The organism is Streptomyces sp. NPDC034085 (genome assembly GCF_055575555.1).
In genome coordinates this window covers 1-56,600 of record NZ_JBVISL010000019.1, presented here as the reverse complement: position 1 = coordinate 56,600, position 56,600 = coordinate 1, and the positions used below count along the sequence as shown (strand labels likewise).

Sequence of the window (56,600 nt, the reverse complement as noted above, 5' to 3'; positions counted from 1 at the left end):
GACTGGGAACGCTGGGGCAGCGTCCCCATCGGCTTCGACGCCGGCCTCCTCCACGCCTACAGCCTGCGTGTCCCCGCCGTCTCGGCCCGCGTACGGCAGGAGTTCGCCGACGTCCTCGGAACACCCGCCGGACGGGTGGGGGAACTCGCCGCGCTCTGCGAACTGCTCCAGTCCATCGCCCGCGGCGAATACGCCGACATCGCGGAGGCCTTCATGGATCGTGCGGAGGCCCTCACCGGCCGTCGGCCACCCGTCCCACCCCAGAGCTGACAGCTCGTCACCTGCTTCGCCAGCAGGCTTCGGGGCCGTGCCGGACTCTCCGGTCGGTGTCCTCCTGCGCGCCGCCGGGCTGGCATGACGGGGTGGCTGCTCTGGTCGAGGAAGCCGCGAACGGCCGTACGCCGACACCCGCTGGTGCCAGCAGGTGCCCCGCGGTCAGGCAGGTTAACTGCGCCACGTCGCCGGTCCCCCGCCCGCCCGACACCATGGAGCCCAGACCGGTTGGCTTGGCCGTGGGCTGAGGCGGCATCCTCTGCCCACGGCCAGGCTGCGGTCAGGGTCAGGAGGCGGGTTCGTAGGTGATGCGGGCGTTGGGGCAGGATGCCGCGTGCTGCAGGAGAGCTTCCCGCTCTGCCGGGTCGATGGCGAGGCCCCAGCGGTGCTTGGTGGCGACCCATTCGCCGAGGTATCGGCAGTGGACCTGGGCCATGGGCATCCAGGTGGCCGGGTCCTGGTCGGATTTCTGCCGGTTGGAACGGGCGGAGACGCCGGCGAGGGTGACGTCGGAGCCGAGGTCGTTGGCGTAGCGCCGGTGGCGTTCGGTGGTCCAGCCCGTAGCCGCCGCTGTCGTGGACTTCGGCGAGCGGGATGAGGTGGTCGATGTCGACGCCGGACGGTCCCTGGACGAAGACGTCGTCGTAGTAGGAGTGCCAGACGCGGCCGTCCAGGGTGCAGCCGTCGACCAGGTCGTCGCGGGACATGTGCGAGCGGCCCGGAACATGCGCGGCGGCAGCCTTCTTGTAGAGGTCGGCCTTCCACAGACCACTCAGGTCCTCCTTGGGCGCCGAGCGGATCCGCTTCTTCGCCGGCAGCTTCTTCGACCCATCCCTTCGAGACCCGGACCCGGCCGCGGTGGCCCGGCGGGAAGTGCTGGCCTTGCTGCCGGTGGCCTTGGGGCTGCCGGCGCGCTCGATGCTGGCGCGGACGAGGTCCACGTCAGGCTATCCGCGTGACTGTCCCGTCTGGTTCTCCGCGAACCCCGCTGGGCAGTGTCCCAGACGGATGCGCAGCTCCAGCTCGGCGGCCCGCTCCCCGGTCATCTGGCTGGCGCGGAAGGTGCGCCGCTGGTTGAAGAGCCACCGCCCGAGGGGGGCGCACCCTCGGTGTGGTCGAAGGGCGCCTTCAGGGGCCAGGTGCAGCCTGCGCCGATATTGCTCGACATGTGTCACCTGGGATTGTCGTGGTCGAAGATCGGGTGATGGCAGCCGCCTCGTTTGCAATTCCCCTGAGCGTCAACGAACAAGTCGGGACACGGGCAGGAAAGACACGGCCTGGTGGCGTTAGAGTCGGGCTCCCAACCGTTCCTCATTAGCCGCGCGCGAGCGGTTTCCCGGATGCTGCGCACTTGCTCACCAAATTTGCGGAAGTCGGCCTCGTTTTGTTCGAAAGCATCCTTCTGGGCATCTGGCACATCGTTCCGAGACATATCATCCTCCCAGGGTAGAGGTGAATACGCTGAGGGTCTCCCCACATCCACCATGACCCGGCAGCCCTGCCTGCACGCCAAGCGTCAGGTGGAGAGCCCCGCGTCCCCCCGATACGTCACCATGCGGCCACGAAGGCCTCATCTGCCTAGTATACGAGTTGCGCAGGGTTGGATGCCGGTATTGCATGGAAGTGCAGAGGTGCACACCGGACCGACTGATCGGCCCGTCGGAAAGCCGCCCGCGTGCGTAGACGATGCCCCTGGGCGGGTGGCGCCGGCAGGAGGGTCCGCCACGCAGAGCGTCCGTACGCAGATTCAGCGAACCTTGGAAATATCATGGCCAAGAAAATAATTGACGTGACCCTGGCAAGTTTCACCAATACTGGAACACGTTCTGTGGCTCCGTACGGCTTCATAGCGGCCCAATCGACACGCGCTGGCAATGACGAGGAAATATTTGAATCCGAGACGCTTTATGACGTAAAGAAGGGAAAGCCTATCCACCCCAGTGGAGCGCTCAACCTTAAGGCTGGAAATAGCCTCACGTATAATTCTACGCAGCGCCTCTCTATTTCCCATTTCGGCGCAGGGGGCATCGGGAATCAAATGCTAGTGATCCTTGGCAGTCTCATGCAGACCATTGTGGTCAAAGGTGACATCAATGAAACCCTCTATGTTCCGGGCCGGAAAAAGATATCCTTTGATGAAATTGCAGGTTCCATTAACATTTCAGTTCCGTACAGGTGTCAATTCGAAGATCAAGTGTGCCTTTTCGAGGCTAACTACACTGTGAGTGTTGTCTCTTCCTCTGGGTAGAAGGCCTGAAATAGTGGCAGTTCTCACTGAGCCCCCACCTCGGCCTCCCCGGCCCCACCTCCACCCCACCGCCCGGCGTTGAAAAACCTGCGGCGCATCCGCTCAGTCAAGGTCAAGCCCGGCGAAAAACTGACCATCGTGGTCGGCGCCGGCGGCCAACCGTCGCGCCCGCGACGCCCGTAGACCCGTCGATGGTGGAGGCGGTGGAGCGGCAGGCCGGGTGATGCAGGAGCTGCGGCTGCGGGCGTCCCCGAGCCGGAGCCGGTGGCCGGCTCCGTGCAGCCGTTATGCGGGTACAGCTCCCGCTTGTAGCCATCGCCGATCTCGTCCGCGACCTGCAGGGCGGTGATCCCTTCCATGAGGGTGACCTCGTCGGCCTGGGCGGGGGAGGCTGGCGCGAGGACGGCGAAGGCGACGACGGCGGCCATCACCCCCTGCGTAAATTCTTGATCATGAGCCTGGTGATAGCGGGTCACGGCCGCGGGGCTGAGCGGGGTTGGGGGTGCCTCACTCCGCTGGGGGAGCGGGTCCACCGCAGAAACGCGCCTGCGTCCTCAGCTGCTTCTTCGGGTTCGAGGTAGCCGCCCTCCTCCGGACTCCGGTGGACGCACGCGTACACCAGCACCTGCACCTCCGCCTCGCCCGGGGTGCGGCGCAGTCGGCACGGGCCGCTGGAGAGGAACAGTTCGGAGATCCGCTGCGCTGCTTCGACGGCGGCCGGCTCATGGCCCCGGATCTCGATCGTGATCACGTTCTCGTCGTTCATCCTCTCGGCAACCTGCCTGCCCGGGCGGCGGTTTCGCCCGCGCGCCAGGTGCACCCCAACGAGTGCTCCAGATCCGGGCCCCCGGCGCGTGAGCAAGAGTCCAAAGGCGCAGCGCACCGGCATCGACCACAGCGGTCCACCGCGCACCGGCGCGAGGGCTCGCCGTAGAGGACCCGAGAACCCCCGAGCCGTGCGCCCCTTGGAGGGTGGCGTTCTCCCCGGATCCGGACCGGCGGCCGGGTGGGTGCGGCACGCTGGAACCGGCCGGAGCCGGGGTCTGGCCAGCACGCTGTACGACGGGGAAGAGGGTGGGGTGCCGTGGATCAGACGCTGAGGGACCTGGGGGCCGCGCACGAGGGTGCGGTTGGGGTGCTGCTGGAGGACGGCAGTGAGCCGGGGCCGGTGTACTTCGACGTGGGCAGCGGCGGCCACATGCCGTCGTCGACGGAGTGGCACGCGTACGACGGCCGGTTCGGCCGCCCGAGGGCCGCGCTCCTGCGCGGTGCCTGTGCGTGCGGGTGGCGCGGGGCGGCCGAGTACCCGCTCGATTGGACCGTCCTCGACGACCAGCGGCCCCTGTACGAGGCGGACGTCGATCTGACCGGGCCGATCGCGGACTATCAGGCTCACCTCACCGTGGTGCGAGACGCCTCCGTACCGCTGCCCATCCCCTGACTGCGTTGCTGACCACCCTTCAGGAGGAGCTCGAGACTGCCGCAGTGAAGGAGCCGCTGGTGGCGCTGAAGGCTCTCGCGGACCTCAGGTACCTGATCGCCGAAGTGGGCGCGGACGCGGCGCTGGGGGTGCAGGTGAGCAGGATCCCGATGGAGACGGTCGCGACCGCACTCGGCACGAGCGAGGCCGCCGCCCGCCGGTACGTGAACGGATACCGCCACCCCGCGTAGTGCAAGGCAGCGCCCGGCCGCCTGAAGGGGCAAGGCCGCCGGCGGCGTGCCGGTGGCCGAGCGGCCGGTCCCGGCCAACGAGCCCTACTCGGTCTCCCGCAGAGGCATCATCCGTGCGCGACGTACTCGTGCCCTGGGCCAGCCCCGGCCACGTCCGTCTCCGGCAATGCATAGCCGCCCGCCTCGGAGCAGCTCGCCGGCCGGCATCCCCGTTCACCGCCACACGGTGGCCGTACCACCGGTTTCGCCGGCGCGTCAGGTGCACTCCTTCGAGTGCTCGGGTGTGGACGGCGGCGGGTGTGCGGCGGGTCTGCGGCGTTCGGGTGATGTGGCGGTCTGGCATTACGGTGGCCGGGTCCCGTCTGCGGTTGGTGTGGTTGAATTCGCTGCGGTGGGCCCGGCGGGGTCCCAGTCCCTGTGCGCGACCCGACATCGAGCACACCGTGGGAAAGCCAACTCGGCTGGCACCGCAACATGCTCCGTACGTTCTCGTGGTTCTCTGCCGCGCGCGCTGTGTCGGGATAGCTCCGCGCTGTAAGGGGCTCCGAGTCATGAAGGCCACCGTCGTTGAACGCCGTGCCGAGCTGCTGCGCCTGTACACCGGGCTGCCCTGGAAAACCGCTCTCGCGCGGGTCGAGGCCGCCGCCCCCGGCTCCCTGCTCATCCCGGAGCCCGATGCCAGCCAGCTGATGCTGGAAGCACGGGTGATGGCCGCTCTGGCCTGGAGAAAAATCAACAGAGTCCACCCGTGGGGCATCATCTACGTCGACCCGCGCCCCGACCGCCTGACGATCAACTTCGAGCCCGACGTGGACGAGCGCCGCGAAGGCGAGGACACCCAGGCCCTGGACCTGGCCAAGGCGCTGCTGCCGCGCGCCGATGAGTACGGCGAGATCACGGGAGTGCCCGGGGCCCGCCCTCACATCGAGAACGGGACGGTGGTGCTGCGCCTGCTGGGCACGACTGCCTCCATCACCCTGCTGGGCCTGGACCCCGATGAATGGCGGCGGGCGGTCGAGAGCCAGGACCAGATGATGATCACCTGGGGGATGACGCCGTGCCACCAGGGGCGCACCGACCGCTTGCACCCGGCCGAGCGCCCCTACCTGCGGCCGGGCCACGGGGGCGCCGCGGCGTCGGCCTGGCTGACCAGCGGTCTGCTGCGTCGGACCGGCCTGGTCCGTTCGCTGGGGATCCCGCTGGCTGTGACCGGCTGGCTCAACAGCCGCGCACGCGGCGGCGGTGAGCGCTGGATCATCGATCCCACCTTTGCTGAAGGCCACGGCGCCGTCGGCCACCGGCGGCTGGCGGCGCTCCTGTCAGCACCGGAGTGGGGCTTGCCCGTCACCGTCGTGGACGAGGACTGCACCTGCCACCTGCCGCCCGGATACAGCGACCAGTGCACCACCACCGCCGCCTCCGTACGGGCGGACCGGCCGGGGGCGCTGGAAGTACGCACGATCCACCGCCGCGGGGACCGCCTGGGGCGGATCCGACAGGACCGGCCGACGGTCTATGCCGCCCAGGAGGAACTCACCCACTGCGTGCCCGCCTGGGTGAACCGCTGGCTCGAGTCCGACGGGTCGCCGACCGCAGGGGTACCGGGCGCCGCCGTCACCGGCCGTCGCTGAGACCGCCTACCTGGCCTGGTGAACAGGCCGGGAGGGCAGTCAACTACGACGGCCGCACCGCCGCAGACTCGTCGCCCAGGCCGGGCCCCGGCAGCTGTGGGACGAGATCGCCGCCGCTTACCGGCGGTGGGAGGCGTTCGGGCGGCCGTGCGTGGACAAGTACGGCCTCACCGTGACATCAGGCGGGATGGCGGGGTGGGTGGACTTGCCTGCGACGAGGGTGGCCGCCGCCCGCTGATCCTGGACCCCGCCGGACGCTTCCCCACAGACTGCGGAGCAGCTGTCGCGCTGCCGGTTGCCGACGAAGGATGGGAGCACTCGATCGAGCGGGTCGTCCCGGCTGCGAGAACACGCGGGTTCGGCGTCGATCTGTTTCTCGCTGCCGGGCGTCCAATGCCTCGGTTTACGTGTCCAGCTCCGCGGACAGCAGGTCGACCAGTTGCCGTCGCTCGTCAGGGGTCATCTGCTTGAGCAGGGCACGAGCCACGCGGTCCGGCTTGTGCACCGGCACGCTGACCATCTTGTCGCGTTGCTTTGCCTCGATCATCGCCGCGTTGGTGGACAGCTCCCCTGCCGTGACACGGTCGAGGAGATCCGGCCGGTTATCACGCAGCCACCGCATACCTCTCGCTGCGCTGCTACCAGGGGCGCGCGGTTCGATCCCTCCGACCTCGTTGACGTCATCCACGATGTCTGTACAACGCCCCTGCGCAGAGTTGCCTTGTAGTGCCTGGTCGAGTAGGTCCAAGACGTCTACACGGTCGCCGACGACACGCCGGATCAAGCTGAGGCTGCTACCAATGCCATGGGTTGGTGGAGTGGTGACGAAGTCTTCGAAACCGTCATGCTCCACATGCTCGCCGCGGGGGGTAATGAACGATCGCCACGATCCCTCGGTAAGTACACGGGCCAACAAATCAGGGACCGCAGTGAGCCCGCTCTCCGTGGACCGCAGAGCCCCGGCAAGGGTTTCCACCAACATCGCGTTGGCCCGAGGGTTGGGTGTGCCGGCGGTCTCGCTGGTCATCGCCGTGCGTCTTTCAGCCACCGGTCGAGGTACACGAGTCGTTGCTTGAGACTCGGCACGGTAGCGACCTTGATGGATGCCTCCCCGCACTCACGGTTGAGATCAGCGTGGATGTGCCCGTGGGGCCGACGCGTGATCTTGGATAGTTGCCCCACCTTCCGCTGCACGAGGTTGCGAATCTCGGCCTTCTCCTCAACGAGCGGACGGGTCTCCGCTGGTTCCTCGGTCTTCTGCTCAGGGAACGCTCCGGCAAGGCGCAGGGCACGGGCGAAGGCCGACGCCTCCACGCTCATCGGGATGCCAGCCTCGCGCATGACCTGACGGGCTCGTTGCAGCTCGGCGTCGGCGAATGCGTTGCCGCTGGCAATAGTGAATGGGTGCACGGCCACCGACGAGCCGATGACCTCAACCGAAGAGGGTTTCCGCGTTGTACCTTCCCCTCCGTCCTCGCCCTGGTCGCGCTGGATGCGCTGCTCCTCGTCCGCCAACACGGCGTCGACGGTCTTCTCGATGTCGGCCGCCATCCGCAGGATCGGTGTGATCGAGGGCACGAAGACCCTCGCGCAGGTCTCGTCCTCCGGACCTCGCTTGCGGACACAGCGCCCGACCACCTGCCTGAAGAACATCTCGGTGCGCACATTGGAGGCGTACACGACGACCCCGAGTCGGGGGATGTCGACGCCCTCGGAGACCATCTGCACGGCCACGATCCACCGGGAGGTTCCTTCGGCGTACCGGTCGATGACCTTCGATGCTGCCGGGTCGTCGGAGATGGCTACGGACACGGGCTCTCCGGTCCCCTGGCGCAGGATTTCGGCGTACGCCTGCGCGGCGGCCTGGTCCCGGGCTACGACTAGGCCACCCATGTCTGGGACGTCTTCCCGCATCAAGGTCAGCTCATCGTTGGCCCGCTGCAGTACGGAGGGGATCCAGTTCCCGGCGGGATCGAGGGCGGCCTTCAGGGCTGCGGCGTGTGTGTTGCTGTCGGTCTCGGACAGTCGTTGTGCGTTGAGTTTCTCGTCCGATGCGAACCTCCATCGAGCTTCGCCGTCCATCGCCGGGAACGCGACGGGTCGGACGACCTCCCTGTCTTGGAGGGCTGCCCCGTAGTCGTAGTTGATGTCGGGTACGGCCCGCCTGGTCACGTCGTACTGGACGAACGGAATGGGCCTCTGGTCAGTGCGGAACGGCGTCCCGGAGAGGAGGAGGCGGCGCTGAGCGCCGGCGAAGGCGGTCTCCAGGGCGGTGCCCCAGGAGAGCGTCTCCGCGTCGCCGGCGTGGTGTACCTCATCCAGGATCACGAGCGTGGGGAACGTCTTGTTGCAGGCGATGCGTTCCCAGGTCAGGGGGCTGGCGGCCACGGACTGGTAGGTGGTGACGACGCCGTCGTAGTCGCGAGCTGACACCCCGTCCCGGTTCGCGAAGTCCGCGTCGAGCTGGATTCCGCCCTTGGCTGCGGCCTTGGCCCACTGCTTACGCAAGTGGCTCGTGGGGGCGACGACGACCAGGCGACGAGCTTCGCCCAATTCCACGAGCGACTGGTATGCCAGGAGCCCGAACGTGGTCTTGCCCGCTCCCGGGGTTGCGACCGCCAGGAAGTCCTTCCTGCTCGCGACGAACGCCCGCATTCCGTCTTCCTGCCATCGCCTGAGCTTCACGTGTCGGTTCCCCTTAGCTAGGTTGCACGGCGGACAGAGCGCCTGCCCGTTCATGACATCGGTGGCGCCCCCTGCGGACCAAGGCTCTTGGTGGTCGGCGTGCCAGCCGGGCTCGAGTTCCACCCCGCAGCCGGCGCACACACCTGCTCCGGTCAGGAAGAGGGCAACGCGCTCGGAGCTGTTGAAGCGGCGGCGTTCACGAGTCATAGCTGAGGTTCACCGCACAGCTTCACGCCCAGCAACCGGAATGGTGATGCTTAACCAGAATTGGTTATTCCGTCCAGAACGTCACCCGTTGAGGCGCTGGTTCGTCTACGTCGTACGGCTGCCGGGCACCCACAACATGGTGGGCGCCCGGCAGCCTCGTCAGGCAGTGGTGCGCACGGCCTCGGAGTAGGTGTTGAAGAAGGTCCCCGTAAGCTTGTGCTGAGCCAGCTGGACGGAGACGGCTTGCTCGTCCTTCCAGCTACCAGGGTTGGCGGCGAGCGCGTTGGCGAACTTGGTGACCGCTTCCCGAAGCAGCTCGAACTTGGCCGGGGTGACCACCCGCATGCCCGGCGGTGGAGTGCCCTGGACATCGCAGGTACGGCTGGAGTGCAGCATGACGGGCAGTGCCTTCACGTCCGGATTGATCTTGTTGAGCCAGCGGACGCTGCCTCCGAGCTGAGCACCGGGGAGTGGGGGCGGATGCTCCGGCGCACACTCTGGGGCTGCACGGCGGCTGTTGTGCTGAATCGATGGATTCTGATCGGACTGCGTTCGTGTCTAGCTCATCTGTTTCAGTATCAGCTTCGTTACCATATCCACTGGAGCACCTCTCACACGGGGGTGGCGGAACACCTTCAGACACTCACAATTGCAGGCACCTGGCGGACCCCGCGCTGAGTCGTCGTGACCGCGCGGGCGTGGGAGACGGCGAAGGAAAGTAGTTGCCGCGCATGCTTCGTCGCCCGCAGGCATGTTGTCGGGTGGCCGTTGCGGCGCGGGGGCGTTGAGCGGGTGTGCCGTGGCCGTTGCCGTACCGCCAGGCGGTGTCCTTGCGTGTCTGTCCGGGCCCAGGGCGCTGGGGGCCCTGGGTATGCGTCGGCCCGCGGTGCCCGCCTCGTTATGTTCGGGTCTGGAGTTTTTGTGTACTCACCCCCTGATGCCGCCGCCTCGTTCCAGCCGGCCCCCGCGCGCCGCTGGCATCCCCTGCTGGCGGTCCCTGCCTGATCGCCTTGACGCTCACCGTTCCGCCGCTGGGTGTCGCGCTCGCGTTCGCGGCCCGCTGGGACAAGGCCGGCCAGGCCGTGACGGTGGTCCTGGCCTCGATCTGGTTCGCGGTCCTGGTCGTCGCCGATGCCAGCCCGAAGAACACGCAGGATGACGCGAGGATGCACCCGCAGCCGGCCGCCACGGTCACCGTCACCGCACCAGCCCCAGCACCCCCGGCTTCCGCCCCTGCGCCGCCGGCCACCGCGGCGCCCGCATCCCCGACCCCGGCGGCTACCCCTTCGCCACGGTCTGCCCCGTCCGTTGCCGCTCCGGCCCAGCAACAAGCACCTGAGCCGCCGAGCCAACCGCGGCCCCCTGCGGTAGACGACAGCAAGACCGGCACCTCCGGAGACACACAGCCGGGCGGGGCGTCATCCGATGACAGCTCGAGCGCTGGGGACGGCGGTGGCAGCGTCTCCTACCGAAACTGCAGCGCCGTGAGGGCGGCGGGGGCGGCTCCGATCCGCCGCGGGGACCCGGTCTACGGCTCCCACGTAGACCGCGACGGCGACGGCGTCGCCTGCGAGTGACCAGGCTCCTCACCCGACACGACACGCCTGCGGTCGGCTCTGCGCGGTCGGCTGAACCGTCCCGGCCGCCCGGGCGCCGCCCGTCAGACAGCCGAGCACCGGGCCGAGGCCACGGTGGCCGTGCGGTGGCGCTCGGGCACGGCGTCCAGGTTCATACCCGGAAGCGGGCGGCGCCGTCGGACGGTCTGGTCCTCGATGGCGAGCTCGTCATCCGGGGTACCGCAGCCGACCGGTTGTCCTTCGAAGCCCTCCGGTGCCGGGCCACCGCCCTCGCGCGCTGGGCTGAACGTCGGCACCGCGGCGCCTACCGCCTGGTCAGCACCCGCCAAGCACACCCCTTCGACACCGTCTTCGGTCAGCCCACCGCCTTGCGCGCAGCGAGCTGACCCTCCAGCAGCGCGACCGGCGTACGTGCACGCCCGGACCACCGAGGCGGTCATCGGAGCGGTCACCGGCACCCTTATCCGTCTGCAGCTCCTGGTCCTCGGCCGCCACGACGAGCACGGCGAGCACCCCACCCTGGCCGATCCGGGCACCCCTGGGAGGGGTGCGGTTCGCGTCTGCGTGGGGGTCCCGCGAGGTCCGGGACGTGATTCTGGTGCGCCCCGAGGCGGTGGTGGAGATCAGCTGCGACCGCGCGCTCGACCGGGGAGGCGTCTACCGGCACCCGGTCCGGTTCAAGCGGCTGTGCCTGGACCAGACGGCGGACGATGTCCCCGCTTTCGGGCAGGGCGGGGCCGCGGCCACCAGCTGAGGGCGGCGCGCGGACGCCCGGGGCGCGGCCTTGCGGGCCCCGGCCGCCCCGCTGCGGCCGGACGCGTACGGGCTGCCGGGGGGAGGGGCACGAGCACGGCGGGCGCGCGGACGTAGCGGCTGAGCGTGCCGAGGGGGCTGTGCCGGGTTCGCCCGGGACGGCGCCAGCCGTATGACGAATGCGGCTGTGCGCGGCTGTGCCGTCGGTTGTCCCCGGTTGGGGGTCTGCCCTGTCCGGGCGCTTTGCGGCGCTCGGACAGGGCAGGCCTGTCGGGGGTCAGGGCAGGGCGATGGCTCGGGGTGGGTTGGCCGGTCCCGACTGCCAGATGTCGCCCGTGTTCGGGTCGATGGTGTCGCCGGCGGTGGTGGTGAGGAGCCGGGCGAGGAGGAGTCCGGTGGAGAGCTTGCTGAGGGCTGCGGCGGTGCGCTTGAGGCGGTGGTGTTGGTCGGCGGGCAGGGCGAGGGCGACGCAGGTGGCGTCGTGGCCGGGCAGGGTGAGGGAGAACGCCGCGCAGAGGTTGTGTTTCGAGTACTCCAGGAGGTCGAACTGGAGTGCTTGGGGGCCGTGGTTGTCGAGGTTCTCGAAGAGGGCCCGCGGGTTGGTGATCGTCCGTCCGGTGTAGGGGAGGGGCTCGTAGCGGGCGAGGTGTTCCATGCGGGCCTCGAAGTCGAGGTCGGCCAGGAGCGCCTTGCCGACCGCGCTCGCGTGCGCGCTGTCGGTGAACGCCGCCCCGACCCTGACCGGGGGCGCGCTGGGGCCGTGGGAGGACTGGAGGATCTCGACTTCCCCGCCGGTGTAGGTGCTGAGGTAGACGGCGGCGCCGAGGCGGTCGCGGAGCCCGTCGAGGGTCTGCTGCATGAGCAGATCGTGCTGTTCGGGGCGGGAGGCCATTTCCATGACCGGCCCCGGCAGATGCGCTCCGGAGATCGTCTCGACCAGGTACTGGGCACGCAACCAGTGCAGCAGCCACGCCGTGGAGGTCACGGACATGCCGGTGCGCCGCGCGAGGTCGCGGGTGCTGATCCCGCCGGACTGCTGAATGTGGCGGAGCAGGTGGTGGGCCTTGACCGCCGCGGCCTGCTGCCGGGGGGTCTGCGTGGGCAGGATCCGGGAGGCCATATCGGTCAGCACCGCCGGCCGCAGGGCATGTGCCGAAAACCACCCCTTACGGCTGCCACCGGAGTCGCTGGCGTCGCCGGAATCTGGCTGAGCCGGGTTTGCGGCCCCGGCGGCTGCGGCGGCTGCGGCGGCCAGGTGGGGGGCTGGGTCGGGCAGGGGCTGGACCAGGGCTCCGCCCGGTGTCTGGTCGAGGGACCGCAGATGCCGGTACCGCGGCCGGGATGGAGCCCCGGGCGCCCTGTCGTCGGCGGTCGGCCGGTGAGGGGCGGGGAAGGCGGGCGGCGGCACCAGAACCAGGTGTGGGGCCCCCGTCTCGGGCGCGGCGATCTGCCCCGCCGCCGCGGCAGCGGCCGCGGGGGCCTGGGCGGGGTCGGGGAGGAGGACTTCGGCGCGGACGCCGAGATGTTCGCGGACTTCCTCGAAGAACCGCGGGTCTTCCACGGGCGGGAGCGGTTCGAGGGGGGAGGGGCGGCGGTGGGCGGTTGCGGCCAGGAGGCGGCGCGCGTCGGAGTGTCCGTGGCGGGCTGCTTCGGCGACGAGGAACCGTACGTCCTCGCGTCGGTCGCCGTCGGCCCGGCCGGCCAGGGCCGCGAGGCGGAACATGGCGCCGGGGTGTCCGGCTTCGGCCGCGGTGCCCAGCCACCGCTCGGCGCGCAGCAGTTCGCCGCGTACCAGTGCCTTCGTCCCGAGCCGGTACAGCGAGTTCGCGTGCGCCCGCTCTTCCGGGCTCAGCCCGTAGGTGTCGGTCAGGGGCCCGAAGTAGCCCTTGGGGCGGTCCCAGAAATCATGTGGCCCGGCGAGCTGGGCCAGCAGGTGGGCGAGCTCGGCCGGCACCACCGGATCCGGGCGGCCCGCCCCGCCGCGGTGGTCGTTCGTGCTCACATCCGTCACCTGTCCTTCCTTCCGCAGCTGTTCTTTCGATGCCCATCCCGAATATGCCCAGTGAGCTTGCGCCGTAGATGCGCGATCGCCTTCGAACGCAGTTTGTGCAGCTGCGGGGCCGCTATGCCGAGCGCGGCCGCGATCTCCACATCGGACAGGCCCTTGCTCTGCAAGTCCACGACCTGGCGCTGCTTCCCCTCCGGCATCCGCTCGATCTCCCGCCGCAGCAGCTCCCGCTGGCGCCGCCGGCCCTCATCCACCACCTCCTGGTCCTCGCCGTCGGGCAGCGACTCCAGCGTCTGCGCATCCATCACCACCGTCCGCTTGCCGCCGCGCTGTTCCCGGCGGCACTCGTCGACGGCCAGGTTCCGGGCGGCGGTGCGCAGGTACGCCATCACGTTCGTATCCGCCGGCAGCTCACCCTCCGCCACCTTCACGCCCACCCGCAGGAGCGCTTCCGCCACCACGTCCTGACACGTCGCCAACGACAACGACCGAAAGGAACGCCGCAGCACGTACGGACCGAACTTCATGAACGCCGGAGCCGCCTCCAGCAACCGCTGCGCCACATCGGGCTCCGGCACGGGCCCCTCCGCACCATGACCGGGCTGCTGTTCCGTGTCCGGGTCCGGCGCGAACTCCTCTTCCGCCCCACCGCCTACCACGGGCCCCGCTCCCCGCCGGCCGCTGAACCGGAGCCGGTGACGGAACCGATGCCCGAGGGGGCGTCGGCGGCGCCCGCGATCTCGAACCGCACCACGGTCTGCGCATCCACGGCCAACTCCACCCGCACCACCACAACCTCCTCCGCTGCACCACCGCACTGCTTCGGCACCACGGGCTCGGCGATCGCTTCACCGGGGGTGTCCGGTCGGCCGGCCGTACCACGCCGGCACAGGCTCACCACAGCGACCAGAGCGTGCACCGCGCTCACGGCGGTCGGGACGTACCCGATCCACTCCAAGGACGGCATGTTCAGTGGTTCTCCATCTACTTGGCGGGACGCGGTCGGCGTGATCGCGTCCTCGCCCCGCAGACGAACACCACTGAGCACTTCTCCCCCCGCAGCCTCCCGATTCACCCAAGTGAGTGAACGAAGAGCCCGCCCCGCGCTCCGGCGCACGCCAGGGTCGCCGCCGAACCACATCACCGGGCAGATGCCCCTGCTAGGGCTCACCGGCGGGGAATGGCCCGGGGCCAGGCCGTGCCCTGACCCCGGGTGCAGTGCCGTTTCGCCGGTGAAACGACGGCCCTCGGGGGAGTGAAATGCTGCTCCGCGCTCTGTTGCTGTTGTCGTGGTGGCCGGTAGAACCGCCGCATGATGATCTTGATGCGGGCCGTGTCAGCGGTCGCTGCTCTCGCCCTGTCCTTCCCCGTAACGACCGCGCTCGCCGCCGAGCGCCCGGCCGTCGTGCCGCAGGTGCTGCCGATGGGGGTCGCGGTCTCCGCGCTCCCCCTCGGGGTCGAGGACCGGACCGGCTACCAGCGCACTTCCTTCCGGCACTGGAACGATGGTGACCAGCTGGCTGATGGTTGCAACCTCCCAGACCTTGCGGCCGTCCTGCTCGGGAGGGACTTCGATGAGGTCGGGGACCTCGATCGGGTCGTGCTCGTCGCGACCTCGCCGACGACCTCCTCCACGATGTCCTCGACGGTCGCGACCCCGGCGGTGCCGCCGTACACGTCGCTGATCCGCCGGCAGCGCGGGACGCGACGGCCGGCCCAGAGACGCACAGGCGGGCGCGCACGTCGCCGCCGGCCGAGATCTGACCGAGGCCCCTGCCGTGTGCGGCAGGGGCCTCGGGGTGTTCCGAGGGGGCTGCGGCTGCCTCAGGACAGGGACACCCGTAGTTGGCGAAGGACTCGGTGGAACCCGGCGACGGGCAGGCTCGAGGCCGAGCAGGCGGAGGCACACCCGCGCCGGAACACCTACCTCATGCAGCCCCGGGCCGTGCAGCCGACGAACAGCTTGAACGCGGCCGGAGAGACTACGATCACTGGGCCGCCCTCCACCTTCGTGTCTTGCACGGCCACGCCCTCCAGCCCGATGGGCACGAGCGGTGCGACCTCCACGCACTGACTTTGATCGTTACCCGAGTATGACGACTTGAAGAAGTGCAGGGCCGCGAGCTGGGAGGGGCTGAGCTTCATGCTTTGAGCCTTTCGAGATGGGTTTCCAGAAGATCCCGGGACTGATCCACGGGAAGAGCGGCTGACGCGGTGAAGTCGAACCCGGCGGCCTGTAGTTCGACCTCGCGCGGGTCCTCGGTGTGCTTCCCGCCCGTCGCCGAGTCCACCGATGCGACCGGCGCCCACGGGTGCGCGAACTCCAGCAGCGTCAGCCCGCCGTTCGACCCGTAGGCCGGGTGCGTCGAGAGCGGCACAACCTGGATTGTGATGCCCGGCCGGCTCCCGAGGTCCAGCAGGTGACGCACCTGGTCGGACATCACCGTCCCGTCGTCTCCGAGATGCGCATGGAGCGCTGCCTCGTGCACCAAGGCGTGAAGTTCCACGCCCTTGCCCGCGCGGGATAGCACCTCCTGGCGGCCCAGCCGGACTGCGACCAGGGTCTCGGCCCGCTCCGCGAGCTGTTCTTGAGACCTGCCGATCAGTTCCCGCGCGTAGCCGGGGGTCTGGAGCAGACCGGGAACGACCACCGGGTGCATCAGCCGCAGCAGCACGGCGTCGCCCTCAAGCTCGATGAAGTCCACGAAGGACTGCGACAGATGCCGGGCGTGGGGCGCCGTCCAGCTCGATCCGGGCGGAGTCTCCGCCGCAGCGGCCACCGCCCGCACCGCCACCGGGTCTGTGATCTTGTATGCGGCTGCCAGCCGAAGGACGTCGGCTTCTCCCATGTGGTACTTGGCCTTCTCCAGCCTGGACAGGCGAGTGAAGTCGATCGCCGCGCCCTCTGAGGCCTGCCGGAGCGTCAGCCCTGCGGCTTCCCTCCACGCCGTGACCATCGCCGCCGCCCGCCGCGCCTTCACCGAAAGCGCAGGTGCCTTCCTCCGCGAGGCGCGAGGTTGCGCCTCTGTTGCGCGTGTCTGCGTCATGCGGCGCAGCATCCCACAGCCAGGAGCGCCCCAACAGCCCAGGCATATGCCAAGTTTCGGCGAGTCGGTGCTCCTTGTTGCGCGATGGGCGCCGAAAGGAGCAGGCTACCGCTCACACGGTAAATGCTCACGAAAAGCCCCCGTGCAGCTACACAAAGTCATGCCCGCAACCGGCCTGAAAGCCGAAACCATGACCCTTCACGCGCGACCCACCACCGATGCCACCGGGCTCCCCGCCTACACGGAGACCCTCCCCGCCTTGCCGGAATCCGTCGGCAGAGCCCGCCGCCTGGTCCGACTCGCCGTCACCGCCTGGAGTTTGGAGGGGCTGGCTGACGACGTCGGCCTGATCGCTTCCGAACTCGCCACCAACGCCGTCCAGCACGCGAACGTGGCCAGCTTCCGCATCACCGTCGTCCGGCTGGAAGCCCGCTGCGTCCGGGTCGCCGTCATCGACACCAACAAGACATTCGTCCCCGAGCCCCCGGCCATGGAATACGACGCCGAGTATGGCCGCGGCCTCCGCCTCGTAACCGCTCTGGCCGACGCCCACGGCCAGGAGCCCCTCAACTGGGGCAAGCGCGTGTGGGCCGACCTTCGATGGAGCCTTCCCCGGCCGTAGTCACCGCGCGCAAGTCCGCATGCGACGGCGCAGCCGTCGCATGTCCTGAAGCCTCGCGGCAGAGCCGCTGCGCGCCCCTTCCCTATCCGACCCCATGATGCCTGGAAGTCGCCCGTGCCCTCCTTCAGCCCGCCCCCGCCCGAGTTCCTCCCCGGGATCGCGGTGCAGACCATCGTGACGACCTACGGGACACCGATCGTCACGCTGTACCACCCGCACGCCCAAGCGCGAAACACCAGCGTGGAGAAGGCGATGACCGCCATCGGCACCCTGCTCGGGCTCCGCTACGGCCGCCACTTCCGACGCAGCAACGAGTACGTCTACGACATCGGCGGGAACTGGTACCTGGACTACAGGCACCCTCGTGACGTCCTCCACTTCCCCGTGAGGAACGTCCTGTGGCCCTGCGCCGCCCACGGCGGTGGGGGCGCACTGGTCGCGGTCAGCCTGGAACCCGATCCGAGGGCTCCGCAGGAGCGAGTCCTGACCGGATCCCTCGCCCTGCGCCGAGCGGCCCCGCGTGAGTGGAGCAGGGAGAAGCACAGGCGCTGACCCCCTCGACACCCGAATGCCACCAGCACTCGAACACCACCCCAGACAACCCTAGAGAGAAGGAGACCCTCGTGTTCATCGACATCCCGAGCGAGCTCGAAGCCGCTCTGATCGACCTCACCCTGCCGACGTGGAAGCTGGACGGGCCGGCCCTGGCGAAGTCCACCATGGAGGACTACCGGACCGAGATGACCGCGGCCCCGCGGTTCGAGGAGACCACCGCGATCCTGCGCCACGCCCTGACCGGCGAGGCCGGCGGATACGCCGTGCTGCGTCTGGGCAACCTGGCCAACGCGCTGGGGACGGCTGACGACGACCGGTTCCTGCGACTGGCGACGGCCTTCGCGGCCGAGGTGGCCATCCCCTTCTCGCCCTTCCCGCGGTGGCCCTTGTGGAAGGACATCGGCGTCAAGACCGACAAGGATCCCGGCAAGTCCAGCGGCATCGGCTACAACGCCTTCCACATGGACCTGGTGAACGCGACCCTGCCCCCGGACTACACCACGCTGCTGTGCGTTCGCCCCGACCCGCTCGGCGGCGGCCCCAGCATCCTCTCCGACGCCCACGCGGCGGTGGCCCGGCTGTCGGACGACCACCGTGCCCTCCTGGCCGAGTCGGCCTACCACTACGGGACCTTCTTCGACCTGCACGGCGTGGGCGAGGAGCACAAGCCGTTCCCGATCCTGGACGGCAGCCCAGGGGAGGGCTTCGTCCGGTTCACCGCCAAAATGCTGGAGCGGTCCCAGCTCAGCCAGGCACACGCCGACGCCGCCCGGGCGCTGGCCGAGGAGCTCGTGCGGGCGCAGGTCTCCTTCATGCTCCAGCCCGGTGACTACCTCATCGTGAACCAGCGCCGCTTCTTGCACGGCCGGGAGGCACTCCAGAGCGGCCAGGAGAACATCGCGGTCGCGGACCGCCGACTGCTCCTCCAGCTGTTCCTCCGCACGCCGTCCGGAGCCGACTCGGCCGCATAGCCGGCCGCCAGGCTAAATGCGGGAGTTGCGCACCGACTGCCACACAGCGCCGGCCAGTGCCCGCGTCGCCCTCGGGACCGACAGATGCTCGTGGTCGCGGTACAGCGACCAGTTGTACTGGACGAGCGAGAGCTTGTTGGAGGACAGGGATCCCGCCTGGTGGGCCCTGTACACCGCGAGCGGCTCGGCCAGACCGCGGGCGTCGGCGCCGTCCCGCATGATCGACAGCCAGAGGGCGTAGTCCTGGCGCTTGCGCATCTCCGGCATCAGCCTCGTGCCCAGGACATTGCGGTCGTACATGGCGGTGAGAGCTCCGATGTGGTCTCGGACGAGCATCGCGCGGTAGTCCACGTGCTCCCGGGCACGGACCACGCGCCCGTTGGGGACCCAGTCGGTGCTCTCGCCGTCGTAGTCGGCGTCCATCTTGAAGTACGAGGTGAAGGTCAGCGGCGCGGTGGCCTGAGCGGCGAAGGCGAGCTGCTTCTCGGTCTTCTCCGGAAGCCACATGTCGTCGCTGTCGAGGAAGGCGATGTAGTCCCCGCGCGCCCGCTCCATCGCACGGTTGCGGGCCCGGCCTGCGCCGCCCTGTTCGGGCGCCCGCTCCGGCAGGACGCGCTCGTCGTGGCGGGCGAACTCCGTGAGCAGGTCCATGGAGCCGTCGGAGGACTGGTCGTCGGTGACCAGCAGCTCCAGGTCGCTGTGGGTTTGGGTGAGCACCGATCGGACGGCCGCACCGAGGGTCGCCGCCGAGTTGTACACGGGCATCACGACAGACACCAGGGGCACAGCGCTTCTCCTTGCCAGACCAGGAACGACCCCCCATTCAAGCACCGCAACCGAGTAGGAGCTGCCATGCAGATCGTTGTCGCAGGTCAAGGCTACGTAGGACTCCCCCTGGCCGTGCGCGCCGCGGAGGTCGGTCACCGCGTCGTCGGCTACGACGTCGACCTGGACCGCGTCCGGCGGCTCACCGCTGGCGACTCGTATGTCCACGACGTACCCTCCTCGCGGCTCCGCGTCGTGCTGGACAGCGGAGCCTATTCGGCGACCGTCGACGAGGCCGCGCTGGCGGGCTTCGACATCGCGGTGATTACGGTGCCGACCCCGCTGCGCGAGAGCGTGCCCGACCTGAGCTACATCAAGTCCTGCGCCCGGACCCTTGGCGAGCATCTCCGCCGCGGCGCGACCGTCGTCCTGGAGTCCACGACCTACCCCGGCACCACCGAGGAGCTGCTGCTCCCGGTCCTGGAGGAGGCGTCGGGCCTCAAGGCTGGGGCCGACTTCCACGCTGGCTTCAGCCCCGAGCGGATCGCCCCGGGCAACAAGAGGTGGTCGTTCGAGACGACGCCAAAGGTGGTATCCGGCATCGACGCCGAATCGCTCGGTGTGATCAAGGGCTTCTACGACAGCATCTTCGAGACCACGGTGCCGGTGTCCGGGCCCAAGGTCGCCGAGCTGGCCAAGCTGATCGAGAACACCTTCCGGCTCATCAACATCTCCATGATCAACGAGCTGGCCACCCTGACCGACCGTCTCGGCGTGAACATCTGGGAGGCGATCGACGCCGCCGCGACCAAGCCCTTCGGCTTCACACGGTTCACCCCGGGGCCGGGCGTCGGCGGACACTGCCTGCCGGTCGACCCGCTGTTTCTGTCCTGGAAGATCCGGGAGGAGCTCGGCGTCCCCTTCCGGTTCGTGGAACTCGCCGACGCCGTGAACCGCCACATGCCCGACTACGTCGTTCGCCGTGTCGCGCAAGCGCTCGACCAGCGAGGCAAGACCGTCAATGGCTCCCGGATCCTGCTGCTCGGCCTGACCTACAAGATCAACGCCACCGACCTCCGCGAGTCGCCCTCGACCCGTGTCGCCGAACTCCTGATCAACCTCGGTGCCCAGGTCCTCGGCGCCGATCCCAACGTCCCGGCCGCCGACCACACCAGGCTCAACGTGCCCCTTGTCAACGCGAGCGAGGAGGAGATCACGGCCGCCGACGCCGTGGTGCTCCTGATGGACCACGCCACCTTCGACCTTCCGATGATCGGCGAGCGCGCGCCTTACGTCCTGGACTGCCGCAACCGCCTGTCCGGACCGCACGTAGAAACCCTTTAGCTCCTCGAACTCCGCCAGCCCCCTGTCGACGCTCCCCAGGAGTTCTCGTGCGCGATGAATGGGAACACGCCCACACGGACTACACCGTGCCCGCGCAGCGCCGCATGCCCGCCTCGCTGGCCGAATCCGAAACCGACTGGCGCCACCACCTGGAAACCTCCACCCCCAACGGCTGGCTGATCCGCCACTCCGCCATGACCGAAGCACTCCTCAGCGGAAAGCCGCTCTACCTGCTGCACACCACCAAGGACATCGACGCCATCCGCATCAGCCGACAGCTGCACGTCTCCACCGGATGCCTGGTCGGAGCCCTGTACTGCTCACCCCTCACCAGCCAGGGTCAGGGACTGCGCCCCCACAACCTCGGCGCCTACCTGATGGAGACCAAGCCCTCCACCAGACCCCTGGTCTTCGAAGTCACCCCCGACGCCTCGATCCAGCCCAAAGGCGTCGACTACCTGCACCTGGGCGGGATCCACCTGCGCACCTACCTGCGCTACCAGAGCTTCCTCACCCCGGCCGAGAACGAACAACTCGACCGCGCCGTCCTGGCCGGCCTGCGCACCGCAGCCGCCTTCCTCGACACCGCCCTGCGCAACGCCACCGGCCACACCACCACTGCGGCGCCCGCCTTCATCGACATGCTGTCCGACGCCGTGACCCACGTGCCGTTCCTCGGCTACCTGTACTTCGAGGTCCTGTCCGAGTACCTCATGCTCCACTCTGCGGCACCGGAGACCAAGACCTATGCCCAGGTGGGAGAGCTGAACAACCGGCTTTACAAGCGACTCGCCTTCGCCGCCGTGGATGGCATGGAACGGCTCTTCGACCTGGCCCGCTTCAACCCGCGCCACCACCGGCTCGTCCAGCTCATCGAAGGCATCGAACCAGCCCTCGGCCCCGGAGTCGCCGAGTACGTCCGGCGAAGGCTCTCCCACCTGTTGGCCCGGACCGCGCTGCACCCGTCCCAGGACGCGGCATCAGTCACCTTCCGGGGAGCCGATCTCCGCACGATCCAGAAAGTCGCGCCCGGGCTGATTGGCCAGATGGTCTTCCGCGAGCTCCGCTACATGCCCCGCTACCGGCACCTGTACCACTGCTTCGAGAAGTCCAAAGCCCTTGAGGCGTGGGACTACTGGAACAGCGAAGGAATCCCCACCCCCTTCAACGGGATCCTCCCCAAGGGAGAGATCGGCATCAACCCGGTCTACCCCCGCTCGTCAGTCAGGGTGTGGGCGGCGGAGCAGGACGAGAAGGGCTACCTGCATCCGACCCAGGAGGTCGAAGCCGACTTCACACCGCACCTCGCTTCCTGGTGGGCGCCGCCCCGTCAGCGCAATGGAGTCGCCCCATGACCACCAAGGCCCTGAACCTCCTCACCGGCATCAACCGCGCCTCTGCGCCGTCGTCCGGAAGCATGATTCTCGTCCACGACCTCTACGGCGCGATGCCGGAACTACACACGACCTTCCTCGGCAGGGCCCCGGTCGACCAGCCATGGGCGGCATCCTTTGACCGCCTCATCCCCCTCTCGACCCCGAAGCGCCCACAGGGCCCCAACTTCGACCGCTACCTCGACGAGCTGACGTGCGAAGTGGATGGCCTCATCCAGAACATCAAGCCAGACGCCATCCACGCTCAGTACGTCGGATTCGCCCTGAGCCTGGCCTTCGCCCGGGCAGCTGGCGCCATTCCGATCATTTCCATCGCCCACGGCCCCGACGTGATGGCGGCCGAGCGCAGCCCACGGGAACACGACACACTGATGGAAGTCGCCGCCGCGAGCGCCGTGATCGTCGCCCCGACCTCCGCCCTCGCCGACCGCATCGACCGCCTCACAGGACACCGGTTCACCGACCGGCTCACCATCCTCCCCTGGGGCATCCCCCTGAGCGATGCCCGGGTACGCGATCAACCGCCTACCGGCACCGGATCTCTGTCTCTGGTACACGCGGGGCGTCTGGACGAGAACAAGTCCACGATCACCGCCATCGAAGCCCTCGCGCTCACCAACCAGCCCCACCGCTTGACCGTGATCGGGCAAGGACCCCTTCGAGAGCACCTGGGGCAACGGGTCACCGAACTCAGGCTTTGGGAACGTGTCCGCTTCGAGCCGTTTCTGCCCCGCCAAGAACTCTGGCGCCGCCTGCCGGACTTCGACGCCTTCATCTTCACAACCAACGGCCTGGAGGCGTTCGGACTCGTCCTCATCGAAGCTCAAGCCCACGGGCTTCCGATCATCTACTCCGGCATCCCCGGCGTGAGGCACACCGTCGGGGACGCGGGCGTTCCCTACGTCCCTGGCGACCCCCGCTCACTGGCCGCGAACCTGGACGAGATGGGCCAGGACCGCCGCTGGCGCACCGCCCTGGCCAAGCAGGCGCTCCACAACGCGCGCCAATACGACATCGCTACCACCGGCCGCCAGCTTCGCGAGCTCACGCTCCACATGACATGGGACCGGCCGCCTCGTCAGTAGAGAGGCCGACGGGCGGCCAGCGCCGGAAAAGCTCCGGCCGATCAACCGGCCGACCTCCCCCGGACCCTGGCAACAGCGTTGTACCAGGCCATCCTCTTTCAAGCCGGCAGTCACCCGTCCGGAGCCAGACAGTTCATCACGGCCCACGCGCAGGCTCGGGAGTGGGAGGCTGCGCGGATGGACGCTTCGTGAACCGGCGGTGGTACGGGTCGGAGCCGAACGAGCCGGACCCCCGCCCGAAGCTCGGCCACGACTACGTCAAGCTGGTGGGCGGCCCGCTCGACGGGACGCTCCTCGACGTCAGAGGATGGGATCCGCAGGAGAGCGCGGACAGCGCCACGCTGATGTCCGACCACGGCCAGTTCGGGCCGACGCAACGCCCCGAGTACGAGCCGGCCGAAGCCGACGGCAGCGGTCGGCCGGGCCGGTTCGTCTGGTGGGGCGACATCCATAGCCGCGGGGCGGCTGGCAGGGGGCGGTGGCGGGTCGGGTCCTCATCAACGCCGACCACCCGAGCGACGGCCACCTCCGGCAAGGCGTAGACCAGCCGAAGGACCGTACTCTGGCTGACGCCGACGCCAAGCACGCACGCCAGCACCGGCCCGGCCCGCCAGCCCGGGCCGCCGATGGAGCGGCGTCCGACGGGCCGCAGCGAGCGCATCAGGGCCCCTGGTCCGACGGGCCGAGCCCCGTCAGTGCGTCTCCCGCGTCACGGTGAGATCAAGTGAACCACCCGCCAGCCGCGTCACCAACCTCACTGGGCAATACAGCTAAGGGTTGTCCCGTAAATGATCTCCGAGTCGCCTCGGGCCTGCTCTGTGATCGTGTGGCCCGCTCACCTATCCGGCGAGGGTGAGGTTGTGCATCCGGGCAATGCCGAGCATGGCGTGGTGGACGCCCTCGCCTTTCAGACGGCAGTCGCGGAGGATCTTCCATGTCTTCATCCGCGCGAAGACATGCTCGATGCGGGCCCGGACCTGCTTGTGGGACTTGTTGTGCTCCGCTTTCCACTTCGGGAGTTCCGCCTGGCCGCGCTCGCGGCGGTGCGGGATGACGAGGCCGGTGCCCGGATAGCCGCCGTCGGCGATCGTGAGGGTCTTGCCGACGGCTGCCTTGGCACCGGACTCCTCCCACGCCTTGCAGTCGTTGCGGTTCCCGGCGAGCGGCCGACCGACTACGACGACCAGACGGGTATCGGCGTCGATGACGACCTGGTGGTTGGTGGAGTACCTGTAGTTCTTCGACTGCGCGGCGATGGTGTGGTCGCGGGCCGGCACGAGGGTGCCGTCCACGTCAGCGCGGTGTCCTTGGCGAGCCGCTTGCGGGGCTGGAGCGCGAGCATCGGCCCGAGGTGGTCGATGATCCGGTCCGCCGCCGACTTCGACACCCCGAACAGCGGGGCGAGCTGCCGCATCGTCAAGTTCGTACGCCGGTACGCCGCGACCAGCAGTGCCCGGTCCTCCAGCGGAAGACTCCATGGCCGGCCCTTGCGGACCGCATCCGCACCCTCCCGCCGCAGCACCGTCACCAGCTTCCCGAAGGCACGCGGGCTCAGCCCTGTGAAGGGGGCATCCAGGAGGGCTCCGACGCCGTGATCACACCAGCCACACCAAGATCATCCCAGTTGCCGAGGCTGACCCATGTCCTCGATCCTGTGTGTGCGGCAAGCAGGAGGGCACATGGGGCTGGTTCTTTTCCCGGGCGACGGAGACAACAGCAGTCCGGATGCGTCCTGGTCCTACAGCGGCTTTGCCGCGTTCCGGCGGCGCCTGGCCGAGGCCGAGGGGTTCGTCCTCTCAGAGATGCGGGGATTCGGCGGCGAGCGCCCGTGGAGCGAGCTGTCCACCGCTCTGGAGCCACTCCTCGATCATTCAGATGCCGGCGGTGACGACCTCTCGCCCGCCGAGTGCGCGTCGATTCTGGTCCGGCTGGAGGAGATCACCGACCAGTGGGCACGGGAGGAAGGCGACCAGCCCCTCCAGCAGCACATCGAGGACGCCCGCCAGCTGGCGGGCGTCCTGCAGCTCTGCATCGAGAAGGACGTCCCGCTGGCCTTCCTCTGAAGCCCACCAACACGGAACCCACTTACGGGACAGCCCTTAGGCGGCCGCGTCCGGGTGGCGTCGCGGCCGCAGGATAGAGCCCTTCAGTAAGCGAGGCGGTCCTCCCGGGCGCCTTGGCCCATGTTGGCGGCGCGTTGGGGAACGGCACCAGCGGTGGCTGGTGCCGGCCGAGCCCGCCTTCCCCGTTAGATGCGTGACGAAGAGCTGGAGAGGACTTCGTTGATGGTGTTCTCGGTGGTGTCGTCGAGGGTGATGTCGTAGGTGCGGGCCATTTGCTGGATGCGTGCGACGGCCTTCCGTACGGCGGTGTGGTCGCCGGCAGTCGACTCGATGCGCAGGAGGTCTCGGTGGAGGACTTCGGAGGTTTCCTCGATCTCGAGGGCTCGCTGGATGGTGCGGCGGGCGGCGTCGAGGTCGGGGGTGTCGCCGTCGGTGTGCCAGCGGGCGAGGGTGTGGGCGGTGTCGGTGATCCGCGCCAGCATTTCCTGGATGACGGGGTCTGCCCAGGGCAGGGTCCGGCCTTCGAAGGGGCGGCCGCGGACCAGCGCCATGGCCGTTTCCAGGTCGGCGGTGCCGGCCCCGGGGCCGGCGGCCAGTCCTCGGGTGGCCAGGATTTTGAACTCGGCCCAGTCCGAGGTGACCGAGGGGTGGAGGACGTACCCGGCGCCGTTTTTGGGGCGCGGAAGCAGCGGGAGGCCGTCGCTGGTGAGGCCGAGGACGTTGCGCAGTTCGGACAGCCGGGAGTGCAGGGTGCGGGTGGACCAGGGGTTGACGGGGTCCATGGCCTGGCACAGGTACTCGGTGCCGCGTCCGGGGCGCAGGTGGAGGAGGGCTGCGAGGGCGGCGGTGCGGGGGCCGTGGGCGGTGGCGGCGGTGCCGGTGATGCGCAGGGGGCCGAGCATGTCGATGCGGACAGGTGCTTGCTCGTCGGTGGCCTGGGCGGGCACGGTGGCGGCGGTTTGGGTGGGTACTTGCGCCTTGTTGGTGGCGGCCTGGCCGGTCTCGTTGGGCTCTGCCGTGTCCGTCGCCGTTTCTGGCCCGTCTGCTGCTGGCTGCATGGCTTCGGGGGTGCCTTGGTCGCCGGCGGGTTGGGGAGCGGTGGCTGGGGAGGCGGCGGTGAGTGCGGGGAAGGGGTTGCCGGGGTCCTGGGCATCGGCGGTGGTGGACCGTAGGGTCAGAGGCTGGCCGCTGGCGGCTGCCTGGTCGTGGCTCTCGGCGAGTTCCCATGCGCCGGAAGCTGGTACTGGGTCCTGGGTGGAGATCTGCAGGGCGTGGACGTATTGCCGGTACTGCTCGTCGGTGATGCGTTGCAGGGTGACGGGCAGGCCGAGCGGGGCGAGGAGGGCTTCCTGCCCTGTCGTGACGTCGAGGATCTCGGCGTGGGGGAAGACGCGCCGGGCCGCTTCACTCGCAGGCAGGACGACGGCGGTCTTCAGGTTCCGGGCGGCAGCGAGAGCATCGGCCAGCTGGGCCAGGTGTTCCCCGTCGTGGTCGCCGGCGCCGATCATCAGCCATGGCAGGACCTGCTCGCCGCTCTGGTGGGCTTCGAGGAGGAGTTCGCCGAGGTCGGCGGCGACGGCCGGCAGGTGGGGCATGGTGCGGATCCGGCCCTGCGGCAGGAGCTTGGCCAGGCGGCTGCCGAGGCCGGCGGTGAGGATCTCGCTGTAGTCGGTCCACCCGGACGTTCCCAGTTCCAGGGCCAGAGCGCGTGCGACTTCGAGGACCTCCTCCGGGGTGCCGTCCAGGAGGAGGATGTCGCAGGTGGTCAGGTCGGCCAGCAGGAGCCCGTCCTGGTAGGCGCCGAGGGTGACCAGGCCCGGATAGGGGGCCTCGACGTCTTTCAGGGCTTCGGGATCCGGGAGGACGGCTGCGGGGTCCAGGGTCCAGGTACGGCTGTCGGGCCCTGCGGTGAACGGGGCTACGGGGTCGGCTGGCTCGTCCAGGAGCATCCGGACCTCCTTGCCCGCCAGGAGCACGCCGCGCAGGGTGGGCAGCACGCGTTCGTCGGTGGCGGCCTGGTGGGCGAGGGCGCGCAGGATGCGGTCGAGGACTTCGACGCCGGCGGGCTCGCCGACCGCTGTCAGGAGCTGTTCGAGGGTGTTGGGGTCGTTGTCCTGGGCGATGGTCTGACCCGCGCGGCGCTGGCGCTGTTGCAGAATCCGGCGCACGCCCAGAGCGCCGGCCAGGGACGCGGCCAGCAGCGTCCCGAGTCCCGCTACCACCGCCCAGTTCACGCCGGCCGTGGCGCTCTGCGCACGCGGGGCGTTCGGGGATGGGGTCTGGGCGGGGGAGGAGCTCGGGGCCGGCGAGGCGGCCGCAGGTGTCCGCGTCGGGAGCTGGGCCGATGGCGCGGCGGCCGGTGCGGAAGACGAAGCGGCGGGTGGCGCCGTCTGCGGGGGCGCCGTCGCCGCCGGGGCGGTGGCCGCTGGCGTGGCCGGTCCGGGCTCGGGGGTGTGCGGGGACGGGGCGGGGGTCCCGGTTCCTGCGGTGTGGGGGAGGGCGAGCTGTTGTCCGGGATAGATCAGATCGGGGTTGTTGAAGGTGTCGCCGCCGGGAAGAGGCTGGCCCTGATTCAGGTCGAAGATCTCCTCATGGCGGTCGGGGTCGCCCAGCTGGTCAGCCGCAATGGAGGAGAGGCTGTCCCCGTCGCGAACCGTGTACCGGACCTGGCCGGCGCCGTGCGGCGCGCTCCCCTCTCCTGCTGCGCCGGCGCCCGTTGCCGGGGCGGAGGGGATGGTGGCGCCGGCGGGCAGGGCGAGCACCCATCCCGGCTGGATGGGCCGCTCGGCGTCGAAGACCGTGCCGTCTGCCATGGTGCGGCCGTCGTTGAGGACGGCGATGTCCGTCCACCGCTCCCCGCTGCCGAGCGTCTGCTGGGCGATGGACCACAGGCTTTCCGCGGGCCGCAGATCGCGGACCGTGTACGTCACGGCCGTGCTCGACGAGCCGGCCGCTGCGCTGTGCGGTGCGGTCTCGGCGCCGCCGGGTGTGGGGGAGGCGGTGACGCCCGTGGGGGTGGCGGCGGGCGCGGCGGTGGTGGGGGCGGCGAGGGCGGTTCCGGTGGGCAGGGCCAGCAGGACGGCGCCGACCAGGGCGGCGGCGGCCCGCTGCCCGACCAGGCCCCGGATCTGCGGGGCGGTGCGGCCGCGGAGCTGGGCGGGGATCTCCAGGAGGACCGCGCCGGTGAAGCACACCCACCCCACCCACCCGGCGACGGCCAGGCCGAGCAGGAACACCTGCCCGGAGTCCTCCGTGGACAGCAGGTGCCAGAGCGCGGCCACACCGGGGGGTCCGACCAGGGTGGTGGCCCACCACAGCAGGACGGGCAGTCCGGCCAGCAGCAGGGCCAGAACGGCCAGGGACAGCACGCCGCGCAGCAGTGCGGCAGCCGTCTGGGCGCCGCTCCGGCGTGATGGCGGGGTGCGGTCGGGGGTGGGCTTCGGCATCGCCGGTCCTTCTCGCTGAAGTGTGGGGCTATTGGGGCTGGGTGACGCCGTGCAGCAGGCGCGCGCTGGCGTGGCCGGTGACGTCCATGGATCCGATGCCGGCGATGGACAGGAACACCGTGGGATAGGTGCCGTGGACGGTGACGGTGAGCTGGGTTCCGTCGGCGGACAGGCTCGCGCTGCCCTCGGTGCCGGTGCGGGCGAGGTAGGCCTGGGCGGCGGCCTGGGCGGCGGCCGGGTCGACCCGGATTCCTGTGCCGGTGATGGCCGCGGCGGGGTCGATGGCCTGACCGGCCGCGCGGGCGGCTTCCATGGCGACGGCGTCCGCGCGTTCGGTCGCGCGGAGTTTCCCGCCGCCGTCGATGGCCAGGCCGATGATGGCCAGCAGTGCCACGGTGGTGATCGCGGTGTAGACGGCGATCCCGCCCCGGTCCTCGCGCAGACGGCCGGCCGCCCGCCGGAGAGGGGTGTACATGCCTCAGCCCTCCCGGGAGCGGTAGGCGTCCACGACGGAGGTGAACGTGCTGGTCAGGGTCTTGGATCCGGGGACACCGGGGAGCAGCAGGTCGGCCATGGCGACGGTGCAGGTGATGGTCACGGTGACGGTGCCGACCTGCCCGATCGGTACGGCCAGTCCGGAAACGTCCACGCTGGTGCTCGAGGAGGCGCAATGGAGGCCCTGGTCGTCAAGGGAGCGGGCGGCCGCGGCGGCCGCTTCGGACTGGGCCGCGCCGTAGGTGCGGGAGATGGAGGCGGCGCGGGCCGCGTCTTCGGCGGCCGCGTCGATCTTCGCACCGGAGGTGACGATCCGCCCGCCCGCGATGGCCAGGCACAGCAGCATGATCAGCAGGGGGGTCACGATGGCGGCCGCGATGGTCTCGCTGCCCCGGTCCTGGCGGGCCAGGGCCAGCAACCGTCTCGCCTGTGCGGTGAGGGTCATGGGGTGGTCCACCGTTCACGGGGCGCCCCGGCCGTCTGGGAGACGCTCAGACCCGAGAGGCCCGGGATCAGGGAGGGCGCCGTGCCGGTCACGGTCACCCGGACCTCGGTTGTGCTGCTGCCGGAGGTGCTGACGGCGCTGGAGGCGAGGCTGTCGCCGGCGATCCGTCCCAGGGCTTCGCGGGCCCGGGCGGCGCCCGCGCCTTCGGGGGCCTGGTAGACGCGGGCGGCGGCGACGCCTTCACGGGCGGCGGTCAGGGCGATGCTGCGGGCGTGGAACCACATCGCGGCCTGGACGACCGCGACCGTGATCAGGATGACGAACGGGAACACGATCGCCATCTGGATCGACGCCTCACCCCGGTCCCCGGCCTCGCCCCGCAGCCGGCCCCAGCGGCACGCGCCGGCGCTGCCGGGAACGCGCCCTGACCTCTTCGGCCGGTCCCCGGCCCAGCGTCCTGCCACCACTCCCCCTCTCTGTGTTTCGCGTCGCTGTCGGGCTGTCAGATGCCGGACAGCTTGCCGTTGTACTTGGTGACCACGACGCCGATGGTCCCGGCGATGACGAGGGCGCCGGCGACGGCGGCGACCCAGATGATGATCGTGGTGATGGAGATGTCGCCCCGGTCCTTGGAGCTGTGCTCCTTGATGTCCTGCCAGTGGGAGCGCAGGGCGACGGACAGGCGGACGGCGAGCTTGGTCATGACGTTTCTCCCTCGTGGGCGGTCAGGTGGTGAGCATGCGGATGATGGCGGGGAACGCGATCAGGAGCATGACCAGGACGGCCAGCAGGGCGCCGGGGGCGGTCATCTTCTCGCTGTTCGCGTTGGCGTCGGCCGCCTGGGCGGCCAGGAGCTCGGTGCGCAGGTTCTTCGCGCGCGAGCGGAGGGTGGCGTAGACGGAGGCGCCGTCGTCGGCGGACTGCCGCATGATCGCGGCGAGGTCGTCCATCACGGGCAGGTCGAGCTCGGCGGTCAGGCGGGCCAGCGACTCCCAGTGCGCCACCTTGTCCACCCGGGACTGGGCCAGCGCTGCCTGGATCCGCTGGAACGCCCACCCGCGGCCGACCTGCGCGGCCTGTTCCATGGCCTGCTCGGCGGAGACGTTGCCGGCCCGGCGCAGTGCCACCAGGTCGAGGTAGGCGGCCATGGCGTGGGCGAACTCCGCCCGTGCCCGCTTGGCCTTGTCGCGCAGCGCGAGATCGGGTGCCAACCACAGCACTACGGCCGCCAGGAGGCCGACGATCGCGGGCAGGTACAGCGGCAGCCCGAGCAGCAGGAGCGGGATGGTGGACAGGGGCGGCAGGAGCAGGCCGCCGCCGGCGAGTGCCACCTTGGTCAGGACGAACTTGGCCGGGGTGCTGCCGGTCAGGGCCAGGTCCTTGTACGGGATCCGTACGCCCGGCACGTCGGCCAGGCGCTCGAGCAGCCAACGCCCCCACCGCTCGTCGCGGTCCAGTGCCTGGTGGTCGGCCGCGGCGGACAGGGGTGCGGGCTGGTTGAGGCGTCGCAGCGCCGGCCCGAGGGCCGGGGCGGGCCGCAGGACTTCACGGATCAGCAGAGCGCCGCCGGCGCCGATGGCCGCTCCGGACAGGATCGCCGCGACCGGCATCATGCCCGCACCTCCACAGCCGACTCGGATACCTCTTCGCCGTCTTCAACGGCGGCCGCGGGGGTGACGGCGCTGCGGGGGTCGGCGATCAGGAAGCGGGGGACAGGCTTGATGTCGGCGATCTGCCGCATCATCGCCAGGACCCCGACGAAGGCGGCCATGAGCACGGCCAGGACCAGCTGGCCCAGCATCGTCCCGTACGGGGCGGTGTAGGAGGGCACCAGGAACCCGGCGCCGATGACGCCGAGGGTGATGATGGTCATCCACCGCATCGTGGTGCGGGGCTTGGCGCGGTCGGCCTCGATGCCGCGGCGCCGGGCGACCTCCTCGTGGACGGACTCGGCGAGGTCGTCCAGCGCCTGCGCGAGCCCGGGCCCCCGGTCGGCCGCCGACAGCACCAACGCCGCCACGACCTTGTCGGCCGTCACATCAGCCAGGGCGTCGCCGAAGGCGCGCAGCGCGTCGGTGGGCCGCCATCCGACCTGGAGGCGGTCCACGAGATCGGCGACCTCACCGGCGATGTCCTCAGGACACCCGCGCCGGGAGATCTGCAACGCCTCGTCCAGGCCCCGACCCAGCCGGAGCGTGTTGGCCAGGCGCTGGGTCCAGTCCCCGAGCGCCTCGAGCTTCCCGATACGGGCGGTGGCCGACTTCGTCGGCGCCAGCAGCCACGGCACCCCGATCACCGCGAGGAACACCATGGCCCCGGCCACGAACACCCCCGTGACCAGCCACAGCAGCACCCCGGCCAGCGCCCCGCCCACAAGCCGCGTACGGCGGGCCATCCGTTCGTCCCGGTTGGCCAGGTGCCGCCCGGCCCGCAGCCGCGCGGCGAGCCCCGGCCCCTTCGGGGTGCTGGTACCGACGATGCCCGCCACCAGGCCGACCAGTCCGCCCGCCAGGGCGAGGCCCGCGAGCACCCACCACAACAGCGTCACAGCGCCTCCTCCCTCACCAGCAGCGGCAGCGCTGCGCCCCATGCTCCGGCCTGCTCGTTCAGCAGCGAGGCGTCGAAGCCGGCACGACGCAGGTCGTTGATGCACCGCGGCAGCGTCAAGGGCACGGCGCGGTGCTCACCCCATTCCGGGCGTGGCCCGAAGATCTGGTTGGTCTCCGGGCGGCCGCCTTCGCCGATCCCGGTGACCTCCAGGACGTGGGAGACGAACCGGTGCCGGTGCCCGCCGATTTTCGTCTCGTCCACGGAGGAGACGAACACGATGAAGTGCAGCCCGTTCGCGGCCTGCCGGTAGGCCAGCGACTCCGACATGTTCGCCTGCGCCAGCAGGTACAGCTCGGCGATCCGGTCGAACACCACGGACGGGTGGATGGCGTGCAGGGTGCACAGGTTGCCGCCCGCGCCGTTGGTCATCGCCTGGAGCATGGCCACGATCTCCGGGCCGCGGACCTCGCCGACCACGATCCGCGTCAACGTCATACGCAGTGCCCGGTACATCAGGTCCATCAGCGTGATCTCGCCAGCCGCGTTGCCGGCGACCATTTCGCCGTTGGACTCGCGGGCCTCCATCGGCACCACCTGCCGGTGGTGCCCGTTCTCGTGGGCGAACAGCTCGTACTCGGTCTCCAGCGTGGCGAACCGCTCGTCCGGGTCGATCTCCCGCAGGAGCGCCCGCAGCAGGGTCGTCTTGCCGGCGGCCTGACCGCCCACGATCATGACGTTCTTCTCCGCGCGCACGCACGCCCGCAAGAACGCCTCCAGCGTGGTGTCGAGCATCCCGCGGTTCACGAGCTCGGGCAGGTCGGCGTGGCGCATGCTGTGCCGGCGGATCGTCACATACGTGCCCGGGGTGACGTCGATGACCGCCTGCAGCCGTGACCCGTCGGCCAGCCGCAGCGCCAGGAACGGGTCCGCCGTCGACAGGCTCCGCTCGGCCTGGCCGGTGGTGCGCCGGGCCAGGTCCCGCAGGAGTTCGCGCAGCTCCTCGTCGGAGTCCGCGACCGGTGCCACCTGAACGCGGCGGCCGTCGGTGAAGTCCAGCCACACGTCTTCGTATCCGTTGATGAAGATGTTCTCCACCAGTGTGTTGTCCAGGTGCTGCTGCAGGCGCCCGGCCCGGAACTGCAGGTCGAACACGGCCTGTGCGATGGCCGCGTCCTCGCCCGGGCTGGTGGCCGTCCCGCGCTTGACGGCTTCGGCGTCCGACCACACCGCGACCTGCTCATTGATCAGGTGGCGGCCCTGCTGCTCCTGCGCGGCCTGGCTCAGACCGGGCCGGGCACGCAGCAGCTCGGTCAGCCGCTCCCCGACCTGCTTCTTGATCAGCCGCACCGCCGCGTAATCCACCACGACAGCCGCCGGGAGCGCCGGCTGAGGCAGCTGCGGCGCACCGGTGCCGGGCCCCGCTGAGGGAGCCGGAAGCCACGGATTGACCGGCACGCCCTGCTGCCCGCCCGGCGCGCCAGCGCCGGAGCCGCCGCGTACGGCGCCCAGCCGGCTCTCCAGGGAACCAGCCACACGGGGGTCGTTGTGAAGAGGGTTAGCGCGCACCCGTCACCACCGCATTCGCCGTGCCAGGGGGAGGGGCCAGGCGCGAGCGGCGGATCGCCACCAGCTCCTGCACCCGTACCGCCGCCGTCCGCACCCCACGCATCAACTCCCCGGACTCGAACCTGCGCGGCTGATCCGCACCGTCCGACAGCACGGCAGCCTCCTTCGGCCGCCACGGCAGCACCGCGGTGACCGTCACCCCCAGGTGCTTGCGCACCTCCTCCTTCGAGAACGGCCCCTCGTCCACCAGCAGCAGCCCGAGCTCCGTGCGCCCGCCCAACGACGCACGCAGCGCCTCGATCCGCACCTGGGCACCCTGCAGCCCGCGCAGCGTATTGCGGGCGACCAGCAGGACAGCGTCCGCCTTCTGCGCCAGCACACCCGAAGGCCCCACCGCACCCCGCCGGCCCAGGTCCACGATCACGTCATGCCCGTGCTCCTCGATCCCCGCGAACAGCACCGACAGCGGCCGCCAGGCCGGCTCCATCGCCGAGGCGTGCGCAGGATCGTAGAGACCAGGCAGCACCAGCCGGTCACGCGTCCCGGCATCGGTGACGTCCACCAGCTGCCGCCAGAACGCATCCACCAGCTGCCCATGACCCTGCCGGGCCGCCACCGCCAGATTCCGCATCCCCCGCGAGTTGTCCAACGTGCCCTGCAGCGCACCAGGCAGAACAGCCCCGCCGTCCGGATCCGCCTCGGCCAGCACCACCCGATGCCCCTCCGGCATCGGCCACGTCATCAGCAGGCCCAGAGCGGCCGTGGTCACCCCCGGCGCTCCCAGCCCGCCCGCCAGCGCCACCACCGCCATCAGGAACCCTCCTGCGCGGCCACAATCAGCGCCACCGCACCCGTCGCCACCCGCGACGCCAGCACCGGCCCATCCGCAGCCGGCACCGCCACGTCCACCACCACCACACCCGTCGCCGGCGCCGCCACCCCCACCGCGACCACCGTCGCCGCAAGCGTCTTCGGAGCAGGCGCCGCCTCACCAGGCTTGCCGGCCCCCGCCACAGCGTCCGCCTGGGCCGGATCCGGCGTCGAGACGATCAGCACCTTCTGCCCAGGCGACAGCCGCGACGCCGGAAGCTGCGACGGCTTCAACGCCACACCCACCAGCTGCTCACCGCCCTTCACCAGCGACACGGCCGTGACCTGCCCCGGTGACAGCAGCGATCCGGCCTTCAGGGCCACAGCGGCACGCTGGCCAACCAGGCCCGCCTTCTTCGTCGCCGGCACCGCCTTGACCACCGGGTCCAGAGCCAACGACGCCGGCGCCAGGTCGGCTGCAGAGAGCGCCTGTCCCACCGGCACATCCCGGGCCACCACCAGCACACTCGAGCGCTGACCCGACGCGGTGAACAGCAGCGCCCCCGACAGGCCACCGGCCGCGATCAACGCGACGGACAGCGCGATCAGCCCAGGACGGCGCCGTCGCTGGCGCACGACTCGAGGCGCCGGCGTCGGCTTGTCAGCGGGCCCACCCGGCCCGGGGACGGCGGCACGGCCATTCGCGGCCGCGGTGGTCGTACTCACGTGCTGTGCCTCCAGCAGAGGAGAAGGAAGAAGGAAAATTCGCGGGAAGCGCCTGTTACTGGCCGACTACCTGGACTTCGCCGACAGCGATGTCCACGGAGCTCGAACGCACCTCGGTCAGCTGGCCGCTCTGGCCGCCCCCGGTCCAGTCGATGGCCCACGTGGACGTCGCGGTCACGTGGTACTTCCCGAGCGTCCGGTAGCTGTGACCGCAGTCGGGCGACGGGTTCTTGCCGAACTCGGCCCGGTAGGGGGTGCCCGGGGTGGTGCAGGTGACCGTCGTGCCGTCACCCATCGCCCATACGATCTTGGCGACCCTGGCCGTGGCGGTGACCGTGACGGCGCCGGCGGAAGCGGACGCGACGTTGGGGCCGTAGGTCTCGGGGCCCGTCGCCGTCCACATATAGACAGGCATACCGACCACACCGACGCCCCCCGGCTTGGGGACGATGCCGATGGCCGGCGGGCGAAGGAGCATCGAGTCGACCGCGCGCTGCGCGAGGACAGCAGGGTCCACGGCCACAGCGGGCGGGTTCTGTGCCCAGAAGGCCCGGCCCGCTCCCGCGAGATTGTCGCCGTCCGCGATGCCGTTTCCGAGCCCGCACGGGTCCAGGTAGACCGCCCCGTCGCCGGGCGAGTGCCCCTGCCACAGAGCGCTGCCCGCCGGCGGAGGAGGATCCAGCGGCCGAAACGAGCAGTCCTGACCCAAGCCGTCGATGTTGCTCCCGGAACCCGTTGAGGACCCACCTGTTTGCTGCTTGGCGGGCGGCTTGACGGAGCCGGGGCTGTTCGCTCCGACACAGAAGTGCTTCAGGTCGGCGCAGCCCCCCACGCTGACTGGATCGTCCGCGTAAGCCGTCGGAGCGGTGGCCGCGAGGAGAACGAGGACCCCTACCGAGCGCGCGCCGTGTCTCAGCATGCCTGTCCTTCCGGCTTCTCCTCCAAGACCATCCATCCACTGGGCCACTTCTCGGCAGTCACGGTGGTGATGTAGCGCTGGAGCCGGGTGGTGGGCAGATCGGCCGGCTTGCCCGAGTCCTTGTTCACTGGCTTCCACTGAGAGACGTCCATGCAGTCAGTGATGACGGCGGTTTTCAGCTTCGTGTCCGGTTTGAAGGTGACTGTGGTGTTCGAGTGCTTCGGCTGTCCGACGACGATGTAGCCGCTCGTACGGAGACTGGCGAGTTCCTGCTCCGTCTGTACGAGTGCGTTGCCGGTGGTGACCTTGCTCAGGTCTGTGCCCTGCGGGTCGGACTTGGCGTAAGCGCTGGTCAGAACGTCCCAGTAGTGGGTGTAGGCCGCCTGGACCTCGGCCTTGTCGGCCGCTTCAGGGTCGGCGGGTGCGCTCGGCGAGGCGGTGGCTGTGGTGGCGCTGGGGGAGACGGTCGGGACGGTGGCGGCGTTCTTGTCGTTCTTGCTTCCGCTGGTGCATCCGGCCGTGAGGGCCGCGACGGTCGCAGCGGCGGCTGCCGCCGCGAGCAGTCGACGGTTTCCGGTGTGGTGCTGTCGTGCGATTGCCACGGAAGTCTCCCCGGGTCACCTTGTCTGGCGGGTTGCCGCGCAACCCATCTAAATCGCTGGTGCAACGTGTTGCGTACGACTGTGGTCGTGCTATCCGGCACCCTACGACTTCAACGCCGCAGCTCCTATGGGGTTCTTGGGGCTCAGGTGACCGGACGTCACTTTTGGCCATGAATGCTAGTCCCCCGTCTGTCTGTGGGGTCTTGACGTGCGGTTTCCGGGTGGCGCTGTGCGCAGAGCCGGACGCTGGTGGGATTTCGGCAAGCCGTGGCCTGAATTCCTCCCGATGGCTTGTTCTTTGCTGCTGATAATGCTCCTTGCCGCTGCTCACCGGTTTTCTCACCGATGGAGGCTGGCCTGGGTCACGATCAGGCTGGCAACTCACCAGCACCCCGATATGGAACAGCTCGGGAGGTCTCGGAGGCTCGGCCGCCGGGGTCTCCGCCGTTTTCGTGCACCGGTCAGAACGGGGGCAGTCCTCGCCGTCGAAGTTGGCCCAGGCTGAGTGGCCTGCTTTCTTACCGGGGGCGGCGGTGGGTGGTCGCGGCGGCTCGAGTCCTTCGTTGTGCCAGACGAAGCGGTAGTCGGCGTAGCTCTCGATGAGACCGGCCTCGATCTGGAACTCGCGGTCCGTGACTTGCCGCATCAGGCCCACGTGTTGGGCCTGGGCCTGGCGGTAGTCGGCGAGGTCGGCGGCTGACAGCCCGGTGGGCCTGGTCCCTGTCCCGGTCACAGCTGGGTCCAGCCGCGCGGCTCGCTGCTCCCCGCCAGGGGCGTCCACACCTTCGCCTGGGGGCCGTGGGCCTCGATGTCTTCGAGGACGGCGGCGCCGAGGGGGACGTGAGCGCTGAGGCGGGTGACGAGATCGTGGTCGGCGGTCATACGCCGCAGGTCCGCGATCCGGTTGGCCAGGGTGGTGCGGGACGCTCCGGTGAGGATGAACAGGACCCTGGGGAAGCGGGGGTAGGAGCGCTGCCAGGCGAGCACGGCGCCCTGGTCGGCGACGGTGCCGCGCCGACCCAGGGGCTGGGGGGTGTAGTCGTGGAAGCGGGCGTAGGTGATGAGCTTGCGGGCCAGGCGCTCGCTGCTCATGGTGGTGCGGTCGATCTCGACGAAGGCCCGGTACTGCAGGCGTCGCGGGCTGGTGGCGGTGTAGTGGAATACGGCGTCGGCGATGAGCCGGTCTTCGCCTGTGGTGTCGGGGAGGCGGTGGGTGATCTCAGGGACCCAGTCCAGCGGCTGGTATTCGTCGCCGCGGGCCCGGGCGTCGGTGAGGAAGGCGAGGTGGGCGCGGACTCCGGTGAGGATGTGGGCGGCGCGCAGGGAGGCGGCCGCGGAGGACTGGATCGGGGTGGCGGTGCGGCCGCGGAGTTCGGGCCAGTCCCCGACGGTCTGGTGGCCGGCGGGGGTGAGGAAGTGGGCCTGGAGGCGGCCGGGGAGCACGGTGTGGGTGATCAGTCCCTGCTCACGCAGCGGCGCCAGGACGTTGTGGATCTTGCGGGGCGGGGTGTTGGGGGTGAGCATCTGGTGGAGCTGGGTGCTGGTCAGCAGCCGGTGCTGGGCGATCAGGGCCAGGGCCTGGTGGGCGTGGGTGTCCGCGGTGGCGGGCTGGAAGACGGCCGTGGTCATGCGTACTGCTCTCCTGCGTCGTCGGTTTCGGTGGGTGCGGTGCGGGTGGTGAGGAAGGAGCGAACGGCTTCCTCCTGGGCCAGTGCCATCGCGCTTCGCTCGGCCAGGGGCAGGGCGGCGGTGTTGGCGTGCGCGGTCTTGCGCAGGGCGGCGACCTGGCCAGGCCGCGCGAGGTCGCCGAGTACCTCGGCCAGTTCGGGGCCCCGGATCGGCAGGGGGCCGACCCGCTTGCCCGCGATGGTGAAGGAGGCGTAGTGCCTGAACCGCTCCAGGTCGGTGACGTCGCGGGGGGTGACGGTGCCCGGCCACTGGTCGGTGATCTGTGCGATGGCCTCCAGCGATCCGGCCGTGGTGGACAGGCAAGAGGCGTTCTGCAAAAGGGCGGAGCGGGTGGCCGGGTTGAGGCGGTGCATGAGTTGGGTCATCCCGTACAGGCGGCAACCGAACTTCCTCAACTGCTCGGTGATCTCCGCCAGCACGGTGGAAGACCCGTCCAGGGAGATCAGTTCGTCCAGGTAGAAGCGGAACGCCCGCCGCTTGGCCTCGGGCAGATCGCGGCGGGACAGGCCGGCGCGCAGGAAGTCGTGGACGATCAAGGAGATGAGCAGCCGGTCGGTGGGTCCGGTGCCCGGCGGGCAGACCCACAACACCTGGCCCTCGTCCATGGCGGAGCGGATGTCGTACCCGCTGACGGGGCATCCGAGGAACGCGCGGGTGACGGGGGAGGCTGCGAGGCGCTCCAGCGGGTTCAGCACGGTCAGCAGCGCGTCCCGGGGGATGTCGGGGAAAGTGGCCTGCCACCACTTGCGCGCCTCCGCATCCAAGCCGGCGATGGCGAGGTGACGGAACGTGAGGTCGGTCAGCAACGCCCGGACCTGGAAGATCGTCGCCTGCTGATCGGGCACCTGCGCAAGAACAGCCTGCGAGTTGACGGCCACCAGGACCTCGACGGCCTTGGTCAGGATGGTGAGCGCACGCGGCGCGGTCACATCTCCCCAGCCCAGGGCTCCCGCGAACGCCTCCACGACCGAGGCGGTCACTTCGTGCGCCGGCTGCCCGGGCGTCATGTCCAGCAGGTTCCAGCAGCTGAGCATTTCCTCGTCCTCGCGGACGGTGAGGTCGAACAGTGCGACCCGGTCGATGATGTCCTCGTGGGCGAGGTAGCGGGCGACGTCGGCGAAGGAGTCGCCGTGCGGGTCCACGAACGCCAGCCCGCGTCCGTTGTGGGCGCTGGCGACAGCGTGGACCTGGGCGCGCATGGTCTTGCCCCAGCCGGCCTTGCCCGACTGGACCTCGAAGAGGGTGTCGTCCTCGTGGGTGGCCAGCAGCCGTTCCCGGCCGTCGGCTCCCCGGTGCCAGCCCTGGGGCAGCAGATTCTCCCCTAAGGCGTAGGTGGGCATCTCGGTCTTCAGCAGCGGCAGACGGGCCGTGATGGTCGGCGGCTTCAAGAGCCCCGCCAGTTCGTCGATGTGCGCCCACCCGCCGCGGGCCGGGCGCATGACAGCCGTGGCCCACTGCTCATCGAACCGGCGCCGCCACGGCCGGCGGTCGGGGCCGAAACGCAGGGGACCGGCGGACCAGCCGAGCGTGGACAGGCGGGATGGGCCCGCGTAGACGTCCATGGCCGCCCCGATGCGGGCCAGCCTTGCTTCCGCACGTCCGGCCGCATCCGAGGCGCAGCGCACCAGGATCTGCACCCGCACCAGCCCCGGGGTGTGCGTGAGCTTCCCCAGCACCGCCTCCCGCTCGACGCGGCGGGGCTGGGGGGACATGACCATCTGCCCGCGTGGGCTGCCACGCCACTGGGAAGGGTCCAGCAGCTTGCCCATGGTGACCGGCAGGCTGTCGGCCGCCTCGCGGGTCAGCCAGCGGGCCTCGCGCTGGGCTTCGCGGCGGGCCTGGTCGCGGGCGCGCTGCATGGCTTGCATCCGCCGCACGGCCAGGTGCCAGCGTGGCGCGGGGGAAAGGTCCACGCAGACCTCGGCGACGTCGCCGAGTTCCGCGTTCAGGTCGGCGACCGCGTCGATCAGAGGCTGGAGCGGGTCGGGGTCGAGGGGCACTTCACGCAGGCGTGAGCCGGGCTCCCCGTGCAGGGTCAAGACCGCTCGTACGACGTGGACGCGGTGCTTGTCGGCTACCGGGGCCGTCTGCTTCACTTCGACCCGCGGCCCATACGGGGTCTGCTTCAGCAAGGGCTGCGCGGTCGCCGGGGCCTCGATGCGGTAGACCAGGGGCCGCTTTCCGTCGGCGCGCAGTCGCACCCTCACCGAGCGCGCCCGGCGCGGCGTCCACCACGGACCCGAGCCGGCCGCCCGCACCAGTTGCATGCCCTGCCGCCAGATCTGCTCGGCATCCGGCTCGAACGCCAGCGTCGGCTCCAGCTGGAGGTAGGTGCGCCGCGACAGGGCCTCGGCGCTCAGGCGCCGTTGCAGGTGCTCCCATCCGATCAGAGCGGCAGCCGTGAGCAAGGCCAGCCACCAGGAGTTCGCCAGGGTCCAGCGGGCGAGCGCCGCCAGCCCGTCCCACAGCGCGGCGCCCATGGGCAGGACCGCCATGGCGGTCAGGGGCGGTTCCATGATCCTTGTCCGTTCTGCGTGTAGTGGAGGGTCGCGGTGCGACCGTCGAGGAAGGTCCCGGCCGGGTCCGCCCCGGCCCATACCAGCCGCACTACCGCCCGCGGCTGCTGTCCGGCCGTGGCGGGTGTGGTGTCGCGGCGGGCGGCGGCGGCCTGGACCCGCACCTGGGTGTAGCCGGCGGTCTCCGCCGTCCATGCCGTACGGCTCAGCTCCAGCAACCGCCGCTCGTCGTCCGGCGGGAGATCGGGCCGGCTGGCCTGGTCCAGGGCCTGCTGGATGATCGGGTCCGCCGCCGGCCCGGACCCCGGCGGCGGGAGCTCCCGCGCCACAGCGCTGCCATCGCCGGCACCGGGCCCGGCCGACTGCCGGGTGGGGCCCGGTACCGCCGCAGCGGCGGAAGGCGCCGAGCCGGCGGAGGCCTGCGGTGACGGGGGAGCGACGGATCCGGCGGCCGACGGCGCAGCCGGCCCCGGCAGCAGGGCGGAACCCATCACCCTGGGCACCGCGGCATCCGTGCCGGGCCGGATGCCGTGTGCTCCCGTCCACAGCAGCACCAGCCCGGCGGCGGCCAAGACGGCCGCGACGGCGATCAGACGGCCGCCTGTCCACGCGTGTCCGGTCATAGGAGCCGGGCCCCTCCCGCGTAGTCGGGCATCGCGGTGACGGGGTCGATCCGTACCTGCGTTCCGGGCCGCGGCGCGTTGATCATCTTCCCGTCGCCGAGATAGATCCCGACGTGATGGATGGTCGAATCCGAGGTGGGGCTGTAGCCGTAGAAGATCAAATCCCCTGGGCGCAACGCCCCGTATCCGGCGGACGCGGGGATGCGACGTCCCACCCCGGCCTGGGTAGCCGCAGTGCGCGGCAGCATGATCCCGGCCCTCGCGTAGGCGTACTGGGTCAGCCCCGAGCAGTCGAAACCGGTCACAGCGCCGCCGTCCTGGCCGCCCGGCGAACAGCAGATCCCCGTGCTCGGCCCGCCGGGCCCGCCGCCGCCCCAGGAGTAGGGGACACCCTGCTGGGCCAGCGCGGCCTGGATGACTGCGCCGATGTTGCCCGAGGGTACGGCGGGAGCGGTGCCTAGGGAGTCGTAGCGATCGATGCCCGACATGACGTCGTCCACGTACGCCCAGGACAGGTTGTAGGTGTGGATCGCGGCGCGCAGCTGCTCGCGGTCGGTGAGGTTGCGGCCGTTGCCGCACAGGTAGACGGCGGCCGCGGCGGCGGCGTCGTCCGCGTTGTGCGGGCTGATGGTCCCGTCCTTGTTGCCGTCCTTGCCGTACGCGAGGAACGTCTCGGGCAGGAACTGGAAGGGCCCCACCGCCCGGTCGTACGCGCTGTCGTCGTCCCACCGGCCGCCGTCGCTGTCGTGGATGGGGGTGGTGTTCCCGCCGGCTCCGGAGCCGTCCAGGCGCGGGCCGGTGATGATGGGGTCGATGTCTCCGCTCGCTCCGACGAGGTGGCCGGCGGCGTGGTCGGATTCGACGCGGGCGATACCGGCGAGGACCTGCCACCGCATCCCCTTGCATCCGGGCACATGAGCGGTGACTTGGGCTGCGCCGGTGAGGTAGGCGGCCATCATCCGCTCCGGGATGCCAGCCGCGGCCGCGCTCACCGCTCCGCTCACCGGGCCGGTGCGGTGGCGGGCGGCGGCGGCCGACAGCAGCACCGGCCCGGCGCAGCAGGCAGCCGCCACCACCAGCAGCACCGTCAGACACCCCAGCTTCACCCACCGCTTCACCAGTCATCACCGCCCTCGCGGCGGCGCCGCTCGGCGACCCGGTCGGCGAAGATCGCCCGCAGCCGCGCCGCGTTCGCCGCCTCCGCGTCCGCCGTGCTCCCGGGCCCCGGCACAGGCCGTGCCCCGGAGGACCGACCGGACCGGTGGCCGCTTCCCGGCTCTGCGGCGGCATTCTGGGAAGAGCCGGCAGGTCCGGGTACGGCACGGCTGGTGGAGCGCGGCGCGGGGGTGCACCCGGCTTCGGCCCGCGGGGCCGAGACGCTGATACGAGGTGCGGGCTCGCGGTCGCGCGAGGCCAGCGGGGCGGTGGCGATCGCCGCGGCCACGGCGGTGTCCCGTACGGCGCCCACGGGGTCGTGGACCTGCCAGGCGGTGCCGATGACCTGTCCGGCGTGGTCGACGCGGTCGCGCAGCGCCCGGCCGCCGTCCGCCCACCGGCTGCCGTCCTCGCGGACGTGGTGCGCGGCGACCCGCAGCTGGGTGCGGGCATCGTCGGTGAACTCGGAGGCCGCAGCACGGGCACGGTCCAGGTTGCGGGGCAGCCCCAAGGACGCCCCGTAGGCCAGGCGCGCGGTACGGGAGGCGATCCGGTAGCCCCGAAGCCGTGATGCGCCGGCGTGCATGCGCGATCCGAGCAGGGGCCTGTCGGTGGCGGGATCGTGGAGGACCTCCCCGGTCCACTGGTCCACCACCATCTCGCCCCGAGCCTCCTGCTGGCCGGGGCCCGAACCTGTTGCGGCGCCGCGCAGCCGAGCGGCCGCAGGGTGGTGCGCCGGCCGGGGCCCGATCAGCGCGGCGTGAGCCCCGCGCAGGGCGACGGCGATCGGTGCCAGGCCGCGCCGTCCTTCGGCCATCGCGTCGCCGAGGAGACGGCCGGGCGACATCGGCATGCCTGCGCCGTCGCTCAGGGAGGCGAGACTGCCCAGGGAGCGCAGGCGCGCGCCGAACGCGCCGTGCGCGGCCGAGGGCCCCCACCGGCCCGGGCCGCCGGCGGCGGGGCCGTTCATGGCGAGGGCGGCGCCGAGCTCGGAGCTGTCACCGCGCAGGTGGCTGCCGCCGACCTTCCTGTACCGCATACGGGTGGACATGCGCTGCCCGAAGGAGGCCGTCGCGGCCAGCACCCGCCGGTGCATGATCAAGAACGCCACGGCGATCGCGTCGACCAGCAGCAGGCGCTCCACCATCAGGTCGGCTCCGCTGCCGGCCAAGACCGCGTCCACCGCGATCCCGAACAGGGGCAGGCACATCGCGGCCATGAAGGAGACCATGGCGGAGGCGATGAACACCCCCAGCCACCGCCACAGCAGCATGCGGGAGGGGCCGGGCAGCATCGACCACACCCAGGCGATGGGCCCGCCCGCGGCGGCCGCCGCATCGGCGCCCTGCGCGCCGAGCATCACCACCGCCATCGAGACGATCATGAGCGTGACGACGATCACCGCGATCAGCAGGGCCACCACCGACCAGACCCGGTCCCAGGTCGGCTTCTGCGCGTACTCGGCCGCCTCCTTGCCCACCGGCCCCGCCTTCTCCAGGCTCTCGACCAGCTCGGAGAACGCCGACTGCTTGTCTGTGGCCGGACCGTTGCCGTTTTCGCAGTAATTCCTGGCCGGACCATCCAGAAGCTCACACGGGTTCTTCTTGGCGGCCTGGCGCTCGCAGTCCTCCTTCAAGGGGCCGATGACACCGTCGCACCTTCCCGTGGCCGCACCATCCGCCGCAGGCCTCGCTTCAGGAGCGTTCTTCTTCACCCACTGGAGATGAGCGCGGTACGCGGAAGCCTGGCCGGACTTCTTCGGGTCCAGAACCTGCCCGTACTGGAGCAGCATGTAGGGCTTGACCACCAGGGCGTCGCTCAGCGCGCGCTGGATCGGATCGACCACCGTCTTCGCCTCGGCCTTCTCGCTGACGCAGGCCTCATGGGCGGGTCCCACCGCACTGTCGCAGGGGCGGCCGCCGCGCGCGGGCGTGCCGAAGTAGGAGGCGGTGGTAATGGACGCCACCTCGATGGCAGCCTGGTGGGTCTGGTCCAGAGGCCCCTCCCTGCCCAGCAGGTAGTCCGGGCGGACGAAAACGCTGGCGGCGAGGGCCGCGATCACCAGGGTCAGCGCGATCTCCCCCAGCCCTGTGCCGGCCTTCCCCCGCACGAACAGGACCAGCCCGAACACGAACGCCCAGGCCAGCAGCAGACCTTCGAGGCCGAGCGGGGCGACGACGTGACGCTCATAGGCGTCGGCGATCTGCTGTGCGGGCCCGGTCAGCAGAGTGATCAACGGGAACCGGAACACGAACGAGATCAGCCAGCAGCACAGCCCGACCAGCAGCCGCACCAGGGTGAACAGGCCGCTGAGGACCATCCGCTGGGTCTGCCCGACCACGTCGAGATTCAGCTGCCCGGTCTCGACCAGCTCGACCGCGGGGATCTTGCCCCCGGGCTTGGCCACCGCAGCCTCCAGCTGGTAGCTGCTGAGCGGCACCCCCTCACCCGTCATCACGTCCAACGGACCGAGCAACCCTGACCCGGCGGAAGTTCCGTCGGCGGCGGCCGCCACCGACGTATTCGTCACCACGAACACGACCGTGAGCAGCACGACGAAGCCGGCCGCGCGCAGCGTGCCCCGGTCTATGTGCAGATGAAGGTGGTTGGTCACAGCCGCCGTCCGGCGAGAGTCACCAAACCGACAGCGGCGCCGATGGCGGCCGTGGAGAACAGCAGCAGGACGGTACGCCCCTCCAGCCCGCCCGGCCAGACCGCGGCCCGCGCGACCGGGCCCGGTGTACCGGCCACGCTGCACGCGCCCGCCACAGGCGACGCGAAGGCGTGAGCATGGGGCGGAGCCCACACTGCGACGACGCACACCAGCAGGAGCACAGCCACCGCGCCTTCGAGCAACAGCCGAACACCACTCGTACGGTTCATGAGGTCCCCCCCGAGGCCGCGGGCTGTGCCGCACGACCGGGTGTCGTGAAGATCGATTCCTTGATGCGGGGCACGGGCGGGACGACGACCTTGACGCGGCCGACCTGCATGCGCGGGTCGCGCAGCAGCATCTCGCCCTCCCGGCCGGCCTGACCGACCGGGGAAAGGCCCGTGGTGACCAGCCGGATGAGGTCCTCGTCCTCGCCGTCCAACCCCAGGAAGCGCAATCCCTTGACCGCCCGGGCTCGGTCGGCGGTGCGGGCCAGGAACCGGTAGGCGACCAGACCGGCGTCCTTGCCCAGCTCCTCTTCGTCAGGGGCACCGAGGAAGACACCGGCGCCGTGCTTGCGGCCGTCGTGGAGGATCTCGTGGACCAGCGCGGACCCCTCTGCGGAGGAGGTCAGCCAGTACACCTCGTCCAGCGAGACCAGGCAGAACCGGGACGGGTCGGTGAACGCCGCCTGCCGGGCGACGGCCGCGATCAAATACAACACCGCCCGCCCGATCAACGCCTCCAGCGGCTGCTGGCGCAGCACATCGACATCGGCGAACGCCTCCCTCGGCGGCAGGGTCAGGCCGGTCGTGGTCACCACGACCATGTCGGCACCGAGATCCCCGTCGAGCGTGACCGGCGGCAGACTGGGGTCGAACACCATCGCAGCCAGAGGGTTGGTGCGTACGATCCGCAGCAGGTCGGCCATGGTGGCGGCCGCATCCCTTCGGCCCGAGCCGGCGCCCGAGGCCGCGAGCGCAGTGAGGACGTCGAGCACCTTGCCCATCGACGGCTCCGGACCGCCACTGACCTCGTCAACCGCATGGTGGAGCACGGCCCCGGCGGCCGTCATCGCCCCCACCCCCAACTGCAAGGTCAGGTAGGACAGGGCGTAGTGGGCGCCGACAGGACCGCCGAACACCCGCAGCGGGTCGATGGAGATCTGTGCCTTCGCGGCGTCGATGATCTGGCAGCGGTCCCCCATCGCCGTCCGCGCGAAGCCGGCCCACTCGCGCATCGGGGTCCGGTCGATGACGATCGCCCGCCCGCCCCGGTCCACGACTGCATCGGTGATGAGCTTCTGCAGCACGCTCTTGCCCGCACCAAGGTCGCCGATCACCGCGCTGGAAGCCGAAGCGTTGACCTGCGGGGCATTCGCCGGGTTCAGCAGCACCGGGCGGATCGTGCCGCAGTCAAGGTCGTAACCCACCATCATCCCGGTTGGGTCGCCCACGCGCGACAGCGTCAAAGCCCCCGAAGCAGCCCAGTCCTCCGACAACTGGTGCTGCGTGAACTGCGAAAGCTTCGGCGCCCGCACCGTCCCCGGCAGACCCAGAGCGAACAACTCCTCCTGCATCCCATACGGACGCTCGACCCGGTAGTCGCCCCCCGACAGGGCCGCCGACAGCTCCCACGCCCGCGCATCACACACCTGCGCATCCGGACCCCACACGCTGAGCACCGTCACTGACTGGACCTCGACCTCCACCGACGTCCTGGCCATCCGCGCGTCCTGCTCCGCCAGATCCCCAGCAGCATCCGGCAACGAGTGCGGCATCCCAGTCGGCTGCGCACCGTACTGGTCAGCCTGGTCCAGCAGCTCACGCTTCTTGCGCTGAACCTGCGCCCGCGCCTTCTTCGCCGGCACCACCCGCAGATCGACCGTGACATCGACCGGGAAGGGCAGAGCCTCCAGCTGTGCCAGAACGTCGGCGGCCCGCACCGACACCGCCGGCGGGATCTCCGCCAGCACCAGGTGCGCCTGGTATCCGGTTCCCGCCTCGGACTCCACCTGAAGCCACCGGCGACCCAGCGGCGACGACGACGCCGACCGCCACCACGGGCTCCTCGGCTTGGCCTCCTTGGCGCCAGCGCCCGTCTCCTGGCCGCCCTCGGCCAGACGGACCATCCCCAGATCCGCATACGACGGCGACTGCAGACGACCCTCCCGGACGTGACTGCCGTACAGCCGGCTGTGCTCGGCATCCGACAGCAGCGGTTCCTCCACCAGGCCGCGGTGCAGGGCGTGCTGAAGCATCCACACGACCTCGGCCGCCGACGCGGGCCTGAGCCCCAGCCCCCCGCCCAGGGAGGTCTGGATCCGCTCCGCCTCCAACACGGCCGCCTTCACGTCCGCCTCGGCCACCGGCATGGGCGGCAGGTCCAGCGCGGCCGACAGCTCCGCATACATGGCGGTGAGGGAAGCGCTCGCAGATCCGCCCTTGCCCGCCAAGGGCACGGCCAGCCACAGCGTCCGCTCGTGCATCTCCTGACCGGTCAGCAGATCGACCGTTGCCGCACAGGTCTCCGCCCACGCCGGCAGGCGCTGCCAGTCGACACCGGCCACCATCCGCTCAGCGACCTCGCCGGGATCAATACGCGCCGCCAGGACGAACAGGCGCGGCTCCATCCCGGGCATCGACCGCACCAGCGAAGTGATCCGCCCCAACAGGTCCTGATGCACCCGGGCGGGCAGGTAGCCGCCCGGCAGCGCGGCCACCCGCCACACCGCCCACACCCGGCCCGACACCGACCACAGCAGATGCCCCGCGATATGCCGGAAAGGCGTCCTCATCACGCCGCCCTCCCCGCACCGTCGGCGAGCAGCCGCGCAAGACCCGAACCGGCAGCCGCCCGCCCGCTGGCAGGCGCCTCCACCACGGCCACCGTCCCGGCATTCGCCGGAGCGGTCACGAGGACGGGAGTGATGACGAACCGAGCACGCAGGCAGGACGGCTTCCGGTCACGGGCGACCCGCCCACCGATCCGCCCGGCCGGATGCTTCAACAGCAGCGAGCCCACCCCGAGCACAGCCGTAAACGGGTTCTGCCCGGCGATCTGCGCCCCCCGCACCGCCCACACCGCACCCAGCCACAGGGCAATCGGCACCGGCCCCGCCCACGACCACCAGTCGAACGTCTTGATCAAGACGAACGCCCCACCGCCCAGCACCACCAGCTGCGCCGGGGTGTAGGGCCCGAACGGCAGCGTCCAGTCACCGAGCTTGCCCAGCACCCACGGATGCCGGCGCGCACTGGTGTAGGCACGCGCGACCCGCGGCCGCTCGACCCCGCTCACAGGACCCCTCCGCTGCCGCCTGCGGCAGGGTTGGGGGTGACCACGATGGTGACAGCGCCTGTGCCCTTGGCCGGGTTGTTGATCTCGTCCTTCACCGCGCCGGACAGCGACTCCCGCGCTTCGTACAGGCCCAGCGCGAGCACCATCGCGATCAGCGCTCCGATCCCGGCCTTCAGCGAGACGCGGCGGGCCACGGTCACGACGACCACCACCGTCAGCACGACCTTCAGGCCCTTGTCGCTCCACCCGCCCACCGTTTCGAGCAGGGAGTCACCCAACTCGTCGAGCTTGCCCGCGAGGATGAACTGCTGCTTCATCGCGCACCCCCCGAGACCGGCGCGGCCACCGAACCGGACGGGGCGGCCGGGGCCGCCGCACCAGCGGCCCCGCCCTCCAGGGAGCTGACCTCCCACCGCCCGGCCCGCGTGGTCAGCTCAAGCTGATAGACAAGCGGCCACCGTGTTCCGCCCCGGTCCTCACCGGCGACCCGCACCCGCACCCGCGCTCGGGTCCCGTCGGCCGGAACCTCCTTCCCACCCGCGCGCTCGGTGTCGGCTACGACGTCCTCGACGTCCACCCGCACATAGCCGGCAGCCGCCGGAGCCGACAGACGCGTCCCGGGCGAGAGGTATCGCTCCAGCCCCGCGCCCTGCCCGCCCGCAAGGTAGGTCCGCAGGAACTCACCGAGCGACGCCGACAGGGCTGCCCCGGAGGGGACGGAGTGGGAGAACGGGCCGGCCGCGGTCTCCGGCGCGATCTCCGGGGCAGACACCTCCGCCGGCGAAGCGGAGACACTCAGCGCCCCGCCGTCCCGACCCCCGGTACCGGACACCGCGAAGTACCGCACAACCGGCCCGGTACTTGCCGCAGGCTCCGGCGCCGGACTCGAAGCCGCCGGGGCAAGGGGGACGGCGTTGGTGAGGGCGGCGACAACCACCGTCCAGCCATCGGGGGAGGACGCGGTCCGCACTGGCACCACCCGCAGTGCACCAGGCATCGCCTCGCCACGAACGCGCTTGGGGAGCTGCACGGAGGGCGCCATCGACCGCAGGGCCGCAGCCACGGGGCTGTCGGGCTCTGCCGCATCGGAGCGCAGCCACAGCTCCACGAACAGCGCGGCCGTACCGCCAGGGTCGGCCGGCAGCCTGGATGCGCTGTCGGCGTGCGGAACCGGCGCGGCCTGAGCAACGGGGCCTCGCGGCATCACGAGGGCGACAGCCAGGGCCAGCGGCCCAGCGGCCAGCGCCGCCCAGGCCCCGATCCGGGCAAGACGCGGACCGCTCGAGACGCTCCCGCTGACCGGAACGGTCTCCGGACGGGAACGGCGCAACGGCTGCGCGGTTGCGGCCTGCGGCGCTCGCCGTAGGCGGCGCGAGGGCCGGGGTACAGGGCTCATGAAAATGCCTTCCGTGGAGGTGCTCGTTCTTGCACCCCACGAAACGGCGGTCTTCTCACCCACTGGCTCACCACTGCCAGCCCCCCGGCGTCACGGGAAGGAAACAGTGCTGCCGGTGAGTCACCGGTGACCTCGCGCCATCCAGTGAAACTCCCCACCGCAGGTCAGAGCCCTGCCGACAGGACTCACCGGTGACGAACCCGGGCCCCGGTGACCTCACCAACCACCTCACCGCTCCCCCCACCGCGGGCGATCCGGCGCGCGTGCGGCCGAAGCGGGTAACGGTGCCGTCTGGGCTTGGTGCCGACCTTGCGGTGCGCGGGCCGGGTGTAGGAGTTGCCGGTGGCAAGGACACGTCCGACGTCGTAGCGGGTCCCGGGCCGCTGCTCTTCGATCCGAGGGGACGTCCGGGCCCGGGCCGCGTGGGTTTCGGTGCACCGGCCGGCGTGCCGGTCTTCGCGCGCAGGTTCCTGAGCCCCCGGCGGACTCGGGTGGGGGTAAGCCTGTTCGGTTCCGCCGGTCATTCCCACGGCCGGCGGAGATCCCGCGAGCGGCCGGGCGGGACGCAGTTGAGCGTGCGCGGCCAGAACGAGCCAGGTCAGCGGTCGGCCCCGGCGGAGTCACGAAGCCTGGGTCGGGTCCAGCCGAGCGATCGAGAGTTGCATCGAGGAGGGGCTGCCGGTGGTCGGGTCGGTGACGGCGGAGCTGCTACTGCTGGCGGTCAGACCGCCACGGCCCGCGACGGCACCACGGCGGCCCATGTGCTCGTGCACGTGGAGCGAGGTCCGGCGGAGCCGCTCTACGACGGCCTCCCCCTGGGCGAGCTGGTCGTCGGCGTCGGCCTCCACCAGCCTGGCGAACTCGGACAGTGCGACGGCGAGCTGGGCGCCGGCTTCGGCCAGCGTCTCGCGCTCGAGCCCGATCGCTGCGGGCAGCAGGACATCCAGGGCGTGCTGGGCGAGGCCGTGTGGTGGCGGGCCGCCACGGGGCCACCCCGGCACGGGCCGCTGCCGCGCTCGGCCTGACCGAGGCGGCCGTCCGCCGCGAGCCGCCCGCCTGGGCCGCTGGAGCCCTTACCAGGGGTGAGTGCCTGTTGCTCCGGCAGAGTCGCCATCGACACGGTGCTCGGCCCCCGCGACGCTGCTGCCCTGTCCACGGGGTTCGCCAGCCCCTGCAGGCCTTGCGCGGCTGAGGGGAAAGCAGCGGGGGAGGTAGGAGGGGGACATTGAGGGGGAGGCAAGAGGGGGAAACTGCCCGGGATACCGACCTGATCCCGTACCTTGCATTTGGACTGGTCAGGCGCCCATTTCGGAGGTGGTGACCGGCCAGACTTTATTTGTAGGGGAGGGAAGTGATTGGCTTCTGTAGGGCGCCTGACGGATAGGCGGGACCGGAAGCGAGCGGCGTTGTTTCAACCCGCTGCGGGAGAGCCGTGAGCTGTGACCAACTGCTCGTTCATCGCCTGCCGGCCGCCCGTGGGCGGTCAGGCTGGGAGGCGTCGGCGGTGCCGAGCCGGGGGTGGGTGCCGACGTCGTTCCGGGCGGCGTCTGTGCTCGGTGCGCCCACGTTGCTGGCCCGGCCGACCGGGCTTCGGGAGGAGCAGCTCGGCAGTGCGGGGTGCTGATGTCGTGGTGCGCGGCGAGCGAGCTTGGGCGAAACCAATGTGGCCGACGCCCACTTCCGCTGAAAGCGGGTGGCAAGGGCGCCGGCCGACCGAAGAACACACCACGAGAGAACCCGCGTGCATCATCAAGCCGAGCATAGCGCCCGGGCCGGGTGCCGGCACGCACCACGGCGCTCCTTGGATGCGGTAGCATTTTTCTGCTTGTGTGGGGGTCTCGTTGGATCCTCACGGCATGGTGCGCGCCGACGCGCCTCACCCTCTGGAGGTCGGGACCCGTGATCCGCGCTGGACGAACCGCCGTGGGCCGGCGGGAGCTTGCTGACGCCTTGGGGATGACATGGCCGACGTTCCGCCGGCTCAAACCGCACGACGCCGAAGGCTTCCCTGAACCGGTCAGTTCGGAGGGGGCGCTGGTGCTGCTGTGGGACCTGGAACAGGTCAACGCCCACCGAGACGGCAAACCGCAGCCGACCCTTCCGACCGAAGAGGACGACGCGGACCTGCTCGACCGCCGGGAGGCTGCCGTCGTGCTGGCCGTGAAGCCGCGCAGCATCGACAGCTACAAGACCGACCCGCGCCTCGCCGACCACGTTGTTGTGGTGGGCGGGGTCGAGCACTGGCCCCGCGGCGTGCTGCGTGCCTACGGAGCCGCCCGAGGCGCCATGACTGCGCCCAGCGGCCGGCCGACCGGATCCGGCGACATGGTCCCCCGGGATCTACTCCCCGGACGCATCGCTGAACTCCTCGACGCCGACCCCGCGGTGACTGCCGCCCACGCCGTCGACGTCCTCGGCATCTCCACCTCCACCGCGCAGAAGCACCTCCAGCACGAGCGGGCGGCGCGCATCGCCGCACAGATGCACACCGAGCCAGGTCTCCGTGCCGAAGAGGCCGCAGACCGCCTCGGCTACCCCCCGGCACTCCGCCGCATCGCCGTGAAGGCAGCCCAGCAGCTCCACGACAAGCACTGAAACCCCAAAGACCCCGGAGGGGGCCCGGCCGCCCGGCCGGGCCCCCTCCGGGCTTTCTCGGCCCGGTGGGGGCGGGCGTTGCGGGTCCGGTGCCGGTGGGGTGGACGGCTCCGCTGCGCTGCGCCGTCCACCCCACACCGTGTGCGTGGTGGGGAAGGCCCCGCGGAAGGCGTGCCGGACTCCGCTTCGCTGCGTCCGGAGCGAGCGCTGCGCGCTCTCACGCCCCCCGCGGGGCCTTCCCCACCACGCACACGGTGGCCGCGTGCCGCACTCCGCTTCGCTCCGTCACTCCGCTTCGCTGCGTAGAGCGCCCGGCCGGCTCCGCTTCGCTCCACCAGCCGTGCACTCCTTGGCGGCACGCGCTGCGGGGTGTGGTGGGGGACGGGGAATGCGGGGGTACGCGCTCCGCGCGCACCATACCCCCGCATTCCCCGTCCCCCACCACACCCCTTGCCCTCCGCGCTCCGCGCTACGGGGCTAGCCGGCACCGCACCCGCAATGCCCGCCCCCACCGGGCCAAAACACCCTCTGACCTGCCGATACATCACTCTTTCGAGTCGGCCGCGAGGGGCTGATTCCACCCCGGGTGAGCCTCGATTGCGGTAGAGTTCTCTTGTCGGTGAGAGAAGTGGCAAGCCCACCGGCCGAAGAACCCACCTCCTATCCAAGGGAGAACCATGTCCACTACCAAGGCCGTTGAGTTCGGGCTGGTGATCCAGCCCGACGGTTGGTTCGAACTCGCCGACTGGACCTCCAACACGACTCCGGCCGCCGCCCTTGGCTGCGACCTGACCCACCCCATCCCCCTCAACCGCGAGATCACGCTGTGGGTGGACGAAGAGGCCCTGATGAACGGCAGGCCGGTCAACGCTCCGGCCACCCCGGTCCTGCGGTCGCTTGGCGCTGCACGGTTCCACTACTTCGGCCCGGTCCTGTTCACCGGCCCCACCGACCACGAATCGGCATGCGGAACCCACGGCCTGAGCGAGGACCAGGCCCTTGTGCTCATCGAGCAGCACCTCACCCGGGCCGCCATCAAGGTCCCCCAGCAGCGCACCCGCTGAGACCCAGAACGGCCAGCAGGGGGAACTGCCCCAGCCCACCGTCTCGCCTGTGGGGCCGGAAGTGGCACCGGCCCCACAGGCCGACCGAAGAACCGCAGGACAACCATGAAAGGGCACGCTCATGACCGAGTTCCAGACCTCCCACCATGCACGCACACTCGCCCGCCGCAGCATGATTCTCGTGCGGGCTCTCGCCCGGACCGCCGGTGAGGGACTCCACCACCTCACCGTCATTGCGCTCTCGCCTCGCGGCGCCGCCGAGGCGGAGTGCCTCATCACCGGCCCTGTGCCGAACGAGGACGACCCGACCGACCCGCTCGCCTACGTGGCCTACCTGCTGGCCACAACCACGATGGGCGCCAAGGCCATGTTGGTGGCGCGCACCCTGCACCCGCAGGGCGACGTCACGTTCATGTCGTGGGCGGTGAGCGACCTTGTCGCGCGGCCCGCCACGGCCGAAGAGAGCATCGTCGCGTACTGCATCGGCCACGACCGCGACATCACGGACCCCCTGCCGGGCGTGACGTTCGTGGACGCCCCTGCACTCGACTGACCCGCCCGGGCGCGGGTACCCCGCAGACCTGATCACGCACCGCCAGCGGCGGGGGAGTGGCACCCCCGCCGCATCCGTAGAACACCCAAGAAGGAGAAACCTCCCATGGCACACGAGATCGAGCAGTTCAGTGACGGCACGGCCGCGTTCGTGAGTGCACGTGAAAGCGCTTGGCACCGGCTGGGCACGGTCACCGCCGACGCGCTGACCGCCGAGGACGCCATGCGCCTGGCCGCCCTCGACAACTGGGACGTCCGCCTGATCGGCCTGCACGCGACCGAACTGACCGCCGACGGCGCGACCGTGCTCGATGTGCCGAACCACCGGGCGACCGTGCGCACCCACCCCAAGACCGGACGCCCCGAGACCCTCGGAGTGGTCGGCCCCGACTACACCCCGGTGCAGAACGAGGAGCACGCCGAGTTCCTCAACTTCCTTGCCGACGAGTCCGGAGCACACTTCGAGACGGCCGGATCCCTCAGGAACGGTCGACAGGTGTTCCTGACCATGAAGCTGCCCCAGACCATGACCGTCGGCAGCAACGACAGCGTTGACCTGTACATCGCTGCTTTCAACTCCCACGACGGCAGCAGCGCGTTCCGGATCGTCGTCACGCCGGTGCGCGTCGTGTGCGCCAACACGCTGCGCGCCGGGCTGCGCAGTGCGAAGAGCAGCTACACCGTCCGCCACACCTCCGGAGCACGCGGCCGAATCGCCCAGGCCCGCCAGGCCCTGGGGCTCACGTTCAAGTACGCCGAGGAGTTCGAGAAGGCCGCCCAGCGCATGCTGGAGGCGGAGATGACCACGCCCATGCTCCGGGCGGTCGTCGAGGAGCTCTGGCCGGCCGCCAACGGGGACAGCGCCCGGAAGAAGACCAACCAGGCCAACCGCTGGAACACCATCCGGAACCTGTTCGAGCAGGCCGACACGCAGGCGGGCATCCGGGGAACCGCGTGGGCGGGCTACAACGCGATCACCGAGTACGCCAACCACGTTGCTCCGGCGCGCGGCGCCAGCCCCGACCTGAAGAGCGCCGCCCGCGCCGAGCGCGTCATCACGGGCACCGCCGATGACGTGATGGAACGCGCGTTCCGCCTGATCACCGTCTGATGCACACTTCCCTTTCGGCCCGCCTACGCGCCGAAATCGACGCCCAGCCCAAGCCGCAGCCCGGCGCCTTGGAGCAGCTGCTGGCGAAGCACTACGGAGCCGACTGGCACCCCGGCTGCACCTTCGCCGACATCGACGAGTCTCTCTATGCCGCCCGCTGCGGCGCCGACGACGAGGACGAGGACGAGACCCCGGCGCCCCGCCAGGGCATCGCCCCGGTCTGCCGGGCGCAGCGCCGGGCCGCCTGGAACCTGGCGCAGAACCGCTCCCTGAGCTGATCGCTACAGACACGTCCGCGTCAGCTCGACGGAACTTCTCCCGGGGCGGGAGAACCCCTCCCGCCCCGGCCACCCCTAAGGCAGGAACACCATGAGCACCCACAGCGCAGCCCAGCTGATCGGCGGACGCTCCCACCAGTGCGACGCCACGGCGACCTACACCCACCAGGAGCGCCGCGCATACGCCTTGCTCGACGGCATCGGCAGCACGGAAGAGGTCCAGACGTGGACGCGCACGGCCGCGCGCCGACTGGCCCGCGCTGCCGCCCGTTTCGGGGCACTGGAGGGCCTGCGGCAGATCCACTCGGCCCGGGCCGCCGAGCTGGCCCCGGAAGGCTGGTACGCGCAGTACATGCCCACGGCTGTCGCTGTCGTGGCCGTCGCCGAGCCCGGCAAGCCGCTTGAGGTGGCCTGGTGCGGTGACGCCCGCGCCTACCTCCTCCCGGAGACCGGCAGCCAGCTGGAACGGCTTACCACCGATCACAACATGCGACAGGTCCTGATCGACATGGAGTTGGAGCCCGGGCCGTACGCCCGCAACCGGGTGACGTCCTACCTCGGCGACACCAGCCCCAACCCACGGCTCGGATCGGTTCTCGCCCCCAATAACGGCAGGCTCGTACTCGCCAGCGATGGCGCGTACGAGCCTCTCGAAGACGCACAACTCCCCATCACCGACTACCTGATGGGACGTCCCCACAGGGCCGCCCGGGCCCTGGCAGCGGCCGCCATCGCACACGACGACGGCCGCGCCGACAACGCCACGGTGCTGATCGCAGATCTCGCCGCGAGGTAGCGGGCCCCGAGTCGGTAGCCCAGCGGACCATGACCTCAAATCCAGAGTCAATCCGAGATAGATTTTGAAGCACCCCTCGGCGCGGGGTGGGCGGGCCGGTCCACCCGACCGCCCCGCGCCCCTCCCGCTGTTGCCAGCCGCCCGCGAAGCGGGCTGGTCCTGGAGGCGAAGCCGGAAGGACTTGGGTGGGGAAGCGAAGCGGACCCACCCAACAGGCCGTAGGCCCAGACCCCGTGAAACGGGGTCACCCCCGGCCGCGTAGCGGCCCGTTCAGGGCGAAGCCCCGAACCCGTCCGGAGCGAAGCGGAGGACCCCGGCCGAAGGCCGGCCCTGGCTCGGCTTCGCCGAGCCCCGCCGAGCGCAGCGAGGCGGTTCTCTCCTACGCGCGCAGCGCGTAGGTACCCGCTCCGCGGG

Annotated in this window: 55 protein-coding genes and 4 pseudogenes; 21 read left to right on the top strand and 38 right to left on the bottom strand. The window is 70.6% G+C overall.

Going from position 1 to position 56,600, the window contains the following annotated elements; translation table 11 throughout:
- Positions 1-270, top strand: a pseudogene (locus tag ACZ501_RS34650) (hypothetical protein); the annotation flags it as partial.
- Between the two features lie 289 nt (positions 271-559).
- On the opposite strand, the gene ACZ501_RS34645 reads toward ACZ501_RS34650, so the two are convergent.
- Positions 560-715, bottom strand: coding sequence for a hypothetical protein (locus ACZ501_RS34645; RefSeq protein ID WP_468800711.1), 156 nt, complete (start codon positions 713-715; stop codon positions 560-562).
- Between the two features lie 1,326 nt (positions 716-2,041).
- On the opposite strand from ACZ501_RS34645, the gene ACZ501_RS34640 reads away from it, so the two are divergent.
- Entirely contained in the window at positions 2,042-2,521 is a 480-nt protein-coding gene (locus ACZ501_RS34640; RefSeq protein ID WP_468800709.1) for a hypothetical protein, read from the top strand.
- 23 nt (positions 2,522-2,544) lie between these two features.
- On the opposite strand, the gene ACZ501_RS34635 is transcribed toward ACZ501_RS34640, so the two are convergent.
- Positions 2,545-2,949 carry a hypothetical protein gene (locus ACZ501_RS34635; RefSeq protein WP_468800706.1) on the bottom strand — a complete coding sequence of 135 codons (405 nt, stop codon included), beginning with the start codon at positions 2,947-2,949 and terminating at the stop codon, positions 2,545-2,547.
- 44 nt (positions 2,950-2,993) lie between these two features.
- Positions 2,994-3,287: a hypothetical protein gene (locus tag ACZ501_RS34630; RefSeq protein WP_468800704.1), complete on the bottom strand. Its 294-nt coding sequence runs from the start codon at positions 3,285-3,287 to the stop codon at positions 2,994-2,996.
- 318 nt (positions 3,288-3,605) lie between these two features.
- On the opposite strand from ACZ501_RS34630, the gene ACZ501_RS34625 reads away from it, so the two are divergent.
- The 3 genes from ACZ501_RS34625 (at position 3,606) to ACZ501_RS34615 (ending at position 5,823) form a co-directional block, all read left to right on the top strand.
- Entirely contained in the window at positions 3,606-3,962 is a 357-nt protein-coding gene (locus ACZ501_RS34625) for a hypothetical protein (protein ID WP_468800701.1), read from the top strand.
- Between the two features lie 5 nt (positions 3,963-3,967).
- Positions 3,968-4,192, top strand: a complete 225-nt coding sequence (locus tag ACZ501_RS34620; RefSeq protein ID WP_468800699.1) for a hypothetical protein — start codon at positions 3,968-3,970, stop codon at positions 4,190-4,192.
- Between the two features lie 551 nt (positions 4,193-4,743).
- Positions 4,744-5,823 (top strand): hypothetical protein, encoded by a 1,080-nt coding sequence (locus tag ACZ501_RS34615; RefSeq protein ID WP_468800696.1) that lies wholly within the window; start codon positions 4,744-4,746, stop codon positions 5,821-5,823.
- 403 nt (positions 5,824-6,226) lie between these two features.
- Here ACZ501_RS34615 and ACZ501_RS34610 read toward each other — a convergent pair whose 3' ends face one another.
- The 3 genes from ACZ501_RS34610 to ACZ501_RS34600 form a co-directional block, all read right to left on the bottom strand.
- A complete protein-coding gene (locus tag ACZ501_RS34610) occupies positions 6,227-6,850 on the bottom strand; it encodes a hypothetical protein (protein WP_468800694.1) in 624 nt (207 codons plus the stop codon).
- The gene (locus tag ACZ501_RS34605; RefSeq protein ID WP_468800691.1) at positions 6,847-8,715 is read right to left on the bottom strand and encodes a DEAD/DEAH box helicase family protein; all 1,869 of its coding nucleotides are present in this window, start codon (positions 8,713-8,715) and stop codon (positions 6,847-6,849) included. Before ACZ501_RS34605 ends, ACZ501_RS34610 begins: the two co-directional genes overlap by 4 nt.
- 159 nt (positions 8,716-8,874) lie before the next feature.
- On the bottom strand, positions 8,875-9,129 hold the full coding sequence (locus ACZ501_RS34600) for a hypothetical protein (protein ID WP_468800689.1): 255 nt from the start codon (positions 9,127-9,129) through the stop codon (positions 8,875-8,877).
- Between the two features lie 752 nt (positions 9,130-9,881).
- Here ACZ501_RS34600 and ACZ501_RS34595 point away from each other — a divergent pair.
- Both ACZ501_RS34595 and ACZ501_RS34590 read left to right on the top strand, forming a co-directional pair.
- Positions 9,882-10,292, top strand: a complete 411-nt coding sequence (locus ACZ501_RS34595; RefSeq protein ID WP_468800714.1) for an excalibur calcium-binding domain-containing protein — start codon at positions 9,882-9,884, stop codon at positions 10,290-10,292.
- A gap of 589 nt (positions 10,293-10,881) precedes the next feature.
- Positions 10,882-11,046, top strand: coding sequence for a hypothetical protein (locus tag ACZ501_RS34590; protein WP_468800686.1), 165 nt, complete (start codon positions 10,882-10,884; stop codon positions 11,044-11,046).
- Positions 11,047-11,322: 276 nt separating this feature from the next.
- On the opposite strand, the gene ACZ501_RS34585 is transcribed toward ACZ501_RS34590, so the two are convergent.
- The 6 genes and pseudogenes from ACZ501_RS34585 to ACZ501_RS34560 all read right to left on the bottom strand — a co-directional run bounded on the left by ACZ501_RS34585 (position 11,323) and on the right by ACZ501_RS34560 (position 16,100).
- Entirely contained in the window at positions 11,323-13,056 is a 1,734-nt protein-coding gene (locus tag ACZ501_RS34585; protein WP_468800684.1) for an IclR family transcriptional regulator domain-containing protein, read from the bottom strand.
- Positions 13,053-13,631, bottom strand: a complete 579-nt coding sequence (locus tag ACZ501_RS34580) for an RNA polymerase sigma factor (protein ID WP_468800681.1) — start codon at positions 13,629-13,631, stop codon at positions 13,053-13,055. The genes ACZ501_RS34585 and ACZ501_RS34580 overlap by 4 nt, the downstream gene beginning before the upstream one ends.
- 74 nt (positions 13,632-13,705) lie before the next feature.
- Positions 13,706-14,020, bottom strand: a complete 315-nt coding sequence (locus ACZ501_RS34575; RefSeq protein ID WP_468800678.1) for a hypothetical protein — start codon at positions 14,018-14,020, stop codon at positions 13,706-13,708.
- A 369-nt stretch (positions 14,021-14,389) separates the two neighbouring features.
- A pseudogene (locus ACZ501_RS34570) lies at positions 14,390-14,739 on the bottom strand (hypothetical protein); the annotation flags it as partial.
- Positions 14,740-14,976: 237 nt separating this feature from the next.
- Entirely contained in the window at positions 14,977-15,198 is a 222-nt protein-coding gene (locus ACZ501_RS34565) for a DUF397 domain-containing protein (protein ID WP_468800675.1), read from the bottom strand.
- Positions 15,195-16,100: a helix-turn-helix domain-containing protein gene (locus tag ACZ501_RS34560; RefSeq protein WP_468800672.1), complete on the bottom strand. Its 906-nt coding sequence runs from the start codon at positions 16,098-16,100 to the stop codon at positions 15,195-15,197. The genes ACZ501_RS34565 and ACZ501_RS34560 overlap by 4 nt, the downstream gene beginning before the upstream one ends.
- Before the next feature lie 190 nt (positions 16,101-16,290).
- Here ACZ501_RS34560 and ACZ501_RS34555 point away from each other — a divergent pair, with 190 nt between their 5' ends.
- From ACZ501_RS34555 to ACZ501_RS34545, 3 genes are all read left to right on the top strand, one after another.
- Entirely contained in the window at positions 16,291-16,722 is a 432-nt protein-coding gene (locus ACZ501_RS34555; protein ID WP_468800670.1) for an ATP-binding protein, read from the top strand.
- A gap of 114 nt (positions 16,723-16,836) precedes the next feature.
- On the top strand, positions 16,837-17,274 hold the full coding sequence (locus ACZ501_RS34550; protein ID WP_468800667.1) for a hypothetical protein: 438 nt from the start codon (positions 16,837-16,839) through the stop codon (positions 17,272-17,274).
- A gap of 71 nt (positions 17,275-17,345) precedes the next feature.
- The gene (locus ACZ501_RS34545; RefSeq protein ID WP_468800665.1) at positions 17,346-18,248 is read left to right on the top strand and encodes a TauD/TfdA family dioxygenase; all 903 of its coding nucleotides are present in this window, start codon (positions 17,346-17,348) and stop codon (positions 18,246-18,248) included.
- Positions 18,249-18,260: 12 nt separating this feature from the next.
- On the opposite strand, the gene ACZ501_RS34540 is transcribed toward ACZ501_RS34545, so the two are convergent.
- Positions 18,261-19,034 (bottom strand): glycosyltransferase family 2 protein, encoded by a 774-nt coding sequence (locus ACZ501_RS34540; protein ID WP_468800662.1) that lies wholly within the window; start codon positions 19,032-19,034, stop codon positions 18,261-18,263.
- Positions 19,035-19,100: 66 nt separating this feature from the next.
- Here ACZ501_RS34540 and ACZ501_RS34535 point away from each other — a divergent pair, with 66 nt between their 5' ends.
- The 4 genes from ACZ501_RS34535 (at position 19,101) to ACZ501_RS34520 (ending at position 23,378) form a co-directional block, all read left to right on the top strand.
- Positions 19,101-20,357 carry a nucleotide sugar dehydrogenase gene (locus ACZ501_RS34535; RefSeq protein ID WP_468800660.1) on the top strand — a complete coding sequence of 419 codons (1,257 nt, stop codon included), beginning with the start codon at positions 19,101-19,103 and terminating at the stop codon, positions 20,355-20,357.
- 47 nt (positions 20,358-20,404) lie between these two features.
- Entirely contained in the window at positions 20,405-21,712 is a 1,308-nt protein-coding gene (locus ACZ501_RS34530; protein ID WP_468800658.1) for a hypothetical protein, read from the top strand.
- Positions 21,709-22,836: a glycosyltransferase family 4 protein gene (locus ACZ501_RS34525; protein ID WP_468800655.1), complete on the top strand. Its 1,128-nt coding sequence runs from the start codon at positions 21,709-21,711 to the stop codon at positions 22,834-22,836. The genes ACZ501_RS34530 and ACZ501_RS34525 overlap by 4 nt, the downstream gene beginning before the upstream one ends.
- Before the next feature lie 188 nt (positions 22,837-23,024).
- Entirely contained in the window at positions 23,025-23,378 is a 354-nt protein-coding gene (locus ACZ501_RS34520) for a hypothetical protein (protein ID WP_468800652.1), read from the top strand.
- A 297-nt stretch (positions 23,379-23,675) separates the two neighbouring features.
- Here the strand turns inward: ACZ501_RS34520 and ACZ501_RS34515 are convergent.
- Positions 23,676-24,444, bottom strand: a pseudogene (locus tag ACZ501_RS34515) (transposase).
- 71 nt (positions 24,445-24,515) lie between these two features.
- Between ACZ501_RS34515 and ACZ501_RS34510 the strand changes: the two are divergent.
- Positions 24,516-24,899, top strand: coding sequence for a hypothetical protein (locus tag ACZ501_RS34510; protein WP_468800650.1), 384 nt, complete (start codon positions 24,516-24,518; stop codon positions 24,897-24,899).
- A gap of 185 nt (positions 24,900-25,084) precedes the next feature.
- Here ACZ501_RS34510 and ACZ501_RS34505 read toward each other — a convergent pair whose 3' ends face one another.
- From ACZ501_RS34505 to ACZ501_RS34390, 24 genes and pseudogenes are all read right to left on the bottom strand, one after another.
- Positions 25,085-28,345 (bottom strand): LysM peptidoglycan-binding domain-containing protein, encoded by a 3,261-nt coding sequence (locus ACZ501_RS34505; protein ID WP_468800647.1) that lies wholly within the window; start codon positions 28,343-28,345, stop codon positions 25,085-25,087.
- A gap of 28 nt (positions 28,346-28,373) precedes the next feature.
- On the bottom strand, positions 28,374-28,820 hold the full coding sequence (locus tag ACZ501_RS34500; protein ID WP_468800644.1) for a hypothetical protein: 447 nt from the start codon (positions 28,818-28,820) through the stop codon (positions 28,374-28,376).
- Between the two features lie 3 nt (positions 28,821-28,823).
- Positions 28,824-29,285, bottom strand: a complete 462-nt coding sequence (locus ACZ501_RS34495) for a TadE/TadG family type IV pilus assembly protein (protein ID WP_468800642.1) — start codon at positions 29,283-29,285, stop codon at positions 28,824-28,826.
- Positions 29,282-29,668 (bottom strand): TadE family protein, encoded by a 387-nt coding sequence (locus ACZ501_RS34490; protein ID WP_468800712.1) that lies wholly within the window; start codon positions 29,666-29,668, stop codon positions 29,282-29,284. The genes ACZ501_RS34495 and ACZ501_RS34490 overlap by 4 nt, the downstream gene beginning before the upstream one ends.
- 119 nt (positions 29,669-29,787) lie before the next feature.
- Positions 29,788-29,988: a hypothetical protein gene (locus tag ACZ501_RS34485; protein ID WP_468800639.1), complete on the bottom strand. Its 201-nt coding sequence runs from the start codon at positions 29,986-29,988 to the stop codon at positions 29,788-29,790.
- Between the two features lie 22 nt (positions 29,989-30,010).
- On the bottom strand, positions 30,011-30,898 hold the full coding sequence (locus ACZ501_RS34480; protein ID WP_468800636.1) for a type II secretion system F family protein: 888 nt from the start codon (positions 30,896-30,898) through the stop codon (positions 30,011-30,013).
- Complete coding sequence (locus ACZ501_RS34475; protein WP_468800634.1) at positions 30,895-31,833, bottom strand: type II secretion system F family protein; 939 nt, start codon at positions 31,831-31,833, stop codon at positions 30,895-30,897. Before ACZ501_RS34475 ends, ACZ501_RS34480 begins: the two co-directional genes overlap by 4 nt.
- Positions 31,830-33,368, bottom strand: coding sequence for a CpaF family protein (locus tag ACZ501_RS34470; protein ID WP_468800632.1), 1,539 nt, complete (start codon positions 33,366-33,368; stop codon positions 31,830-31,832). The genes ACZ501_RS34475 and ACZ501_RS34470 overlap by 4 nt, the downstream gene beginning before the upstream one ends.
- A 22-nt stretch (positions 33,369-33,390) precedes the next feature.
- Positions 33,391-34,212: a hypothetical protein gene (locus ACZ501_RS34465; RefSeq protein WP_468800630.1), complete on the bottom strand. Its 822-nt coding sequence runs from the start codon at positions 34,210-34,212 to the stop codon at positions 33,391-33,393.
- Complete coding sequence (locus ACZ501_RS34460; protein ID WP_468800628.1) at positions 34,212-34,937, bottom strand: SAF domain-containing protein; 726 nt, start codon at positions 34,935-34,937, stop codon at positions 34,212-34,214. The genes ACZ501_RS34465 and ACZ501_RS34460 overlap by 1 nt, the downstream gene beginning before the upstream one ends.
- Positions 34,938-34,992: 55 nt before the next feature.
- Complete coding sequence (locus tag ACZ501_RS34455; protein WP_468800626.1) at positions 34,993-35,454, bottom strand: ATP/GTP-binding protein; 462 nt, start codon at positions 35,452-35,454, stop codon at positions 34,993-34,995.
- Positions 35,455-35,849: 395 nt separating this feature from the next.
- Positions 35,850-36,458, bottom strand: a complete 609-nt coding sequence (locus ACZ501_RS34450) for a hypothetical protein (protein WP_468800623.1) — start codon at positions 36,456-36,458, stop codon at positions 35,850-35,852.
- Positions 36,459-37,187: 729 nt separating this feature from the next.
- Positions 37,188-38,087 carry a replication-relaxation family protein gene (locus tag ACZ501_RS34445; RefSeq protein ID WP_468800620.1) on the bottom strand — a complete coding sequence of 300 codons (900 nt, stop codon included), beginning with the start codon at positions 38,085-38,087 and terminating at the stop codon, positions 37,188-37,190.
- Positions 38,084-40,663 carry an ATP/GTP-binding protein gene (locus ACZ501_RS34440; RefSeq protein WP_468800617.1) on the bottom strand — a complete coding sequence of 860 codons (2,580 nt, stop codon included), beginning with the start codon at positions 40,661-40,663 and terminating at the stop codon, positions 38,084-38,086. The genes ACZ501_RS34445 and ACZ501_RS34440 overlap by 4 nt, the downstream gene beginning before the upstream one ends.
- The gene (locus ACZ501_RS34435; protein WP_468800615.1) at positions 40,648-41,286 is read right to left on the bottom strand and encodes a hypothetical protein; all 639 of its coding nucleotides are present in this window, start codon (positions 41,284-41,286) and stop codon (positions 40,648-40,650) included. The genes ACZ501_RS34440 and ACZ501_RS34435 overlap by 16 nt, the downstream gene beginning before the upstream one ends.
- The gene (locus ACZ501_RS34430; RefSeq protein WP_468800612.1) at positions 41,283-42,404 is read right to left on the bottom strand and encodes a C40 family peptidase; all 1,122 of its coding nucleotides are present in this window, start codon (positions 42,402-42,404) and stop codon (positions 41,283-41,285) included. The genes ACZ501_RS34435 and ACZ501_RS34430 overlap by 4 nt, the downstream gene beginning before the upstream one ends.
- Positions 42,401-45,055: a hypothetical protein gene (locus ACZ501_RS34425; RefSeq protein ID WP_468800610.1), complete on the bottom strand. Its 2,655-nt coding sequence runs from the start codon at positions 45,053-45,055 to the stop codon at positions 42,401-42,403. Before ACZ501_RS34425 ends, ACZ501_RS34430 begins: the two co-directional genes overlap by 4 nt.
- A complete protein-coding gene (locus ACZ501_RS34420; RefSeq protein ID WP_468800607.1) occupies positions 45,052-45,192 on the bottom strand; it encodes a hypothetical protein in 141 nt (46 codons plus the stop codon). Before ACZ501_RS34420 ends, ACZ501_RS34425 begins: the two co-directional genes overlap by 4 nt.
- Positions 45,193-45,320: 128 nt before the next feature.
- The gene (locus tag ACZ501_RS34415; RefSeq protein WP_468800604.1) at positions 45,321-47,891 is read right to left on the bottom strand and encodes an ATP-binding protein; all 2,571 of its coding nucleotides are present in this window, start codon (positions 47,889-47,891) and stop codon (positions 45,321-45,323) included.
- Positions 47,891-48,394 (bottom strand): hypothetical protein, encoded by a 504-nt coding sequence (locus ACZ501_RS34410; RefSeq protein ID WP_468800602.1) that lies wholly within the window; start codon positions 48,392-48,394, stop codon positions 47,891-47,893. The genes ACZ501_RS34415 and ACZ501_RS34410 overlap by 1 nt, the downstream gene beginning before the upstream one ends.
- Positions 48,391-48,711, bottom strand: coding sequence for a hypothetical protein (locus ACZ501_RS34405; RefSeq protein WP_362454455.1), 321 nt, complete (start codon positions 48,709-48,711; stop codon positions 48,391-48,393). The genes ACZ501_RS34410 and ACZ501_RS34405 overlap by 4 nt, the downstream gene beginning before the upstream one ends.
- Complete coding sequence (locus tag ACZ501_RS34400; RefSeq protein ID WP_468800599.1) at positions 48,708-49,166, bottom strand: hypothetical protein; 459 nt, start codon at positions 49,164-49,166, stop codon at positions 48,708-48,710. Before ACZ501_RS34400 ends, ACZ501_RS34405 begins: the two co-directional genes overlap by 4 nt.
- A gap of 911 nt (positions 49,167-50,077) precedes the next feature.
- Positions 50,078-50,442: pseudogene (locus tag ACZ501_RS34395) on the bottom strand (NF041680 family putative transposase); the annotation flags it as partial.
- Positions 50,411-50,791: a hypothetical protein gene (locus tag ACZ501_RS34390; RefSeq protein WP_468800596.1), complete on the bottom strand. Its 381-nt coding sequence runs from the start codon at positions 50,789-50,791 to the stop codon at positions 50,411-50,413. The pseudogene ACZ501_RS34395 and the gene ACZ501_RS34390, both read right to left, overlap by 32 nt.
- Before the next feature lie 955 nt (positions 50,792-51,746).
- Here ACZ501_RS34390 and ACZ501_RS34385 point away from each other — a divergent pair.
- From ACZ501_RS34385 to ACZ501_RS34360, 6 genes are all read left to right on the top strand, one after another.
- A complete protein-coding gene (locus tag ACZ501_RS34385; RefSeq protein WP_468800593.1) occupies positions 51,747-52,385 on the top strand; it encodes a hypothetical protein in 639 nt (212 codons plus the stop codon).
- A gap of 677 nt (positions 52,386-53,062) precedes the next feature.
- Positions 53,063-53,449 (top strand): DUF3846 domain-containing protein, encoded by a 387-nt coding sequence (locus tag ACZ501_RS34380; RefSeq protein ID WP_468800591.1) that lies wholly within the window; start codon positions 53,063-53,065, stop codon positions 53,447-53,449.
- Positions 53,450-53,570: 121 nt separating this feature from the next.
- Positions 53,571-54,002, top strand: coding sequence for a hypothetical protein (locus ACZ501_RS34375; RefSeq protein ID WP_468800588.1), 432 nt, complete (start codon positions 53,571-53,573; stop codon positions 54,000-54,002).
- A 105-nt stretch (positions 54,003-54,107) separates the two neighbouring features.
- A complete protein-coding gene (locus ACZ501_RS34370) occupies positions 54,108-55,112 on the top strand; it encodes a DUF932 domain-containing protein (protein WP_468800585.1) in 1,005 nt (334 codons plus the stop codon).
- The gene (locus ACZ501_RS34365) at positions 55,112-55,390 is read left to right on the top strand and encodes a hypothetical protein (RefSeq protein WP_468800582.1); all 279 of its coding nucleotides are present in this window, start codon (positions 55,112-55,114) and stop codon (positions 55,388-55,390) included. Before ACZ501_RS34370 ends, ACZ501_RS34365 begins: the two co-directional genes overlap by 1 nt.
- Before the next feature lie 91 nt (positions 55,391-55,481).
- Complete coding sequence (locus ACZ501_RS34360) at positions 55,482-56,186, top strand: PP2C family protein-serine/threonine phosphatase (RefSeq protein ID WP_468800580.1); 705 nt, start codon at positions 55,482-55,484, stop codon at positions 56,184-56,186.
- The last annotated feature ends 414 nt before the right edge of the window (positions 56,187-56,600 follow it).

Coding starts and splice junctions, on each gene's coding strand:
- ACZ501_RS34645 (WP_468800711.1), bottom strand. CDS start 715: ATGCCCATGGCCCAGGTCCACTGCCGATACCTCGGCGAATGGGTCGCC.
- ACZ501_RS34640 (WP_468800709.1), top strand. CDS start 2,042: ATGGCCAAGAAAATAATTGACGTGACCCTGGCAAGTTTCACCAATACT.
- ACZ501_RS34635 (WP_468800706.1), bottom strand. CDS start 2,949: ATGGCCGCCGTCGTCGCCTTCGCCGTCCTCGCGCCAGCCTCCCCCGCC.
- ACZ501_RS34630 (WP_468800704.1), bottom strand. CDS start 3,287: ATGAACGACGAGAACGTGATCACGATCGAGATCCGGGGCCATGAGCCG.
- ACZ501_RS34615 (WP_468800696.1), top strand. CDS start 4,744: ATGAAGGCCACCGTCGTTGAACGCCGTGCCGAGCTGCTGCGCCTGTAC.
- ACZ501_RS34610 (WP_468800694.1), bottom strand. CDS start 6,850: ATGACCAGCGAGACCGCCGGCACACCCAACCCTCGGGCCAACGCGATG.
- ACZ501_RS34605 (WP_468800691.1), bottom strand. CDS start 8,715: ATGACTCGTGAACGCCGCCGCTTCAACAGCTCCGAGCGCGTTGCCCTC.
- ACZ501_RS34595 (WP_468800714.1), top strand. CDS start 9,882: ATGCACCCGCAGCCGGCCGCCACGGTCACCGTCACCGCACCAGCCCCA.
- ACZ501_RS34575 (WP_468800678.1), bottom strand. CDS start 14,020: ATGCCGTCCTTGGAGTGGATCGGGTACGTCCCGACCGCCGTGAGCGCG.
- ACZ501_RS34565 (WP_468800675.1), bottom strand. CDS start 15,198: ATGAAGCTCAGCCCCTCCCAGCTCGCGGCCCTGCACTTCTTCAAGTCG.
- ACZ501_RS34560 (WP_468800672.1), bottom strand. CDS start 16,100: ATGACGCAGACACGCGCAACAGAGGCGCAACCTCGCGCCTCGCGGAGG.
- ACZ501_RS34555 (WP_468800670.1), top strand. CDS start 16,291: ATGACCCTTCACGCGCGACCCACCACCGATGCCACCGGGCTCCCCGCC.
- ACZ501_RS34535 (WP_468800660.1), top strand. CDS start 19,101: ATGCAGATCGTTGTCGCAGGTCAAGGCTACGTAGGACTCCCCCTGGCC.
- ACZ501_RS34525 (WP_468800655.1), top strand. CDS start 21,709: ATGACCACCAAGGCCCTGAACCTCCTCACCGGCATCAACCGCGCCTCT.
- ACZ501_RS34510 (WP_468800650.1), top strand. CDS start 24,516: ATGGGGCTGGTTCTTTTCCCGGGCGACGGAGACAACAGCAGTCCGGAT.
- ACZ501_RS34505 (WP_468800647.1), bottom strand. CDS start 28,345: ATGCCGAAGCCCACCCCCGACCGCACCCCGCCATCACGCCGGAGCGGC.
- ACZ501_RS34500 (WP_468800644.1), bottom strand. CDS start 28,820: ATGTACACCCCTCTCCGGCGGGCGGCCGGCCGTCTGCGCGAGGACCGG.
- ACZ501_RS34495 (WP_468800642.1), bottom strand. CDS start 29,285: ATGACCCTCACCGCACAGGCGAGACGGTTGCTGGCCCTGGCCCGCCAG.
- ACZ501_RS34485 (WP_468800639.1), bottom strand. CDS start 29,988: ATGACCAAGCTCGCCGTCCGCCTGTCCGTCGCCCTGCGCTCCCACTGG.
- ACZ501_RS34480 (WP_468800636.1), bottom strand. CDS start 30,898: ATGATGCCGGTCGCGGCGATCCTGTCCGGAGCGGCCATCGGCGCCGGC.
- ACZ501_RS34465 (WP_468800630.1), bottom strand. CDS start 34,212: ATGGCGGTGGTGGCGCTGGCGGGCGGGCTGGGAGCGCCGGGGGTGACC.
- ACZ501_RS34445 (WP_468800620.1), bottom strand. CDS start 38,087: ATGACCACGGCCGTCTTCCAGCCCGCCACCGCGGACACCCACGCCCAC.
- ACZ501_RS34440 (WP_468800617.1), bottom strand. CDS start 40,663: ATGGAACCGCCCCTGACCGCCATGGCGGTCCTGCCCATGGGCGCCGCG.
- ACZ501_RS34435 (WP_468800615.1), bottom strand. CDS start 41,286: ATGACCGGACACGCGTGGACAGGCGGCCGTCTGATCGCCGTCGCGGCC.
- ACZ501_RS34415 (WP_468800604.1), bottom strand. CDS start 47,891: ATGAGGACGCCTTTCCGGCATATCGCGGGGCATCTGCTGTGGTCGGTG.
- ACZ501_RS34405 (WP_362454455.1), bottom strand. CDS start 48,711: ATGAAGCAGCAGTTCATCCTCGCGGGCAAGCTCGACGAGTTGGGTGAC.
- ACZ501_RS34385 (WP_468800593.1), top strand. CDS start 51,747: ATGACATGGCCGACGTTCCGCCGGCTCAAACCGCACGACGCCGAAGGC.
- ACZ501_RS34380 (WP_468800591.1), top strand. CDS start 53,063: ATGTCCACTACCAAGGCCGTTGAGTTCGGGCTGGTGATCCAGCCCGAC.
- ACZ501_RS34375 (WP_468800588.1), top strand. CDS start 53,571: ATGACCGAGTTCCAGACCTCCCACCATGCACGCACACTCGCCCGCCGC.
- ACZ501_RS34370 (WP_468800585.1), top strand. CDS start 54,108: ATGGCACACGAGATCGAGCAGTTCAGTGACGGCACGGCCGCGTTCGTG.
- ACZ501_RS34365 (WP_468800582.1), top strand. CDS start 55,112: ATGCACACTTCCCTTTCGGCCCGCCTACGCGCCGAAATCGACGCCCAG.
- ACZ501_RS34360 (WP_468800580.1), top strand. CDS start 55,482: ATGAGCACCCACAGCGCAGCCCAGCTGATCGGCGGACGCTCCCACCAG.